33 protein-coding genes and 2 tRNA genes (1 of these 35 cut by a window edge) are annotated in these 41,340 nt (G+C 34.2%); 20 read left to right on the forward strand and 15 right to left on the reverse strand.

Annotated features, from left to right (window positions below):
- The 3 genes in view from ACN4EE_RS03020 to ACN4EE_RS03030 are tightly spaced (at most 36 nt apart) and all read left to right on the forward strand, a layout consistent with a single transcriptional unit that may run on beyond the window.
- Positions 1 to 201, forward strand: partial view of a Gfo/Idh/MocA family oxidoreductase gene (locus ACN4EE_RS03020; protein ID WP_431704920.1) — the final stretch only. Its footprint begins 858 nt before the window's first position; only the last 201 of its 1,059 coding nucleotides appear in the window; its start codon lies beyond the left edge, outside the window; the stop codon is at positions 199 to 201.
- Between the two features lie 36 nt (positions 202 to 237).
- Positions 238 to 1,242, forward strand: a complete 1,005-nt coding sequence (locus tag ACN4EE_RS03025) for a zinc-dependent alcohol dehydrogenase family protein (RefSeq protein WP_431704921.1) — start codon at positions 238 to 240, stop codon at positions 1,240 to 1,242.
- Between the two features lie 27 nt (positions 1,243 to 1,269).
- The gene (locus tag ACN4EE_RS03030; protein ID WP_431704922.1) at positions 1,270 to 1,971 is read left to right on the forward strand and encodes an HAD-IA family hydrolase; all 702 of its coding nucleotides are present in this window, start codon (positions 1,270 to 1,272) and stop codon (positions 1,969 to 1,971) included.
- 1 nt (position 1,972) lies between these two features.
- Here ACN4EE_RS03030 and ACN4EE_RS03035 read toward each other — a convergent pair whose 3' ends face one another.
- Both ACN4EE_RS03035 and ACN4EE_RS03040 read right to left on the reverse strand, forming a co-directional pair.
- Positions 1,973 to 2,422: a type II toxin-antitoxin system VapC family toxin gene (locus tag ACN4EE_RS03035; protein ID WP_431704923.1), complete on the reverse strand. Its 450-nt coding sequence runs from the start codon at positions 2,420 to 2,422 to the stop codon at positions 1,973 to 1,975.
- Between the two features lie 32 nt (positions 2,423 to 2,454).
- On the reverse strand, positions 2,455 to 2,808 hold the full coding sequence (locus ACN4EE_RS03040; protein WP_431704924.1) for a hypothetical protein: 354 nt from the start codon (positions 2,806 to 2,808) through the stop codon (positions 2,455 to 2,457).
- Positions 2,809 to 2,971: 163 nt separating this feature from the next.
- On the opposite strand from ACN4EE_RS03040, the gene ACN4EE_RS03045 reads away from it, so the two are divergent.
- The 3 genes from ACN4EE_RS03045 (at position 2,972) to ACN4EE_RS03055 (ending at position 7,603) form a co-directional block, all read left to right on the forward strand.
- Positions 2,972 to 4,789 carry an ABC transporter ATP-binding protein gene (locus tag ACN4EE_RS03045; protein WP_431704925.1) on the forward strand — a complete coding sequence of 606 codons (1,818 nt, stop codon included), beginning with the start codon at positions 2,972 to 2,974 and terminating at the stop codon, positions 4,787 to 4,789.
- A 163-nt stretch (positions 4,790 to 4,952) separates the two neighbouring features.
- Positions 4,953 to 6,491, forward strand: a complete 1,539-nt coding sequence (locus tag ACN4EE_RS03050) for a hypothetical protein (protein ID WP_431704926.1) — start codon at positions 4,953 to 4,955, stop codon at positions 6,489 to 6,491.
- 35 nt (positions 6,492 to 6,526) lie between these two features.
- Positions 6,527 to 7,603: a hypothetical protein gene (locus ACN4EE_RS03055; RefSeq protein WP_431704927.1), complete on the forward strand. Its 1,077-nt coding sequence runs from the start codon at positions 6,527 to 6,529 to the stop codon at positions 7,601 to 7,603.
- Between the two features lie 188 nt (positions 7,604 to 7,791).
- Here the strand turns inward: ACN4EE_RS03055 and ACN4EE_RS03060 are convergent, their stop codons facing one another.
- From ACN4EE_RS03060 to rsfS, 4 genes are all read right to left on the reverse strand, one after another.
- Positions 7,792 to 8,493 carry a pentapeptide repeat-containing protein gene (locus ACN4EE_RS03060; protein ID WP_431704928.1) on the reverse strand — a complete coding sequence of 234 codons (702 nt, stop codon included), beginning with the start codon at positions 8,491 to 8,493 and terminating at the stop codon, positions 7,792 to 7,794.
- 203 nt (positions 8,494 to 8,696) lie between these two features.
- Entirely contained in the window at positions 8,697 to 9,650 is a 954-nt protein-coding gene (locus tag ACN4EE_RS03065; protein ID WP_431704929.1) for an asparaginase, read from the reverse strand.
- A gap of 136 nt (positions 9,651 to 9,786) precedes the next feature.
- Positions 9,787 to 10,287: a CGLD27 family protein gene (locus tag ACN4EE_RS03070; RefSeq protein ID WP_431704930.1), complete on the reverse strand. Its 501-nt coding sequence runs from the start codon at positions 10,285 to 10,287 to the stop codon at positions 9,787 to 9,789.
- An 86-nt stretch (positions 10,288 to 10,373) separates the two neighbouring features.
- On the reverse strand, positions 10,374 to 10,793 hold the full coding sequence (gene rsfS / locus ACN4EE_RS03075; RefSeq protein WP_431704931.1) for a ribosome silencing factor: 420 nt from the start codon (positions 10,791 to 10,793) through the stop codon (positions 10,374 to 10,376).
- 352 nt (positions 10,794 to 11,145) lie between these two features.
- Between rsfS and ACN4EE_RS03080 the strand changes: the two genes are divergently transcribed.
- From ACN4EE_RS03080 to sufB, 9 genes are all read left to right on the forward strand, one after another.
- Positions 11,146 to 12,093, forward strand: coding sequence for a metallophosphoesterase (locus ACN4EE_RS03080; protein WP_431704932.1), 948 nt, complete (start codon positions 11,146 to 11,148; stop codon positions 12,091 to 12,093).
- 101 nt (positions 12,094 to 12,194) lie between these two features.
- Positions 12,195 to 12,416: an AbrB/MazE/SpoVT family DNA-binding domain-containing protein gene (locus ACN4EE_RS03085; protein WP_431704933.1), complete on the forward strand. Its 222-nt coding sequence runs from the start codon at positions 12,195 to 12,197 to the stop codon at positions 12,414 to 12,416.
- Positions 12,413 to 12,637: a PIN domain-containing protein gene (locus ACN4EE_RS03090; protein WP_431704934.1), complete on the forward strand. Its 225-nt coding sequence runs from the start codon at positions 12,413 to 12,415 to the stop codon at positions 12,635 to 12,637. The genes ACN4EE_RS03085 and ACN4EE_RS03090 overlap by 4 nt, the downstream gene beginning before the upstream one ends.
- Before the next feature lie 10 nt (positions 12,638 to 12,647).
- Complete coding sequence (locus ACN4EE_RS03095; protein ID WP_431704935.1) at positions 12,648 to 12,836, forward strand: putative toxin-antitoxin system toxin component, PIN family; 189 nt, start codon at positions 12,648 to 12,650, stop codon at positions 12,834 to 12,836.
- A 53-nt stretch (positions 12,837 to 12,889) separates the two neighbouring features.
- Positions 12,890 to 14,689 carry a hypothetical protein gene (locus ACN4EE_RS03100; RefSeq protein WP_431704936.1) on the forward strand — a complete coding sequence of 600 codons (1,800 nt, stop codon included), beginning with the start codon at positions 12,890 to 12,892 and terminating at the stop codon, positions 14,687 to 14,689.
- A 23-nt stretch (positions 14,690 to 14,712) separates the two neighbouring features.
- A complete protein-coding gene (locus ACN4EE_RS03105; RefSeq protein WP_431704937.1) occupies positions 14,713 to 14,985 on the forward strand; it encodes a BrnT family toxin in 273 nt (90 codons plus the stop codon).
- Positions 14,966 to 15,205, forward strand: a complete 240-nt coding sequence (gene brnA / locus ACN4EE_RS03110; RefSeq protein WP_431704938.1) for a type II toxin-antitoxin system BrnA family antitoxin — start codon at positions 14,966 to 14,968, stop codon at positions 15,203 to 15,205. Before ACN4EE_RS03105 ends, brnA begins: the two co-directional genes overlap by 20 nt.
- A 326-nt stretch (positions 15,206 to 15,531) precedes the next feature.
- Positions 15,532 to 16,632, forward strand: a complete 1,101-nt coding sequence (locus tag ACN4EE_RS03115; RefSeq protein WP_431704939.1) for a glycosyltransferase family 2 protein — start codon at positions 15,532 to 15,534, stop codon at positions 16,630 to 16,632.
- Positions 16,633 to 16,962: 330 nt separating this feature from the next.
- Positions 16,963 to 18,402 carry a Fe-S cluster assembly protein SufB gene (gene sufB, locus ACN4EE_RS03120; RefSeq protein ID WP_431704940.1) on the forward strand — a complete coding sequence of 480 codons (1,440 nt, stop codon included), beginning with the start codon at positions 16,963 to 16,965 and terminating at the stop codon, positions 18,400 to 18,402.
- Positions 18,403 to 18,538: 136 nt separating this feature from the next.
- On the opposite strand, the gene ribBA is transcribed toward sufB, so the two are convergent.
- The 3 genes from ribBA to ACN4EE_RS03135 all read right to left on the reverse strand — a co-directional run bounded on the left by ribBA (position 18,539) and on the right by ACN4EE_RS03135 (position 21,696).
- The gene (ribBA, locus tag ACN4EE_RS03125) at positions 18,539 to 20,197 is read right to left on the reverse strand and encodes a bifunctional 3,4-dihydroxy-2-butanone-4-phosphate synthase/GTP cyclohydrolase II (RefSeq protein WP_431704941.1); all 1,659 of its coding nucleotides are present in this window, start codon (positions 20,195 to 20,197) and stop codon (positions 18,539 to 18,541) included.
- Between the two features lie 222 nt (positions 20,198 to 20,419).
- Positions 20,420 to 21,511, reverse strand: a complete 1,092-nt coding sequence (ald, locus tag ACN4EE_RS03130; protein WP_431704942.1) for an alanine dehydrogenase — start codon at positions 21,509 to 21,511, stop codon at positions 20,420 to 20,422.
- A gap of 111 nt (positions 21,512 to 21,622) precedes the next feature.
- Positions 21,623 to 21,696, reverse strand: a tRNA-Asp gene (locus tag ACN4EE_RS03135).
- A 619-nt stretch (positions 21,697 to 22,315) separates the two neighbouring features.
- On the opposite strand from ACN4EE_RS03135, the gene ACN4EE_RS03140 reads away from it, so the two are divergent.
- Positions 22,316 to 23,479: a histidine kinase gene (locus ACN4EE_RS03140; protein ID WP_431704943.1), complete on the forward strand. Its 1,164-nt coding sequence runs from the start codon at positions 22,316 to 22,318 to the stop codon at positions 23,477 to 23,479.
- Between the two features lie 102 nt (positions 23,480 to 23,581).
- On the opposite strand, the gene ACN4EE_RS03145 is transcribed toward ACN4EE_RS03140, so the two are convergent.
- The 3 genes from ACN4EE_RS03145 to ACN4EE_RS03155 form a co-directional block, all read right to left on the reverse strand.
- Positions 23,582 to 24,919, reverse strand: coding sequence for a DUF4912 domain-containing protein (locus ACN4EE_RS03145; protein ID WP_431704944.1), 1,338 nt, complete (start codon positions 24,917 to 24,919; stop codon positions 23,582 to 23,584).
- A 422-nt stretch (positions 24,920 to 25,341) separates the two neighbouring features.
- Positions 25,342 to 26,532, reverse strand: coding sequence for a sensor histidine kinase (locus ACN4EE_RS03150; RefSeq protein ID WP_431704945.1), 1,191 nt, complete (start codon positions 26,530 to 26,532; stop codon positions 25,342 to 25,344).
- A gap of 140 nt (positions 26,533 to 26,672) precedes the next feature.
- Positions 26,673 to 29,972 carry a GAF domain-containing protein gene (locus ACN4EE_RS03155; RefSeq protein ID WP_431704946.1) on the reverse strand — a complete coding sequence of 1,100 codons (3,300 nt, stop codon included), beginning with the start codon at positions 29,970 to 29,972 and terminating at the stop codon, positions 26,673 to 26,675.
- 407 nt (positions 29,973 to 30,379) lie between these two features.
- Here ACN4EE_RS03155 and ACN4EE_RS03160 point away from each other — a divergent pair, with 407 nt between their 5' ends.
- Positions 30,380 to 32,701 carry a heavy metal translocating P-type ATPase gene (locus tag ACN4EE_RS03160; RefSeq protein ID WP_431704947.1) on the forward strand — a complete coding sequence of 774 codons (2,322 nt, stop codon included), beginning with the start codon at positions 30,380 to 30,382 and terminating at the stop codon, positions 32,699 to 32,701.
- Between the two features lie 121 nt (positions 32,702 to 32,822).
- Positions 32,823 to 33,260, forward strand: a complete 438-nt coding sequence (locus tag ACN4EE_RS03165) for an FHA domain-containing protein (RefSeq protein WP_431704948.1) — start codon at positions 32,823 to 32,825, stop codon at positions 33,258 to 33,260.
- 203 nt (positions 33,261 to 33,463) lie between these two features.
- Here the strand turns inward: ACN4EE_RS03165 and ACN4EE_RS03170 are convergent, their stop codons facing one another.
- On the reverse strand, positions 33,464 to 35,170 hold the full coding sequence (locus ACN4EE_RS03170; protein WP_431704949.1) for an ABC transporter ATP-binding protein/permease: 1,707 nt from the start codon (positions 35,168 to 35,170) through the stop codon (positions 33,464 to 33,466).
- A gap of 190 nt (positions 35,171 to 35,360) precedes the next feature.
- Positions 35,361 to 35,831 carry a CYTH domain-containing protein gene (locus ACN4EE_RS03175; RefSeq protein WP_431704950.1) on the reverse strand — a complete coding sequence of 157 codons (471 nt, stop codon included), beginning with the start codon at positions 35,829 to 35,831 and terminating at the stop codon, positions 35,361 to 35,363.
- A 65-nt stretch (positions 35,832 to 35,896) separates the two neighbouring features.
- On the opposite strand from ACN4EE_RS03175, the gene ACN4EE_RS03180 reads away from it, so the two are divergent.
- Positions 35,897 to 35,968, forward strand: a tRNA-Cys gene (locus tag ACN4EE_RS03180).
- A gap of 86 nt (positions 35,969 to 36,054) precedes the next feature.
- Here the strand turns inward: ACN4EE_RS03180 and ACN4EE_RS03185 are convergent.
- Positions 36,055 to 37,341, reverse strand: a complete 1,287-nt coding sequence (locus tag ACN4EE_RS03185; RefSeq protein WP_431704951.1) for a M16 family metallopeptidase — start codon at positions 37,339 to 37,341, stop codon at positions 36,055 to 36,057.
- A gap of 199 nt (positions 37,342 to 37,540) precedes the next feature.
- On the opposite strand from ACN4EE_RS03185, the gene mfd reads away from it, so the two are divergent.
- The gene (gene mfd / locus ACN4EE_RS03190; RefSeq protein ID WP_431704952.1) at positions 37,541 to 41,179 is read left to right on the forward strand and encodes a transcription-repair coupling factor; all 3,639 of its coding nucleotides are present in this window, start codon (positions 37,541 to 37,543) and stop codon (positions 41,177 to 41,179) included.
- The last annotated feature ends 161 nt before the right edge of the window (positions 41,180 to 41,340 follow it).

Raw genomic sequence — 41,340 nt, forward strand, 5'->3', positions numbered from 1 at the left:
GAAAAAGTATATACCAGTAATATAGAGCCTTTGCACGCAGAATTAGAGCATTTCGTTAGTTGTGTGCGAGGAGGTAATCAACCCTCTGTAGGAGGTGAACAAGCCTTAAAAGCCCTTAAATTGGCTAGTTATATTGAACAATTAGCTTTAGATGGTACGGTGTGGCAAAATTGTCCTATAGATTTAAAACAACTGAATTAACTTTAATTTCATTCCATTGAGAGACTAAACCTATTTATGAAAGCGATCGTAATGACACAAGCGGGAGATGTGGATGTTCTTCAATTACAAGAAGTCGCCACTCCGACTATTAAACAACCCACAGAAATCTTAGTCAAAATTAAAGCCGCAGGAATTAATCCCATTGATACGAAAATTCGTAGTCGAGGTACTTTTTACCCTGAATATTCCCATGCCATTCTCGGTTGTGATGGTGCTGGAATAGTGGAAAGTGTCGGCTCACAAGTTACCAAGTTTAAGGTGGGTGATGAGGTTTATTTTTGCAGTGGTGGTTTAGGAAAACCGAATACGGGAAATTATGCAGAATACGCTGTGATTGAGCAAGATTTTGTGACTTTTAAGCCTCAATCTTTGTCTTTTGCTGAATCTGCGTGTTTACCCTTAGTTTTAATTACGGCTTGGGAATCTCTGTTCGATCGAGTAAACTTAAGTCAAGATCAAACGGTGTTAATTCATGGTGGAGCTGGTGGAGTAGGTCATGTAGCGATACAATTAGCGAAGATTAAGGGTGCAAAAGTGGCTACTACCGTGAGTAACCCCGATAAAGAGCGATTAGTGCGTAAATTAGGCGCAGATTTGCCCATTTTGTATCAACAACAGGATTTTATTCAAACTACCCTTGATTGGACTAATGGCAAGGGTGTTGATGTGGCTTTTGATACCATTGGCGGTAAAACATTTTTTGATACCTGTAAAGCCGTCAAAGTTTATGGTGATATTGTCACTATTCTCGAACCTGATAGCAGTATTGATACTCTCAAAGTAGCTCGTAATCGTAACCTGAGAATTAGTTTGGAGTTGATGTTAACTCCTGCTTTGATGAATTTAAGGGAGGCTTTACTACATCAAACTGATATTTTACAACAGTGTGCGACATGGATTGATGAGGGTAAATTAACGGTACATCTTAATCAAACTTTTCCTTTACAGGAGGCTTCGATCGCTCATAAAATAATGGAAACAGGATCAGTAACAGGTAAAATAGCCCTATTGATAACCTGAGTGAACTATAAAATTATCGATTCTATTATGATTGATATACTAAATAACTTATCCGAACTTAATAATTTACTTATCAATAACAATCATCCTCCTCAAGTTATCTTGTTAGATGCAGTGGGAACAATCTTTGGGGTAAAAAATAGTGTAGGATATATTTATACTAAATTAGCTCAAAAATACGGGGTAAACACTTGTGCAGATTCGATCGATCAGTGTTTCTATCAAGTTTTTAAAGAATCTTCTCCCCTTGCTTTTGACACTCACAATGAAGCCGAAATTAAAGAATTAGAGTTTAAATGGTGGGAAAATATTACTTACAATACCTTTACTAAAGAAGGTTCGATCGAACAATTTAATAATTTTAAGGAATATTTTAGAGAACTTTATGAACTATTTAAAACAGTAGAACCTTGGTTTATTTATGATGAAGTAATATCTACTCTTAATCAATGGCAAAAACAAGGCATAGAATTAGGGATAATTTCTAACTTTGATACCAGAATTTTTGAAGTTTTAGACAACTTAGAATTAAGTAAATATTTTCAAACAATTACTATTTCTTCCCTCACGGGAGTAGCAAAACCTGATCAAAAAATCTTTTTAAGTGCCATAGAAAAACATAATTGTCAAGCCGAAAATGCTTGGTATATTGGAGATAGTAAAAAAGAAGATTATGAGGGAGCAAAATCCGTGGGAATGAAAAGTTTTTGGTTGAATCGATTGGTATAAGTTAATCAATATTTTGCCATTCTCTAGCATCAACAAAAAGAGATAAATGTTTCACATTTCGAGTAGCAACAATAACACTATTCCCATTTATTTCTGCTAGTTTTGCCTGAGAAGCCAAAATAACATCTCCATCAAGAGATTTAGAGTCTGCGGTAGGGCTTCCTTTTTGTCTAGCTTCTGCCCATAAATGAGCTGCTAAAAGCATAACTTCTGTGGAAATAGGAAGATAAATAAGCAGGTTTTTAAGTTCATCTAATTTTTTAATACTAGCTTTTTTTTCTCCTCTAATTAATTCCCTTCTTACCTCATAATCAGCAATTTCTGGAATAATCACATGAGCTTTATTAACTAATAAATTATCTAACCAAAGTTGGCAATCCAAATTAAACTTATTAGTTTTTGGATTAGATACCATGCCTAAGATTCCTGAATCTAAAAATATAAATTTCATAGTAGATATTTGATAAATTTTATTTATTTTTCTTAGTTTTCATTATCATGTATATCAAAGGCTTTACTTAAAATTTCCCAAGCCTCTGTTTGCTCTTCTTCATCACCTTCTTCTCGCCAACGACGCAATAATTCTAAAGCGGCTTTATTTTTTTCTTCTTGCTTAGAAGGATCATAATTAGCAAACAAATTATTAGTTAAATGAACAGTTTTTTTGACTGTACTAGGATCGGTTACTTCTCGAAAAGAGCGAAGAATTTGCAATAAATTTGACCAATATTCTTGAGGTATAGCTTGAATTTCTTGTAAAATGTCTGTGAAATAAACTTCTTTTGTTGTATTAGTTACTTCTTCTTTTGTTTCCTGTGGAATTGTTACTTGAGTCATAATTTTATCCTCTCTTAAATCTTATGTTTGATGTACACTTAATTATAGTCTATAACTTATGATAATCGATCGAACTCCATAAAACACCAATGTTGTCAAGTTTTATGTTAATATTTATTTAGTTTTATATACACCTCAGTATTTTTGTTTCAACCTTCATTTTATGGCTTCCTTTAGGGATTTAATTAGATATTACGATCGATATAAACTAGCAGTTATTTTAAGTATAGGAGCATCGGGATTATTTGAATTAATAGATTTAATTGTACCCTATTTAATCGGTCAAATTTTAAACATAATTTCAGGACAATCCCTAGATAATTTTTTAGTCAAAATTGTTAACAATATCGGTAACTTAATAAGTATTGATACCAGTGAAAAAACTCTTTCTCTAAGTATTTTAATTACCATGATATTTATAATTACCGTAGTAAGAGCGCCGATTCAGCCTTGGGTTGGTTCGTGGTATCATTGGGAAATTACCTTAAAAGCAAGACGAGATTATTCACAAAAAGTTATTGAAAAAATCCTTACATTACCCCTGAGTTTTTATGACGAAAATAACCCGGGTAGAATTGCAGGAAGGGTGGCAAGAGGTATCTCTAATCATACATGGACTTATCCCGAAATTGCGGGGCAATTATTACCTAAATTAATCAGAATATTAGGTATATTTTTTGTTATTCTTTTACTAGAAAAATGGATTGCTTTTGGCTTTATTATTTCCTTTAGTTTAATTCTCTTGTTTACCTTAATTAATCTGAAAAAATTAATTCAAAAAGAACAGTTATTAGATGTACATATCGAAAATACAGAAAGTCGAACCTCCGAAATTATTACGAATATTAAAACCGTCAAGGCTTTTGCTACGGAATCTCAGGAATTATCGAGACAAAATAAACGTTTAAATCGAGAATATCAAGTAGTTATTAATCGCATTCATTTGGGTTATGTAAAGTTAGCAACTTGGTCAAGAACTATGGTACAATTATCATTATTTCTTGTATTTTTATTCATCTTAATTCCTACCATTAAACAAGAGGTTTCTTTAGGGCATTTTATTACGATTTATACCGTTGCTAGTATGGCTTATGCGGAATTAGAACCTATTAGTATGTTATCGGAAACCTTTGCCCGTCGCTATGCTTCTATGATTCGTTTCCATGAGTTTATGAATTTACCTATCGCTGAGGATGCGTCTAATTTAATTCCGCAAAATATTGCTGATATTAACTATCAATTTACTGGTAAAATAGAGTTGAAAAATATTGCTTTTTCTTATCATCTCGATCGACCTGTTTTAAAGGATATAAATATCTTAATTAATCCCTATGAAACTGTGGCTTTAGTGGGAAGATCAGGTTCAGGAAAATCAACTTTAGTTAAACTATTATTGAGGTATTTTGAACCCATAAAAGGGGAAATTTTATTAGATGGCATGAATATTCGTCATCTTGACGTTACGGGTTATCGTCGTCGTCTGGCTATTGTACATCAAGACGTGGATATGTTTAACGGTACAATCCTTGATAATCTTATCTATGGTAACTCTCAAGCGACTATTGAAGAAGTAAAACAGGCTTGCGCCATCGCTAGAGTTGACGAATTTATCAATGAATTACCCGATCGATATTATACCATCGTCGGAGAAAGGGGAGTAAGGCTATCAGGCGGACAAAAACAGCGTTTAGGCATCGCTAGGGCGTTGATTATGAATCCTGATATACTTATCTTTGATGAGGCTACTTCTAGCCTTGATTATGAGTCGGAGAGGGAAATTCAGTTGGCAATGAATTCTATTTTTGGCACTCGTACTACTATTATTATTGCGCATCGGTTGAGTACGGTTCGATCGGCTGATAAAATTATAGTACTAGATCAAGGTTCGATCGCAGAAATAGGCAACCATGAAGAATTATTGCAACAACAAGGCATTTACCAAAGACTGCATTCCCTACAAGAAAGCGGAGAGTTATATTAGAATCTGCTGAAAAAGTATTGTGATGAGGAAAAGTAATAGGTAAAGTGGTGATTTTAGGCTTTTATGTCATACTGGGATAATAAAACAATCTCAAAATCTTATGTTATCCTCAAAGGTAATAATTAAAATACATTATTAATATTTAACACACGATCGAGCATTCATGGGTAGTATTCATCATCATCGTTTAAAATCTATACTGTCTGTCATTGTTAGTATTTCTCTCCTGACAGGCTGTCAAAAAACCCCCTTAGAACAATTATCATGTAATATAGAATCTTTGCAAAGTATTGTCAATTCACAAAACATAGGTAGTAATTTAGATGTTTCCATCAATATCGATGGGAGTGATTCCATGTTGGGATATGTCACAACTCCTAATAGTAATTATATGAAGACGATCGAACTGATTGCTAATAGTATTATTGAAAGAGATAATGTCAAAATAGAATATAGACGCATCGGGGAATCTCAACCCTTAACCAAGACTCGTTTTCGTCAAGATGCTACATCTCCCATTTTTTACAATAGCAACGATGATACTTACAAACCTATTACTAGCCCGATTCAATCAGTAATAACCTCTCCAGTAGAGGGGAGAGAAAAACTAACGATTATTGTCACGGATTTAGAGGGAGATGACGCTGGAAAAGTATTTGAGGCTTTGAGCAAAAATTATTTCGATCGAAATAAACAAGATTATACTGTAGGAGTTTGGGCGGTAAAAAGTCAATTTAACGGTACTGTTTTTAATCCTAATACTGGCAAAGCACAATTTTTGTATAATACTGAAGGCAAATCTTCTGAATTTTATCGTCCTTTTTATGTCCTTTTTATTGGACAATACGAACAGATAGCAGGGTATTTTGATGAATTGAAAAAACTAGATTCTCAACTTGATGATTATAGTGAAATGTTTATTTTTCCTACTCAAAATATTGTCATGAAAAATCCCATTAATTTAGGGAATCTTCAAGCCAGAGAAAATAATAGTCAATTACCAGAAAATAATCAACTCCTAAGAGTTTTTACCTTGAGCGATCGAGATGTTATTGTGAATACAGAAGATGCAATTAATGAGCCTTATGAGTTATTTAGTATAAATAATATTGAACCAACATTAAACATTAATTATCAAGTACCTTTTCCTAGTATCAAAAATCTTAAAGGAGGTAATTACGCCTTATCTATAGACGAAAATAACTTAATAACAGAGACAAAACTTTATACTTTTAATCCTCAAAATCAAGTACAACAATCCTCTATAGAAACATCAGAAAGTGAAGAAAAAGAAGACTCTGAAACTATCAATAATGAGGAGGAAAATAATCAAACTAATGAAACAGAAAAACAATTATTTGCTATTAATTCTAGTGGTTCATTAAAACAAGGATTAACCATCAAAGACTTAAAATTAGATCAAGAAAATCAGACTTTACAATTTACTACGAATATTAACGTTAATAATTTACCTAATCCACAAATTTATTTATTTGAAGTTGACTTAATTTTAGATGATTTAACAGGTAAAGATTGGTGGACAGAATGGAGTGCAGTTGGCGGAAATAATGACGGTTCAAAAACTCAAAATCTTTCTATTTTTATGAATAAATTAAAGAGTTTAAATCTGAAAACTTTAAGCCAAAATGAGAATGATCCTGTTATCGGACGTTTTTGTTTTGCAGTTCAAAAAGCCGAATAAAATTTGATTAATTCTGATAATAAATAGATTAATTTATGGAGAATAATGCTGAATTAGAGAAAATAATTTCTTATGTTCAAAAACTAGAAAAAAGATTAAAACAATTAGAATCAAAAGAAGCAATTACCGTTGAAAAATTTTTAGAAATTCAACAACCCAAACCCTTACAAATATCTGTAGATAAATTAATTGAGCTTTATAATGATATTCCTCATATTTTAACTGAATACGCTGTAGAAGTATCTTTAAACGCCAAAAGTTATCGACAACAGCTTGATAAAACTATGATATTAGAGCAAGTTATCAGGGGAAATTATTGGGTTATTTTATTAGAAAATCTGGAAGAAAAAAACTATTATTTATTACCCCATGGCAATAAAAAGATAAAAATTTATAAACAAAAAAGTATTGATTATTTATTCACAATACAAGGCAAAAAAGATATTAATAATGAAGAATTTTATTTAATCAAACCTTGTGGTTTAACTATTTTACCCAGTGGAAAAGAATGGTTAATCCAAGAAAAAGGAGAGTTATCTATAGAGAGAAATTCCGTTACTCAACAAATAGCATCAGAGTTAGCAGAATTAAGTAAAAATCAAGAGAAAATTCCGACTATTTTAGAAGATTTTTTAAATGTTTTAACCAAGATAAATCAAGGCAATACTCAACTATCCCAAGAAATAAAATTATTAGATAATCGTCTTCAAAAATTAGAGCCAAGTTATATGAAGTTAATCAATTTATACACCGAAAATCCTGCTAAATTTGCTCAATTAGAGGGGGGATGTACAAAATTAAAATTTACCCAAGATACCATCAATCTATTTTTGCAAAATAGACCAGAAACCATTACTATTACCTTAGAAGTTGATAACTTAGGACACTATTTATTAAAACATTTCGATCGAGAAGAGTACCTATTTCCTGATCCTAAAGTATTATTTGATAAAATGGCATTAACCTTGGCTCATTATACGAAATTATTTATTGTTACTAATGAAATTCCCATCGCCATTATGGGTAAAGATATAGTTATTAATAAACCAGCCAAATTAAGGAAAAATGGCAATATATGGACACTGATAGAATCAGGAGAAATATGTTTTTAATCTTTATAGGTTGGGTTAGAGAAGCGTAACCCAACAAAAATGACAATATTTAGGGTTTGCTGAATAAATCAGAAGTCTATTAAAATCAAGGGTTTAGATAAACTACATTACTAAAAAAGTGTGCAGTTTTAGCAATTTTTACTCAAAAAATGAGGATTAGATTGCTTCGTTTCCTCACCATGACAAGATTAAACAACGGCAAATTCTAAGAATTTAGCAGTATTAGGGAAAAATTGATTGTCGCTACTGATTTTTTGCTGATAGCCAATGAAAAGATGATTACACACAACTAAATCAAACTTAGTTTGGTTATTAATTTGCCAGTTTTCGATCGTGGCATCGGTTAAAGTGGCTTTACTAAAATTAGTATTGTAAGCCTTAGCTAAAGTCAAATCAACTTGATTTAAAGCAGTTTCTCTTAAATCAGCATTTTCGAGGTTTGCCTCCATAAAACTTGCCCCCCGAAAAATGCCACGAGAAAGGTTAGCATAGGTTAAATTAGCAGTAATAAAGAAAGAATCTGAGCAATTAGCTTCTTGAAAATTAGCACTTAATAAACAAGCTCTGCTAAAATCGCAACCAGTAAAATAAGCACCATAAAAGTTAGCATCCTGTAAATTAGCTAAACTTAAATTAGCATCTCTGGAGAAACTTCTAGCAAAATTAGCGTTAGACAAATCAGCTTTCGACAAGTTAGTTTCAATAAGGGTGGCTTGACTAAAATTAACTCTTATTAACATAGACCCTTTGAGATTATAATGACTTAAATTCAATCCACTTAGATCGGCATTTCTTAAATCTGGTGTAATCTGAGGGTTTTCTTTTCTCCAAGTATTCCACTCTGTCGCTGATAAAGAAGTGATTTTGTCTAAATGTGTTTGATTTGCCATTTTTTTTAATCCTTGTAAACTATCTTTTGTTCTACATCTCTTATTAAGACAAAGAAATGTGAAGATGTTGTGGAGGTTAAAAATTTTTGTTCTTCGACTTTGAGTATGATAAATTATTAGGCATCTTCTGAAATACAGGCAAGATGCGTAAAAGGATAATTTTTACCAGAAGTCTATTGATATTGATAAAAGTGTATCCATCATCACAATAAGGATAATTCTCCTGCTACCTCTAGTCGCCTATAGTCATCAATACGCAAAAATTTATCTCCTAAATTCTCGGCAACGGTAGGGGTAATCCATCCCATTTGTTTTAATACATGAATAGCTGTGGCATATTTAGCCCGTTTCGCACCATCGAGAATTTTAATGGCTAATCCCATGTTTTGCCCAATATTGCCAATACACTGGATACCTTCCGCACCAGATTTACTGACTAACATTCCATCGGTTAAGTTCATTAATTCGGTGTCGAATGCTCCTTCTCCTGCTACCATTGTAGGGTAATGAGTCATCGATCGAACTATTCTCTCTAAGTCAATACTATTACCAGAGGCTAACTTAGCGTAAAGAGTCGCCATTTGCCCTAATTCTAAGGCGTATGTTGGCACTCCGCAATCATCCCTTGCCGTCATAATTTCTGCCCCTGGTATGGACAATAATTCGGCTATCTTATGTAAGATTAACTGTTGTACGGGGTTCGATCGATGAGTATAAGTATCTAAATCCCAATTTCGTTGTTGACACACTGCCAACATTCCTGCGTGTTTTCCTGAACAATTATGTTGTAAAGCGCTATCTTTTCCTTCTGGAATCGGGCATTTTAAGTAACTAGGCTCAATATCCGCCCTCCATAGTATATTAAATACTTGTCTTGCTTGTTCTATATTACCTTGATGAGAGCTACAAATAATCGCTAAATCTTTATCGGTTAAATCAAATCTCTGTATCACCCCCGTACTTGTCACCGCAAGGGCTTGAAAGGGTTTCATGGATGAGCGCATAAAAGTTACGGTTTCAGTATCTCCAGCTACAGCTAGAGTACGACCTCGATCGTCAGCTACCACCACTTCTCCTTGATGGATAGATTCTACTATACCTTCTCGAAGGAGATGTACTTCTAAGCGTGGATAAGGAGGACGTTTTAATCTGGTCATATAAATAGTACGATCGAGTTATTGATTTGATAATAATTTTCTATGGTATCTTATGAATTGTCAATCAGACAATAACGAGGAAATTAAGAATTAAGAATTAAGAATTAAGAATTAAGAATTAATTTTGCCTTCAACCTTAATTCGTTAACCATAGACTGAAGCCTCCCATAATTATTAACCCCAACAGAAAGATTAAACTTTTTTGCAATCTTTTAAGTAATGGTTGTACCTGATATTGAAAGATTAATTGATCACGGCGATAAAATTCAAGGGGTTTTTCCCACACCTGCCCGTCATACCAACTAGACTCCTCATATACTATCTTAGTTTTTCTCAGTCGATCGGCGATATATTTCCACCCTAGATATAAACGCACTAAGGCAAATCCGACAAATAAAGATGAACCTAATAGACTACAAATAAGAAAAGGTAAAAAAGTTTCTTGAGGTGAAAAACTTGCGCCCGAAATAGGTGCGCAAATCAATAAACTTAAACTCCCTACCCATGTTAATTTACCTGCAAATTCCCATTTAGAAAGTGTCGCCCAACGAAAAAACCACGATTGGGCTAACTCTTGATATTCATTTATCGGTTGTTGCTCTAATGGCACAGGACAAATTACAGTAGATTGATTCATAATGAATGAGGAATGAGGAATTAAGATTAGGAGAATTTTTTGGTGGGGTTGGGTTTAATGTATTAAACCCCTACATTTATTATTCATTATGCACTTTGAAATAGGGTTTTTTCGGCACTTCCCCAAAAAGCCTCTAAATCATAGAATTGTCGTGCTTCGGGGAGAAAAATATGGGCGATTACGTCTCCATAGTCATGGAGTATCCAATTACCTTCGTTTTTGCCTTCTATTCTTACAGGATTACGATCAAACTTTTCATATACTTTATCTTCGATCGAAAGGGAAATTGCCCTTAATTGAGGTTGGGAAAATCCCGTCATAATCACAAAATAGTCCGCTAAATAGGACATCTTTTCGACATTCAATAAGACTATATTATCAGCTTTTCGATCGTCTCCTGCGGAGGCAATTACTAAAGCTAACTCTTTACTACTAATATCTATGGGTGATGAGTTGATTTCTTGTTCGGGGGTATAATTGTCAAGTTGTAAATGTGATTTAGTCATTCAAATTCGGTTAATCTCTTTTCTCTGATTATATAACAATCCTATTGGAGTTGTTTGATCTATCTCAAAATTTACGAGCCTCCTAAGCTAAGACATATTTGCTGTTTTTATTAATTCTTGAATATAACTTTTCCCTCTTCCCTCTTCCCTTTTCTCTACCCTCATCAAAATACTTTTTATCCAACCCCCATTTAAAAATGCTATATTGAAATTCGACAAAAAATAATGAAAATCTTAGAATCAAAGTTTATTTGTGTTAAGTTCGATCGTCAAAGGCGATAGTTCGTGATCAAAATTGTTATTTAATCTAATTTTTATGCTCAAATGTCTGATTAAATTGATTGTTAAAGGAATGCAATTAATAATATTATTTATGTTAATGATAGTTTTAAGTATTTTAGGTTTTTTTCTCTACATTTATCAAATAGAACCTCAATGGATAGAAATTAATAATATTGAAATTAAATTACCAAATTTAGATAGTGAATTTGTGGGTTGGAAAATAGTCCAAATTAGCGATATTCACATTAACGATTGGATGACAGAAAAAAGATTAAATAATATCGTTAAATTAGTTAATGAACAATCTCCAGATATAGTAGTTTTAACAGGAGATTATTTTTCTCAAAACATTACAGACGTTCAGAGATTTGACGGCACTGATATATCTTATCGAAGACAAAAATCCTTGTCTTTAGTAAAAAGAATCTTGAATAAATTAGGCTTAACTAATGCAGAAGTAGAGTCTCATTCTTTTGAAAAAGATCAGATTATTTTAACTAAAACATTAAAAAAATTAAATCCTAAATATAAAAGTATTTCTGTTTTAGGAAATCATGATTATGCCACCGAAGTAACTTTAGTTGAACAAGCCTTAAAAGATAGTAATATTGTTAATTTAAAAAATGATATTTATACTTTTCAAAAAAATAATGCTAACTTAACTATTGCAGGAGTTGATAGCGTTACTTATGGTAAAAATAAACTAAAACCAGTATTAAATAAATTACCCGAAACAGGGGTTAATATTCTTTTAGTACATGAACCAGATTTTGCTCGAAGAAGTTCAAAAGTCGATCGATTTCAGTTACAATTATCAGGACATTCCCACGGAGGGCAAGTCAGAATTCCTTTTTTTGGTGCGCCTTTATTACCTCCTAATGGTCGTATTTATGTAAATGGTTTGTATGAAGTGCAAAATATGTTTCAATATACTAATCGAGGAGTCGGTATGGCTTACCCTTATATTCGCTTTAATTGTCGCCCAGAAATAACTGTTTTTACCTTGAAAAAAGTTTAGTGGAATTTACCTCATAATAATGTTATTCTCTTATTCAAATGATAAGATTTTCTTACTTCATTATTATAATAAATGCTATAATCACAGAAAAAGAAGTAAAAATGTTAGCTAAATTAACTACAAAAAATCAGCTTACACTACCAAAACGAATAACCCAAGAAATAGGGTTTGTGGAATATTTTGATGTCAAAGTAGAAAATGGACAAATAATTTTGACTCCCGTTAAAATTCACCGTGCTGATGAAGTAAGAGCTAAATTAGCAGAATTAGATATAACGGAAGAAGATATTACCAATGCCATTTCATGGGTAAGACAACTATGAGTCCTATATTAAGAGTTGTCATCGATACTAATTTAGTACTATCGGCGTTAGTATTTGGAGGAAAAGTTAGTCAGTTACGTTTTTGTTGGCAAAATCAGAAGTTCATTCCCTTAATTTCTAAAGCAACAACCACTGAATTAATTAGAGTTTTAGCTTATCCTAAATTTAAACTAACCAAGACAGAACAAGAAGATTTATTATCAGATTATACCCTATTGTGAAATTGTAAAAATGCCTCATAATTTACCCAAAATTCCTCAATGTCGAGATATTTTCGATGAGAAATTTCTAGTTTTGGCAAAGGTAGCAAAGGCAGATTACCTAGTAACTGGGGATAAAGATTTATTATCGATCGAAGCTGATTTTACTTGTTCAATTATTACTATAGAACAGTTTTTCAATGACATAAATAAAACTTAATTTAAAGTTTATTATTTTCCTAATTATTGTTTAAAAAATATTAATTATATTAAATGCTTGTTCCTTTAATTAGTGCTTTTATCGGTATTTTAATTAGTCTATTTAGTTGGCTATTTTATCAAAAAAAAATAAATTTTCTACCTTCCAATTTATCCTCTTTCGGTAATAAAAATAAGCTATTTCTTCTTGGTTTAAATCTTATTAGTTTAGGACTATTATTCGGTTTAATCGGTTATTTCTTCAATTTTGGGGTGCTTTTTCGTACTCTGCGGGTGGGTTTATTAATTGTTGGTCTATTTTCTCTTAAAAAATCTTTACAGCAAAATATAGATAATTTTCCTAATTTACCGTTATTTATTAAAAAAATTATTAGGATAACAAATACTCAAATTTTACAAATATTTGCAGGAATTATTGTTAGTTTTTTATTCCTCAAAAGTATTGTGGCAGTGGATTGGACAGGGGGAGATAGTTGGATGTATCAACTCCCCTTTGCCGCTCGTTTTTGGGGTTTAGTTTCCCCTGAACAATATATCTTTGAAGCTGAAAGAGAACCTTTTTATAACACAACGACAATGTTGCCTAATATTTTACAAGGTTTTTTCTGGTATTTGTTGGGAAAAAATCGTCCCCAAGGAGCAAATTTACTCAGTTTTTTTAGTTTAATCGGCTATTTTATTTTCATTAAATATTATCTCAAAATTCCCTATTATTTATCGGTAATTGCTATTTTAGCTGTGCCTTTAATTCATATCGCTTCGACTGCTTCTTATGTGGATTTATTCACTAATATTGGTTTTTCGATCGTACTGATCATAACTTATTTATTGTTTATTAAAGAAGATTTTATTAACTATAAAAATATCTCCATGTTCATTTTAGGAGGATTTATTGCAGGTAATAGTAAATATTTATTAGTACCTCCTTTAGCCTTAGTAATGGCGTTTGTTTTTGCTAGAATTTTATGGTTAATTTTCTATCGTTTTAACCCTACTAATCGACTAAAAAATATAGCTATATTATTGATAACAACAGCAGTCGCAAATGTGATAATGTTTCTGACTTCTATTAAAAATATTATTGTCTATCAAAATCCTTTTTATCCTTTAAAAATAAGCATTTTTGGTTATGAATTAAATCATATTATTGTACCTAGTGGCGATTATATGTCCGATAAAATTGAAGCTATGTCTCCTCTACAAAGATGGCTTTTTTCTTTATTAGAAATAGGTGCTTTTGATGAGCGTCGCCCATGGCATTGGACGATCGCAATGGATTATGTTCCCCTTGATGCTGATACCTTTGGTATGGGGGGATATTTTGCATTTTATGTGGTGTTTAATGTGGTTTTATTTGCTTGGTTATGTCGTCAAAAAAATCCTGAAACTCGTATCGCTTTATGGTTAGTTATTATCATGAGTTTAGTAACTCCTTTTCTTCCTTTTGCATATCAATTGAGATATTATATGTATTGGATAATGGTGTTAATTACTCTCAATTTATACTTATTAATTCAGCAATATGAAATCACTAAAAATAGATGGTTAAAACCGCAAAATTATGCTTATATTGCTATGGCAGTAATGATGATTTTTACCACTCTTACTCGTTGGGATTATACCTATCCTAATACTATGTCTTTAGAAAAATTTATGATCGATCGAGTTGATCAAGATGTTATCACGATGTTAGAGGAAAAAAAAGAGGCTTGTTTAGTGGGTTTTACTCCCCTTACTTTTCTTTATAACTCTGCCTTTCATGAAGGCAAAAATTATAGTGTCAAAGCGGAATTTAACCTCAGTAAAGAAGAAGTTGAAGAAAAATGTGGCGATCGACCTATAATATATAAGTAATAAGTAATAAGAAAATATCAAGTATGTTTAAATTTGAATATGATCCCAATAAAAGTCAATCAAATGTAACAAAGCATGAGATAGATTTTCTCGAAGCCCAAAAATTATGGCAAGACGAAGACTTACTCGAAATACCTGCCAAAACAGAAACCGAACCAAGATGGATTGTTATTGGTAAGCTAAAAGAAAAACATTGGACTGCTGTAATTACTTATCGAGGAGATATGATACGCATTATTTCAGTCCGTAGAGCCAAGAATAAAGAGGTAAAATTGTATGAAAGCTACAGAATTTGACCATAAATTTGAGCAAGGAGAAGATATAATTCCTTACTTAGACTTAACTCAAGCTAAACGCCCCTTAAAAACACTTAAACAGTCATTACAACAAAAAAACTTCCTAAATATTGAACTACCTCAGTGGATGATTCAACAACTAAACCAACAGGCACAACAACAAGGTATTAGTACTGATGTTTTGATACAAGAGTACTTATTGCAACACTTAACACCCTAACATATAACGGTTAAATCTTAGCATTTAACTTCAGTAAAAAGGGAGTTGCGATCGACCTATAATATATAAACAATAAGATTTAGATTCTAATATTAGGCACAGAAAAGGAAGAAGGAGAAAAAGAGGAGAGGGGGAAGATTCATTTATTCTTAATTCTTAATTCTTAATTCTTAATTCTTAATTCTTAATTCTTAATTCTTAATTCTTAATTCTTCATTCTTAATTCTTCATTCTTAATTCTTAATTCTTAATTCTTAATTCTTAATTCTTCATTCTTAATTCTTAATTCTTCATTCTTTATGGATTCCCTCGAATTATCAATCATCATGCCTTGCTTAAATGAAGCAGAAACCCTTGCTACTTGCATCAAAAAAGCACAACAGTATCTTCAAGAATATCAAGTTATCGGAGAAGTGGTTATTGCTGATAATGGTAGTACTGACGGTTCGCAAGATATTGCGATCGAGATGGGAGCAAGATTAGTTAATGTGAAAGAAAAAGGCTATGGTAGTGCGCTAATGGGGGGAATTATGGCGGCGCGGGGAGAATTTATTATCATGGCGGATGCGGATGATAGCTATGATTTTACGGCTTTAAATCCCTTTGTAGAAAAGTTGAGAGGTGGTTATGACTTAGTTATGGGAAATCGTTTTAAGGGTGGCATTAAAGAAGGCGCGATGCCTTTTTTACATAAATATCTAGGGAATCCCGTCTTAACATGGTTAGGGAAATTATTTTTTAAGAGTCCTTGTAATGATTTTCATTGTGGCTTAAGGGGGTTTCGCAAACAAGCCATTCTTAACTTAAATTTACGCACAACGGGCATGGAATTTGCCTCAGAAATGGTGGTAAAAGCCACTTTAAACGGCTTAAAACTAACGGAAGTACCCACTACCTTATCACCCGATGGACGCTCTCGTAAACCCCATTTACGCACATGGAGAGATGGTTGGCGACACTTGAGATTTTTATTATTATACAGTCCTCGTTGGTTGTTTCTTTACCCCGGTATTTTTCTGATGGTAATGGGTTTAGTAGTAACTATGATCTTATTAGCAAGTCCTAGAGTTCACAGTTTATTATATTCTGCCACTGCTATTATTATCGGATTTCAGTTAGTTAATTTTGCTATTTTTACGAAGGTTTATGCTATCCAAGAAGGGTTATTACCTCCTGATAAAAAGTTGTTTAATCTGCTCGATCGATTTACCTTAGAACAAGGGTTAATTTTAGGTTCAATTTTGTTTTTAATAGGGCTTATTACTTCCATTCTTGCCCTGTTTCAGTGGGAATCAACGGGTTTTGGGGCATTAAATCCAGTGCTTACCATGCGTTTAGTTATTCCTTCTGTAACTTCGATCGCCTTGGGATTACAAATCATTTTTGCTAGTTTTTTTCTAAGTGTTTTTCAACTTAAAATTAAATAAGATTTGCTGAATAAATTAGAAGACTAAAACAATCAAGGCATTCAACACATTAAATGAACTAAACCTTTGATTTTAAGTACTAAAGCAAAATAGATTGTATATTTTAAAATTAATGGAAATAACCCATAATCTTTGTTGCCTCTTGCCTGTCTTTATCAGTAAACTTAGATGCGTTCTAGCTTACTCATGGTATTATTTCCCTATCAATGACTTTATTTGTTGATTCTCAGTTAACAACATTGTTATTTATTCATTGTTCATTGTAAAATGGACTTAAACAACAAAAAAGTTGTTTAACTATAAAACTAATTTACTATACTAAAAGAAAATATGAGCGCTTCCGTTAAAACTCTTGTTAATCAACCTTATAAATACGGATTTATTACAGATATTGAATCAGATACTATTCCTAAAGGTTTAAGTGAAGATGTGGTGAGATTGATTTCTGGGAAAAAAAATGAACCTCAATTTATGTTAGATTTTCGTCTCAAGTGTTATCATCAATGGTTGAAAATGAGTGAACCTGAATGGGCTCATGTCGGTTATCCTAGTATCAATTATCAAGATATTATCTATTACAGTGCTCCTAAACAACAAAAGAAAAAATTAGATAGTCTTGATGAAGTTGATCCAACTCTCCTCGAAACCTTTGAAAAGTTGGGCATTCCTTTATCTGAGCAAAAACGTTTAGGTAATGTCGCCGTTGATGCTATTTTTGATAGTGTTTCGATCGCAACCACTTTTAAGGATAAACTAGCTAAAGATGGTGTGATTTTCTGTTCTATTTCCGAAGCGTTACAAGAACATCCTGATTTAGTACAAAAATATTTAGGTAGTGTTGTACCTGCATCGGATAACTATTTTGCGGCGCTTAATGGTGCAGTTTTTAGTGATGGTTCATTTGTATTTATTCCTAAAGGGGTAAAATGTCCAATGGAATTATCCACTTATTTTCGCATCAATAATGGCGATACTGGACAGTTTGAGCGTACTTTAATTGTGGCGGAAGAAGGCGCTTCTGTGAGTTACCTTGAAGGCTGTACCGCTCCTATGTATGATAGTAACCAACTTCATGCGGCGGTGGTGGAATTGGTGGCGTTAGACAACGCTGATATTAAGTATTCCACAGTACAAAACTGGTATGCAGGAGACGAAAATGGTAAGGGTGGTATTTATAATTTCGTTACTAAGCGCGGTTTATGTAAGGGAGTCAATTCCAAAATTTCTTGGACTCAAGTGGAGACTGGTTCTGCGATAACATGGAAATATCCTAGCTGTGTTTTAGTGGGAGATAATTCTGTGGGGGAATTTTACTCGATCGCCTTGACAAATAATATGCAACAGGCGGACACTGGAACTAAGATGGTACATATTGGCAAAAATACTCGCAGTACGATTATTTCTAAAGGAATTTCGGCTGGAAACTCCAAAAATAGCTATCGTGGCTTAGTGAAAATGGGTAATAAAGCTACAGGTGCAAGAAATTACTCTCAATGTGATTCTATGCTGATTGGAGATTGTGCCGAAGCTAACACCTTTCCTTATATCCAAGTCGATAATAGTGGTGCTAAAGTTGAACATGAAGCCTCCACTTCTAAAATTGGGGAAGATCAATTGTTCTATTTTGCTCAACGAGGTATTTCCGAAGAAGATGCGGTGTCAATGTTGGTAAGTGGATTCTGTAAAGATGTCTTAAACGAGTTACCCATGGAATTTGCCGCCGAAGCGGATAAACTTTTGAGTCTCAAATTAGAGGGTAGTGTGGGATAAGTATTAAGTTTTACAAAAAAACCAGATGAAGATGAGAGGGAGAAAATTGGGTATTAGGGTATTGGGGTATTGGGGAGTAATTGTTGCATGAGTGCCTGTTGTCTTTCTTAATTCTTAATTCTTAATTCTTAATTCCTCATTCCAGCTTATAAATAGTTTGAGTTTCTAAGGGATAATTTAACTCATTAATCGATAAATTTTGAGCAATATTTTTTCTGTCTAAGGTTACTTTTAAGCCTAACATGGGATCTTCTCCATCGGCGATTAAAAATTGTAAATTATCTAAACTTTCCCATGAGGTAATTTGAGTTAAAATGTCTAAAATTGCTTTTAAATAAGGGTGATTTTTATGTTTATACCATCCTGATTCGATCGAATTTGCCTTATCAAAACCGAGATGAAAAATCATGGAAGGTTGACTAAATAAGGCGATCGAAACTGGTCGGGTTTCTTCCTGTACAATTAAGTTATTACTACGCGCTAAATTCCTTAAATTTTCTAGTTTTTGATAACGTTTTGTGGCAGAATTTAAGGGATTTTTCCATGTAATTGCTACGGTGCAAAGATAGGTTTGTAATAATAAATGTCCTAATTTTTCGGCTTTGGTGGCTAAATAATTGGAGTTATAGTCATTTGCTTCTATAAATAATGGTACTCGATCGACAATTTCGATACCATACCCTTTTAACCCTGCTATTTTACGAGGGTTATTGGTAATTAAACGAATCTTACTGATACCTAAATCGTTTAACATTTGTGCGCCCATGCCATAATCGCGCAAATCCGCAGGAAAACCTAATTTTTCGTTTGCCTCCACTGTATCAAAACCTTTATCTTGTAAAGTGTAAGCCTTGAGTTTGTTAACTAAACCTATACCCCGCCCTTCTTGACGTAAATAGACGACAACCCCTAAACCGTGATTCTCTATCATTTTTAATGCCGCTTGTAACTGCATTCGACAATCACAACGTAATGAGCCTAAAGCGTCTCCTGTCAAGCATTCTGAGTGCATTCTTACCATGACGGGATGATGTCCAAATTCGTTAATATCTCCTTTCACAATGGCGATATGCTCAGTATTATCTAAGGCGTTACGATAGGCGTAGATTTGAAAATCGCCGAATTGACTGGGAAAGTTACAAATTGTTTCTCTATAGACAAATCGATCGTACTTTAGGCGATAACTGATTAAATCAGCAATGCTAATTAATTTTAAGTGATGTTGTTGAGCATAGTTATAAAGTTCGGGTAATCTTGCCATACTGCCGTCTGGATTCTGGATTTCACAAATTACCCCCGCAGGATATAACCCTGCTAACCTTGCTAAATCTACGGCAGCCTCTGTATGCCCAGCCCTTTTCAAAACCCCTCCTTTTTTGGCGCGTAGGGGGAAAATATGCCCCGGTCTTGCTAAATCTTCGGGTTGTGTGGTAGGATTAATGGCAATTTGAATAGTTTTGGCTCGATCGTCCGCAGAAATACCAGTGCTTACCCCCAAATGTTTTGCTCCATCGATACTCACGGTAAAAGCAGTTTGGTTACTATCAGTATTTTTCGTCACCATTAAGGGCAAATCTAACTCGTCTAATCTTTCTCCAGTCATTGCCAGACAAATTAAACCCCTTGCTTCCACCGCCATAAAATTAATCATATCTGGGGTAGCAAATTGAGCGGCACAAATCACATCTCCTTCATTTTCTCTATTTTCATCGTCCACAACTACAACTGAACGACCAGCTTTTATATCTGCTAATGCTTCTTCGATCGAATTAAATGGGATATTTTCTATAGACACAATTTAAAACTTACAATGGGGTAACTATTTTTACTCCATTTTACCAGAAAATAAAGGCGTTCAAAGAATGAAGAATAAAGAATGAGGAATGAAGAATGAAGAATGAGGAATGAAGAATGAAGAATTAATAGGATTTACTTTACCGATTACCGATTACCGATTACCGATTACCCATTATCCATTACTTCCCTTTATCAAAATACTATGAAATACTCTAATAAGTTAGGATACGATCGAAAGATCGGGAAATACTTGTTGTACAGCAGGATGTACTAAACGATGGTATTGTATATTTAATCCTAGTGCTAAACTATTATCCTGTTTCAATGCCCCAATACCCTGATTTGCCAGTTTAATAATATAAGGTAAAGTATTATTGTTTAATGCTTGAGTAGCGGTACGAGGTACAGCCCCCGGCAAATTGGGAATACCTAAATGAATTACCCCTTCTTCAACATAACTAGGATTACTATGGGAAGTTGTGCGTAAAGTTTCAATACAACCACCTTGATCCACAGCTACATCCATAATAACTGAACCTGTAGTCATTTGTTTTACTAATTCTCTACTGACGAGAATAGGGGCTTTTCTCCCCGTGATTAACACTGCACCGATGAGTAAATCTGCATTTTTGACGCTTTGGGCGATATGTTGAGAATTACTATACAATAACTCTACCCTTGAGCCAAAAATAGTTTCGAGGTAGGATAATCGATCGATATTAACATCTAAAATAGTAACTTTTGCCCCCATACCCACCGCAATTTTAGCGGCTTCTGTACCCACAATACCTCCTCCTAGAATTACCACATTTCCTTGAGCAACCCCCGGCATTCCCCCCAATAAAATACCTTTGCCACCCTGTTGTTTTTCAAGGTATCTCGCTCCAATTTGTACCGATAATCGCCCTGCGATGATACTCATGGGAGTTAACAGGGGTAATCTTCCATCGGGTAATTGTACCGTTTCGTAAGCAATGGCTGTAACACCACTTTTGAGCAAAAATTCTGTTAAACTTCGATCGGCGGCTAGATGAAGATAAGTAAATAAAATTTGTCCAGAGTGGATATACTGATATTCTGAAGGTAAAGGCTCTTTGACTTTAACAATTAATTCTTGATTCCATGCGGTTTGACTATCGACAATAGTAGCCCCTACTTTTTCGTAATCTTCATTGGTAAAACCAGAACCTAAACCTGCATTATCTTCGATAAATACTTGATGATGTTGTTCAACAAGGACTTTTGCACTAGCTGGAGTTATACCAACTCGAAATTCTTGATCTTTGATTTCTTTAGGAACACCTATTTTCATCTTGATTATTCTTGAGAATCATTAATTAATATTAAATTATAAATGCTAAATTACCATAATTCTTAAAGGTTAAATAACCGAATACGAAAAAAAAATAAGCAACAAAAAAGACGGGACTGACGGGACTCGAACCCGCGACATCTTGCGTGACAGGCAAGCACTCTAACCAGCTGAGCTACAATCCCATTTGAATTAACTCACATTTTCAATGATAACGAATCTTTAAAAAATTGTCAACCTAAAATTTTAAATAAATAGAGTCTGCTGAAAAAGTCTTTTGATGAAGAGAGGGGAGAGGGAAGAGGGAAGAAATGACAAAAATCAAGGTTTTGATGCATTACACAATAAACAAAAATTATAAGTGTATTGTGAGCAATAAGATTTTAAATACCCTGTTTTTGACCAAAAATTGTGAAAACTGCACACTTTTCAGTTGATGTAGTATGTCCAAACCGTTGATTTTAATAGTCTTCTGATTTATTCAGCAAACCCTAAATAGTCAGTAAAAAGTTAGGTTAAAGATGAGGTAATGTTTTCCATGAGGAGACATATAAACAATTTTCTTGATATTGAGAAAATTTGGACTCAAATTAAGGTAATATTGTATAAATAAGTGCTTAATCTTTTATTCATAATTTATAATTAGCAAAATTTACGCATTTAGTACCTTATTTCCTTAGATGGAACTATAAGAAGTTGCTTTGTGTAAATCTTAATTAAATTAAATCAGAAATTCGATCGTTGGATAAAAAGAAAAGCCTTTTCCTTCACAAGACAGAGATTGTCAGACTTTGAGGTTTTGTCATGTCGTCATTTCCCAATGAATCAGAATTACTTTTTAATGGAAAAAATAAAGACAAAAAAAATAGTCTTCAGTTATTATTATTTGTTGATAATCGTCACAGTTCACAAAAAAATATTGAGCAAATTAAAAACTATTTACATAGTTTAACTGTGGATTATGATTTTCAGTTAGAAGTTTTAGAAATTAGTAAAAACCCCCACTTAGTCGAACATTTTAAATTAGTAGCAACCCCTGCTTTAGTCAAAGTAAATCCTCCGCCTCAACACACTTTAGCAGGAAGTAATTTAACAGCACAACTGCAAAAATGTTGGTACAAATGGCAAGATTCTTTAACAGATAATAATTCTCATAAATTTACTAATAATAATTCAATTTTAGAAACCTGTTTACCCTCCGTTGATTTAATTCATTTAGAAGATGAGCTTTTTCAATTAAAACAAGAAATAGAGCATTTAAAGCAACAAATAAAATTTAAAGATCAAATGTTAACTATGTTAGCCCATGACTTAAGAAGTCCTCTGACTGCCGCTTCTATTGCTTTAGAGACGATCGAACTAGCTCAAAATAAAGAAGATTGGCAAAATAATAAATCATTATATAAAAGACTGTTTCAACAAGCCAAAAATCAATTTTCTTTGATGAATAAAATGATTGGCACGTTACTAGAAACCTCAAAAAATATTAACGGACAATTTAATATTATCCCCAAAAAAGTAAATTTAACTGCACTGTCATTAGAAATAATTGAAGATTTAGAGAGTAAATTAATAGAAAAAAATCAATCTATTATTAAAGAAATCCCTCAAGAATTACCCTTTGTTTATGCAGATGAAAACTTAATCAGGCAAGTTTTAATTAACTTATTAGAAAATGCTATTAAATATAGCCCCAATACCGTTCCTATTACCCTATCAATTATTCACAAAACCAGTCAAAAAATTCAAATAAGTGTTATAGATATGGGTTCTGGTATTCCAGATACAAAAAAAGAGCGTATTTTTGAAGATCATTTTCGTTTAAAAAGAGATCAAAAAGAGGACGGTTATGGTATCGGTTTAACTCTGTGTCGGCGTATCATTAATGCCCATTATGGAGAGATTTGGGTAGATGATAATGGTTCTCAAGGTAGTTGTTTTCGTTTTACCCTTCCAGTTTATAACTAAGTAGGGTTTACTCAATAAGTATTTTGATGAGGGTAGGGAAAAGGAAAGAGGGAAATGGTGGGAAATGGTGGGCAATGCCCACCCTACTTTATTTAACTTCAATTAACGTACGGGAGGAAACCACTCTAAAACGGCTTCTTCTTTGGTGTTGGTATTACGGGAAGGTGTGGCTCGATCGAAAGTCATGTGAACCGATCGAGTTTGCTCACCATCGGCGGCTACCGCTACAATGGGATAGTCGATGTTACCGTCTTGGAAAGACATTTGGAAACGGAAAGTACCGTCTGGATTTAACTTGATTTCTCTACCACCAATGGTAACTTTAGCGTCTGGTTCAGTAGCACCATAAACGATTAACTCCGCATCGGCAATTAACCAGAATTTACGAGGTTTGGTGGGCATCATCTCCGAGGAGAATCCTGCACCCGAACCCGAAGCCAAGCCTAAGCCATAACCAGAGCCAGACATTAAACCTAAACCAGAGCCTGAAGCAATGGCACTTTCACCAGCCCACATTCCAATTCCAGAAGGGAATACATAGGAACTAAGAGCATTTTCGGGAATCATGGAACTAGGTGCTTGTTGCATACTACCGTATAGAGAACCTGCAACCCTTTGAGCTTCTACGCTTTGGGCTAAACCGAACACTTGATCATGGATTTGACCGTAATAAGTGCTTTGTTGTTGCTGTTGTGCCGCCATGGCCGCTTTTTTAGCAGGAGGCGTAAGTTTATAAACGGTTTGGGTTTTTAAATCGGCTTCCCAAGGTACAGTGACAAATACATCTTCTACCCAGTCGCTAGGGTAAACAGGAGGTACTCTCACGGGTACGGAACGAGCTAACACTAACCAACGTCCGTCAAAACAACGATAGCCGATGTCGATTACATAGTCTCGATCGCTCACTGGAATAGGTAAATACCATTCCCGGGCTAATTCATCACAAAGATATTCTTGAATGTTGTGAGGACTTTGATAGTTCAAGTCAATGTCGGTGACATCGTATAATCTCAAAGCTAACTGTTGTCCACCTTGACGGCGTAAGTCTTCTTTTCGATCGTGGGGTACATCCCAATAAGTATAAGCCCATTGAGGATCACGGGGCATTAAAACAATGCGACTTTCACCGTAACCGCCGGGTAATTCACCGAAGCCCTCGTCCACATCAGCGAGGGGACCTCCTATTAAATCATCTTGTCCGACTTCAAATTTAGATACTTCCATTTTTTGTTCCTCTTGATTATTAGATTGATTGGATAAATTAGTTTGATTATTGGAATTGATATTATTGCTAGAAATAAATTCGGTTTCTTTTTCTTGAATGACACTTAATAATTGGGCTTTGCGCATTCGACTATAACGAGGAATATTCAAAGCGCTAGCGACTTTGCGTAGTTGCCTTAAGGTCATTTCCTCTAAGGGAGGTCTGAGCTTGGACATAAGATAAAATCTTGGTGGTTTTTAGTTTTTAATCAATATTCAGATCATAAGTTACTTACTCAAAAGATTTGGCTTAAATGTACCCTTTCAGGTTCAAAGTTGTTTAATCTTTTTGGGGATCAATTACTTAACTTTATGTAACAAAATCTAACCCCGATTCGTCAAGGGGTACAATCTATTATTTAAGTTTTGTTAACCAAAAATCGTCATTGTGGGGATATAAATGTTATGGTTTCTTGACATTGAACTCGATCGATCTGCTTATGTCCTAGTAAATGTCATGGTTTCTTGATATTTTATTTTTTCAAGTCTAGGACTTATGTATTTATCGCCAAAATTAAAGTTAATTGAGATTGCTTCGTACCTCGCAATGACAGAATATCCTTATTCTTCTCATCTTCTAATGTCTAACTCAGGTTAGCTTAAGACTTCATTCTAGGTAATTGGAAATAAAAAATAGCGCCTTTATTTATCTCTCCTTCACACCAGATTTTGCCCCCGTGAAGATGAATAATTTTTTGTACGGTGGCTAATCCAATCCCTGTACCTTCAAAATCGGCACTACTATGTAATCTCACAAAAGGGGTAAAAATTGTATCCACTTTTTCCATGTCAAAACCAGCCCCATTATCTTTTACATAAAATATCTGCTGATTATCTCCCACATTGATATTATCTATCGTGCCAAATTCGATCGAAACATTCTCACTTTTAGCAGTATATTTATAAGCATTAGAAAGTAAATTATCTAAGGCAATATAAAGAAGATTGGGATCACCATAAACTGAAAGATTAGGAGTTATTTTCCAATCAATAACTCGATCCCGAAGGGGGGCATCTCGATCGATTTGTTTTTGATTGAGAGTACTAATAATATGATGGGCTAAAGAGGTTAAATCAACATTTTCAAGATTTAACTGTTGAGAATTAATATAAGTCAAGCGACTTAAATCTTTGATAATTTGTTCAATTAACCTAGAAGAAGAAATAATATAGTCTAAAGCCTCATTAGATTTTTGATTGTTTGGAGTATAACCATTTTCTCTGAGTATTTGACTGAATCCCGTGATAATGGCTAATTCATTACGAATATCATGGCACACTCGATGATTAAAAGCCTCTAATTCTTGATTAACAATCTCTAATTCTTGTTTTTGCAATTCCAATTTTTGATTAATAGAAATCAACATTTCGTTTCTTTCTTCTAATCTTTTTTTAGTTTTAATAAGTTGTAATTGATTTTTTACTCTAGCTAAAACTTCAGGAATATGAAACGGTTTAGTTATATAGTCAACTCCTCCTATTTGAAAGGCTTTGATTTTATCAAAAGTTTCACTTAAAGCACTTAAAAAAATCACGGGAATATGTTGAGTTTTAGGATTATTTTTTAATCGCTGACAAACTTCATAACCGTCCATTTCAGGCATTTTTATATCTAATAATATCAAATCAGGAGAGTCTAGTTCAGCAATTTTCAAGGCTTGTTTTCCATTTAATACCCTACGAACTTCATAATTTTGCTCTGTTAAGATTTGGAATAATAACTCTAAGTTTTCAGGAATATCATCAACAATTAAAATATCCCCTTTTGATGTTTCTTGATTTTCAGCCATGATTTAATTACTAGCAGTAATTTTGTACTAAAATTGATTTTTTTGACAAATCTCACACATTATTACAGCAAATATTGTTTTTGTAAATAGTGAATAATGGATAATGGATAAGATTAACTCCTTTAATTCTCAATTCTTACTTATTCCAGAGTAACGCACATTTGGGCAATTTTGTCAAATAATAATTTATTAATTAAGTCTAATAGATATTGTGTTAGTTGAGGATGTTCGATTTCGATTTCTTTTACTAATTTTCTTAGTTGTTTTTCCCTAGCGGTTAGGGCTGATTTATAAAGTTTTTCAAGCCATTGGGGGTTCATTTGGGCTAACTCTTGTTGACACTGTAATTCAAGGTTCGATCGAGCTAAATGGGTTTCAGCTTTTGCCGATGACTCATAAATAAATGTTATACCTAAATGTTGAGCGATTTTGTCATAAATAATTTCTTCTCGGAAGGGTTTGGCAACAAAATCATCGCAACCTGCTTGTAATAAGTTCGATCGTTCTCCATCAAAGACATTAGCAGTTAAAGCAATAATTTTAGTGACAAAATCGGAGGATTGTTGTTGACGAATGATTTTTGTGGCTTCATCCCCATTTAAGACTGGCATTCGCATATCCATCCAAATTAAATGAGGTTGCCATGTTTGCCATAATGACACAGCTTCTTGTCCATTTTCTGCTTCTTTGACAACAAAACCGATTTCTGAAAGCATATTCATTAAAATTAAGCGACTTTCTAACTTATCATCCACTATCAAAATACGATATTCTTGATGTTGTCCAGAAAACCCAATTATTTTATTTAATTTTACCGAAGAACTCTCAATATTATGAATTATTTGAACAGGGATAGAAAATTGAAAAGTTGAACCTTCATTTACTTGACTTTTTACGGTGATTTCACCCCCCATTAATTCTACAAATTTTTTACTAATAGGTAAACCTAAACCAGTACCTTCTTGAGAGTTTCTTCCTGATGCTGTTTGGATAAAGGGTTCAAATAAAATATCGATTTCTTGTTCTGCAATTCCTAATCCTGTATCTTGGATACTAAAACTAATATAGGATTGTAAGTCGTGATTTTGCCAAAAATTACAGTTTAAATTTACTTCTCCTTTTTCGGTAAATTTGATACCATTACTTAATAAATTTATCAAAACTTGACGCAATTTATTCTCATCTCCATGGATAAATTGAGGGGTATTTTTAGAACAATTAAACTTTAATTCTAAACCTTTACATTGGGCTTTTAATTCAAACATTTCTTTTAAACTCTGTAATAAAAAATAGAGATCAAAATCATTGTTATTGAGGAGAATTTTACCCGATTCAATCTTGGACATTTCTAAAACGTCACTGAGTAAGGTTAATAAATGTTCTCCCGATCGAGCTATGATATTCAGATATTCTTTTTGTTTAGAATTAAGGGTAGAATCACGGTTAAGAAGATTAGCAAATCCTAAAATAGCATTGAGAGGAGTCCTTAATTCATGGCTCATGTTTGCTAAAAACTCACCCTTTGCTTTATTGGCGGATTGTGCCTTTTCAGAGGTAGTTGCTAGTTGTTGTAATAAGTTGGCGTGTTGTACTGCAACTCCTAATTGCTCCCCAATACGTTTAATCAGGTTAATTTCATGGGCATACCAATAACGAGGATTCGTATTTTGATAGGTGGCTAACAATCCCCATAATTTTTCCCCTGCAAAAATGGGTGCTATCATATAAGCCTTGATTTCAAACATTTCTAAAATCTCGATGTGACAAGGCTCATGCCCCACAGTATAAATGTTCTCTACGGCAAAGGTTTCATGGTTAGCATACCTTCCTCCTTGGGTTTCCTGTAAATAAGTATCCGTCCACATAAATCTTTCATTGGCAATATTTAAGGGAGTCCAATGCTTACTCATGGATTCATAAATAAATTCTCCACTCCAATCGGGAAAAAAACGATAGACGACGGTTCGATCGCACTGTAAAGCCTGACGAATTTCATCGGTAGCGGTTTTAAAAACTTCTTCTATATCTAAGGATGAACGCATACTTTCAATAATATGGGCGATCGTGCGTTCTTGATCTGCAATTAAAATCTGTTGTTGCTTTTGTTTTTCTACCTCCGCTAAGGCAATTTGTAATTCTTCCGTACGTTTTTTCTGTTGATTAAATAAATCAGCTTGTTGTAGTGCTACACCTAGTTGAATGGTAATTTTCTTCAAAAATTCGATTTCTTCTTCTTTCCATTGACGGGGAGATGAACATTGATGAACACATAACAACCCCCATAACTTTTTGTTGCGGGTAATAGGTAAAACTAAGTTAGCACGAACTTGAAAGCGAGAAAGGATAGAGATATGACAATCACTAAAATTGGCGGTATAAATATCTTGTATAGATAAAATATGACCTTCTTGATAGAGTGTCGTGTATTTATCTCCGAAACAACGATCGATCACTTTCTGATGGATAACGGATTGATAAGGTTCGATAACATTTTCTGACACAAATAGCCCATCGTGATAATTAGTATAATCTGAAAACTGAAAGATTGCGACTCGATCGGCGTTAAATAACTGTCTAACTTCTTCGGTGACGGTATCAAAAATAGTATCTAAGTCTAAAGTACGGCGAATTTTATCGATTACTTCCGCTAAGGCTTTTTCTTTCTTAGTTTCTTGAATTAGCTGTTCTTCTTTAAGTTTTGCTTGAAAATCTAAGGTTTTTTGTAATTCCAAATAACGAGTTTCTGATGCTTTTAATAGTTCAGCTTGATCAATGGCAATACCTAAATGATCACTAATTTGACTGAGAAAATGAATATCGATTTTTTGCCATTCCCTGGGTCCAGAATTGTGATAAACAGCCAATAAACCCCATAACTTTTGTTGATGATAAATAGCAACAATGGCGTAAGCTCTAGCCTGATAACGTTCTAATACCTTGAGATAACATTGAGAAAATCCTGCCTGATAAATGTCATTACACACCCGAAAAGCATTACTAGGGGTAAAATTATTACCTTTAGTTTGTTGTAAATAACTATCTGTTGCCGAAGTTGTAGATTTTAAATATTTTATAGTACAATCACTAACATTTGTTTTGATCTGTTCATCTTCATGTTGTTTATGCACTAGAGAAGTCCAGCCATGGGCGACAGATTCCACAATAAATTCTCCGCTACCATCGGGATTAAATCGATAAATTGCCACTCGATCGGCTTTTAATAACTTTCTGGTTTCTTTTGTGGCTATATCAAAAATCTCATTTAAGTTAAGAGTCCTACGAATTTTAGAAATAATACCAGACAGAATATTAACTTGATAGGATACTTCTACTTGGGAGGAAAACTGATCAAATTTATTTTCTAGTCGATCGATTTTATCCTCAAATTGCTCAAATTTGCGCCAGTTTCGATCGTTTTGTTTCCTTTTTCTATATACCATGATCAAAAAAACTCATTTCCTTTTATAATATCTCAAATTTTTCAACACAGTAAAACTACGGTTCTTCTACTTTGAGTATGAGAAATTAATCGAAAAGGTTGTCAGGTATCAGTTTGCAGGTATTAGGTTAAATTCAAACTGTTAATTTATCACAATTGCATTTTTTATTAATTCTTGAAAATAACTACAACTGTTACCCATTCCCTCTTCCCTCTTCACTTTTCCCTCTCTCAATCAGTAAACTTGGATGCGTTCTAGCTTAAAATAGATTGCTTCGTTTCCTCGCAATGATAGGGGGGAGGTTCGATCGAAATGATCGTTAATGATAGGATGGAAAATATCGGATTTATAACTAAAATTAATCTTACAACAACTTGCTATATAATCACTAATTCTTCATTCTTTACATGATTTCTCCTAGCTTCATCTCCCCAAACATAAAAATTACTGATACAATTACGATCGATATTACTGGCATGAAATGCGCAGGATGCGTGAAAGCCGTTGAAAGGCAAATCATCCAACAACAAGGCATCGTCTCCGCTAACGTTAACTTAATTACTGCGGTGGCTTTGGTACAATATGAAAGCTCGATCGTACAACCTGAAACTTTAGCCCAAAAATTAACCGCCATTGGTTTTCCCTCTCAAGTAAGAGTGATTGATGAAGATTTCGAGAATCCCCAAGAGAAAATAAGAGAAAAGCGTAGATTAGAGCAGAAAACACAACAATATCAGTTAATTAGTGCTATTTTGTTGCTAATTTTTTCATCTATTGGACATTTACACCATTTAGGCTTTCACTCTTTACACTGGTTAAGCAATATTTGGTTTCATTGGGGTTTAGCTACCGCTAGTTTATTGATTCCGGGGAGAGAAATTTTACTCAACGGTTGGCAAGGGTTATGGCAAAAAAAACCCAATATGAATAGTTTAGTGGGATTGGGAACAACTTTTGCTTATGTTGCTAGTTGCGTGGCTTTGCTTTATCCTTCCTTGGGTTGGGAATGTTTTTTCGATGAGCCTGTTATGCTACTTGGTTTTATTTTTCTAGGCAGGGTATTAGAATCAAGAGCAAGAAATCGTGCCATCGAGTCTTTAGAAGATTTATTGAGTTTACGTCCTCAATTTGCTCGTTTAGTGGGTAAAATTAACTCAAATCAAGATCAAGGTTTAGAAATTCCAGCTATACAAGTCAAACCAGAAGAGTGGGTAAGGGTATTATCAGGAGAGCAGTTTCCTGTGGATGGTATTATTATGGAGGGCGAAACCACCGTTGATGAATCGTTATTAACAGGAGAGTCTTTACCTGTATTTAAACGTCAAGGGGATAAGGTTTATGCAGGTACAATTAATAACGGTGATATGGTAATCTTGGAGGCGGTGAATACGGGCAAAAATACCGCCTTGAGTCAAATTATCGCTACGGTAGAAAATGCTCAAACTCGTAAAGCACCTGTACAAAAAATGGCGGATACTGTGTCAGGTTACTTTACTTATACCATCATCTCGATCGCACTGTTGGTGTTTAGTTTTTGGTACTTTTGGGGTACACAAATTTGGTCACATCTTCTCCTAGAATTAGATACCAGTCGCACTATTCTCAGTCTCAAGTTAGCTATTGATGTCTTAGTTATAGCTTGTCCTTGCGCTTTAGGGTTAGCCACTCCCACCGCAATTTTAGTCGGCACTACCACTGGTGCTGAAAATGGGTTATTAATTAAAGGGGGTGATGTGTTAGAACAAGTTAAGAATCTAAGTTCGATCGTCTTCGATAAAACTGGTACACTAACTCAAGGATACCCTCAACTGGAAAATGTTGTGACTTTTAGTCAACATTCTGACAAGGAAATTTTGCAGATAGCCTCCAGCTTAGAAATTTCAGCTAATCATCCCCTCGCTAAAGCTATTCTCAACCACGCCAATAAATTATCTCTTGATGTTTTGCCAATGGAATCCTTTGCCAATCAAGCCGGAAAAGGCGTTAAGGGTAAACTCGCTGATGATTGGTTTTATCTCGGTAATCGATCGTGGCTACAAAACAATTCGATCGAGCTGGACTCTACAATTATCCTTCAATGTGAACAATGGACAAAAGAGGGTAAAACTGTTGTTTATTTAGGCAAAAATAGTGATTTAATCGGCTTAATTACCCTTTCAGATCAAATTAGACCTGATGCAAAAAGTACCGTTAAAACTTTGCAAAACATGGGCTTGGACGTAATTATGATGAGTGGAGATCAACCCCTAACAACTCAATATATAGCAGAAAAACTAGGCATTGACACTTATTATGGTGGCTTGACACCATCTCAAAAAAGTGATTTAATTGCCGAATTGCAAAAAAACTCGAAAAATATTGTTGCAATGGTGGGAGATGGAATAAATGATACACCAGCAATGACAACTGCTCAATTTTCGATCGCACTCAATCAAGGCTCAGAAATTGCTATTAAAACAGCAGGAATTGTCTTAACGACTGGGAAATTAAAAGACGTGGTGACAGCGATTAATTTGAGTAAGCTAACCCTCAGAAAAATTCAACAAAATCTTTTTTGGGCATTGAGTTACAATCTAATGGCAATACCCCTCGCTAGTGGTTTTTTCTTGCCAAAGTATCAAATTTTGTTAAATCCTGCTACTGCTGGAGCATTAATGGCGCTAAGTTCAATTATTGTCGTGACAAATTCCCTCTTGTTGAAAAATTCGGCTCGAAAATTCCTTAATTGATAAGTTGAGTTACTGATTACCATTTTGTTTTAAACTAGAAGAATACCCTTAAACTTTACACTAACTTTATAGATTGTTTCTTCTTATCAGGTATTTTATACTTCAAAATTTTTACTAAAAAATGGTTCAATCTTCCACTAAACCTCATAAAGCTCATATACTTATCATTGAAGATGACAAGGGAAGAAGGGAAATTCTCTTGCGCAAAAGTAAGTACTCTTTAGGTCGATCGCAACAAGCCGACATTCGTATTCATTCCCCTTTTGTCTCCCGTCATCATGCCACTATGATAAGACAATTTGATGATCAAGGTTACACCTACTATGAGATTTTAGACGGAGACGGTCATAATAATGTTAGTGCCAATGGTATTTTAGTTAATGGGCGCAAAGTTAATAATCAACAATTGAAAAATGGTGATAAAGTGGTATTTGGTCCTCAAATTTCGATCGTCTATCAACATTGTCAACGAGATATTTTCCCCTCCTTGCCTCCTGATGATCCATTTGACATTACCTTAATTGATCCTGCTATGATGCTTACAGACTGGGAAGATTGACACATTTGGGCTTATTTTTTTTGCAGGGCAAACATATAAGGTAAAAATTGCCAAAAATTCACACTTTTTTGTGAATATAGTGTGCCTAAACCATTGATTTTAATAACCTTTTGATTTATTCAGCAAACCCTATTTAGGGAATGCCCAAAAAGTATTGTAATGAAGGGGGTAATCGATAATCCCCCCCCCTACTGTTTTACTGATTAATTAATGGAAGATAATTGCCATGATTTATCCTCAGATATTTTCAGTAATAGTTGATGATAATTTTTTAAACTTTCTCGATGTCCAACACTAATAAATGTTGTATTTGTTTCTAATAAATGCTGATATAAATTCGCCTCATTATTACTATCTAAAGCGCTAGTGGCTTCATCGAGAATTGCATACTCAGGTTTATTAATCAAAATACGCGCAAATGCTACCCTTTGTTGCTCTCCTAATGATAATACTTCCCCCCAGTCTTTTTCCACTTCAAAACCGCCAAATTTTTCGGCTAAATGGGGTAAATTGACTAAGTTTAAAACTTGTTGTAATTCTTCTTCAGAAATATTTTTCTCTACACTAGGATAAATTAATTGTTCTTTTAATGTACCGATAATCATATACGGACGTTGGGGTAAAAATAACATTTTATCTAATTCTGGGCGATAAATTGCTCCTGTACCTGCATTCCATAAACCTGCGATCGATCTAAGTAAAGAACTTTTACCACAACCACTACTACCCATAATTAATAAACCTTTTCCTTGAGGTAAATTCACACTCACATTCTCCATTAATGTATTTTGATAATTAGGAGTTTGTAAAGTTAAATGTTCGATCGATAATTGCTCATCTACTATGGTATCAATAGTACGATTTTCTAAGTTATTTTTAGTTAATAAATCTGGTGTTTTTTGTCCTAATAAAAAGTTATAAAAACTGGAAAGTCGATCGATACCTGCCGCAAAACTGGTTAAAGATTGGAAACGACTCACAATGATATTTAAAGAGAAAAATACTCGTAAAAATGCCCCCGTTGCTTCACTAACTTTTCCTACTTCTAAATCCCCTGACAAAACATTAGGCGCGACTACAATAGCAGGAATAACATAGGGTAAAAATTCAAAAGTATTGGTAAATAAACCTAAATATAATTCTTGCCATACTAACAAAGCATTAAAGTTATTAAAAGCATCAATAAATAAATTATTTAAGTTGCCCTTTTCCTGACTTTCTCCTTGATAAAATGCGATCGATTCTGAATTTTCCCTAACTCTCACTAAACCAAAACGAAAGTTAGCTTCTTTTTGTAATTGATTAAAGTTTAAACTAACTAATTTTCTTCCAAAAACTCCTGTGGTTATCAAAGTACCTGCCAAGGCATAAACTAACAAAAAAATCACTAATTGTTGAGAAATTGACCACAAAACTACACTAAAAGCAATTACTTGTAAAACTGACTGAATAATTACTAAGAAAAAGAGTAAAGAATCTTGAGTAAAACTTCTAATATCTTCCGAAATTCGTTGATCAGGGTTATCAATTTCGATATTTTTTACCGCTAATTGATAAAAAGAACGATTCAAAAAATAGTTATTTAAAAAATGTTCTGTCAACCATTTTCGCCAATATAAACCTAACTTTCCTTGAGTAAAAGAAAATCCTGCAAATAACGGCACATACAAGACTAAAACCAATAAAAATTTAAAAACTGTTTGCCAAAATTCCGTTTCATCTTTTCTGGATAAAGTAGAAATTAATCCTCCTTGGGCTTCATTTAATAAAACACTTAATTGAGTATAACCAATTAATAAAAGTCCTAAAATTACTAATAAAGTTATTGCCCCTTTTTTTTCTTTCCCTAACCAATATAATTTAGCGATCAACCAAAATTCTCGAAAAACATTAAGATTAAAACCTTTCATATAATTTTAAAAAAACAAAAATTTTACTTTAATGAGTATAGCATAAATACTCATTATTAAAAGTAGTTTTACACTTTAATTTAATATAAAAAGGTAAATAAAATACTTCTTCGTTTATGAAAAAGATTACTTCGTTACCGCCCAATGACATTTCTCTTTTAAGTATTATTAATTATTCATTATTAATTATTCATTTTCTCCATTGACTATAAGAATTTTTAGCTAAATTAGAATTATAATAACGACTATCCTGAGTCACTTCTTCCCCTATCCAATTAGGTAAAATAATCTCCTGATTTTCACTACTTAATTCCACCTCAGCTAAAATTAAACCCTGATTATCTCCTAAAAATTCATCCACTTCCCACATTAACTCACTTACTTTTACTCTATATCTTATCTTTTCGATGAGAGGTCGATCGCACAGAGTATCCAACATTTCTCCTGCTTCTTGTAAGGGTATCTCATACTCAAATTCCGATCGAGCCATGCCTTTACTTTTACCCTTGAGAGTGATATAGCCTTTATCACCTGCAATTCTCAGTCTGACAGTATTGCCATTATGGGTATAAATATACCCCTGACGATACAAAATACCGTTATCGGGAGGTTGCCAAAGACGATGATTAACTAAAAATTTGCGTTCGATTTCTAAACCCATAATTTTAAATTTTCCCCTTGCCAAAATATCTAATTATAGGTTAACATGATAAAGTGTCAGATAATGGCGGCGTAGCCAAGTGGTAAGGCAAGGGTCTGCAAAACCTTCATCCCCCAGTTCGAATCTGGGCGTCGCCTTTGAGGATTAATCTTTTACATCACATTACCTTTGAGTGACCTTGGAGTGTTTTTAACGCAACATTTTTGAAATTAGTCTGAAATTTTTAACAGGATTTAATTTCACAAATAGCATAATATTCAGGAGATAGATATTGACTAGCGTAAGCCTGTAATTTTTCAGGGGTAAATTGTTTCACTATCTGAGGATATTTTAACGCTAAATTTGCCCGTTTTAAGACTTGATAATAACCATATAATCCTGCTAATTGTTCGGGGGTTTCTGTGGAAAAAATATAGTCATGGCATAACGAGCGTTGACAGTTTTTTAATTCATTTGCTGTCACTGGTTCTTGTTGTAATTTATAAATTTGATTGCGAATAATATTTTCTATTTCCTCACTGTTATTACTAGATAAATAGGCAGAAATTGTAAATAAACTAGAATGTTTTTGCAGGGAAAAATCGCAACTAATATCTAATAATAAATGTTCTTCTTCTCTTAATTTTCTCACCAGTCTTGATGTTCTACCACCACTTAAGATTAAGGATAACATATCAAGCGCGATCGCACCTTCTAAATTTTCGATACCCGGTCCCATCCATGCCATAATAAGACGAGGTTGTTCTAATCTAGGCAAAAATAACTCTTTTCGGCGTATATCTATAATAGGCGGTTCACTGTCAAAATAAACATCAGGACATTCCGATCGAATGGTAAAATCCTTAAAACAATTTTCTACTAAAGTAATTGCTTGTTCACGCTCAATATTTCCCACTAATACCACCGTCATATTTTCGGGTTGATAATAGGTTTTATGGTAACAGCGCATCTGATTAGGGGTGTGTTGCAACAACAAAGGTTCTTCCCCTAATACAGAACGGCGATAAGGGTGATGTTGATAGATGGTATTTGCCACACCCTGCATAATCATCCAATCATAATCATCATAGCTCGATCGAATTTCTTCCAACACCACATCTCGTTCAATATAAAAATCCTCATCGGGAATTTCCGCTTGTAAAACAATCTCCGCTAAATAAGGGAGAGTCTCGGGCAAATATTGAGAAGCGGTAGTCAGAAAAAAGTGGGTATAATCATAACTGGTAGCGGCATTAGCACAACCTCCCGTACTTTCTACGATGTAATCAAACTCCCCCGGAAAAATATTTTTTGTGCCTTTAAAGATCATGTGTTCTAAAAAGTGGGAAATCCCCGACCAGGACTCAGGTTCAGTTGTCACACCAGCATTTACCCATATATCTGCTACTACCACTGAACTAGCTGGTATTTCCTGATGAACTAGAGTTAAACCATTGGAAAAAGAAATGATGTCAAGATCATAACGACAAGATGATTGACTTTTAGGATTGCGATCGAGAGATAATATCATATCATCATATTTATTTACCTTTTCTTAATCTTAACTCTAATGTTGTTATTTACAGACAATAAATAGTCAGGAATTATTAACAATTCACTATGGTTATCGAGGGTAGTCGAGATGCACTATTCACTATTCATTATTCATTATTCACTATTCATTATTCATTATTCACTATTCATTATTCACTATTCATTATTCACTATTCATGTTTAACTCTGTCATTCGATCGATCTCAAAATCTCCTCTTACCACAGAATTAATTGACAAACTCAACAGCAGTGGAAAACTAAAGATACAAGGCGTAGCCCGTTTACCTAAAGGTTTAGTTACCACTGCTATCGCTCAAGAGCAGAAGAAAAACTTACTTGTAGTTTGTTCAACCCTAGAAGAATCCGCTCGTTGGATGGCGAATATTGAGGTTATGGGTTATAAACAAGTTTTTTTCTATCCTACCACCGAAGCAACTCCCTACGAGTCTTTTAATGGCGAATCTGAGATGATTTGGGGGCAGATGCAGACTCTTTCTAGTTTAATAAATCAGGATGTTACAAATTTTCCTTTAGCGGTTGTGACTACGGAAAAAGCCTTACAGCCTCATTTACCGCCTCCAGAGGTGTTTGCTGACTATTGCTTAAATTTGAGCAAGGGTATGACTTTTGAGAGTAAAAATATTGATTTGACTTTAGCGAGGATGGGTTATGAGAGGGTGAATTTAGTGGAGGTGGAAGGACAATGGAGTAAACGAGGGGATTTAATCGATATTTTCCCCGTATCCGCCGAATTACCCGTCAGATTAGAGTTTTTTGGCGATGAATTGGAGTCCATAAGAGAATTTGATCCTGTGTCTCAACGTAGTTTGGATCACATTCAAGCATTTAACCTTACTCCTACAACATGGAGTACGATAATTGGTCAGAGTTTACCTAGCATAAAAATTATTAAACCATTTATTAGCACCTTTGATCAAGAAAATTTAGAAAATGACATTTATCCCGAAGGAATGACTCGTTTTTTGGGTTTAGCTTTTAATGGTGAAAATGGTCATGTTGCCTCGATTTTAGACTATTTTCCTGATAATTCGATCGTCGCCCTTGACGAGGTTGAACAATGCCTTGCCCATAGTCGTATTTGGGTTGAACAAGCCCAAGAAAAATGGCAATTAATGAATGACATAATCTCCCCTAAATCGTCTTTAAAAGAGGAAAATTTAGAAGAAATAATTTCCTCTCACTCTGCTTTGACAGGAGAAGAAATAATCCCCCCTACTGCTTTGAAAGGGGGGGATAATAATAAAGAAAATTCTTTACCTTTGAAAGGGGGGAATAATCTTTCTGGTTTACCGAAAATTCATCGGGATTTTTCTGTTTCTTTAGGGTTGATTAAGTATCCGCAAATTTATTTGTCAGAAATTGCCTTAGCAATCAATGAAGACGAGATACCTAGTATCAATTTATCTTCTCGCCCTTTACCTGTTTCTCCTCATCAGTTTGCCAAATTAGCAGAAATTTTAAGGGGTAAAAAAGAAATCTTTAATTCGATCGATTTGAGTAAGTATAATAGATGGTTAATTTCTGCACAACCTACTCGCAGTGTCGCCCTTTTACAAGAGCATGATTGCACTGCTCAATTTATCTCTAATCCTGTGGATTTTAACAGTATTGAAAAATTGCAAAGACAAAATATTTCTGTGGCTTTAAAATATTCTGGACAAGCTGAATTAGAAGGTTTTATTTTACCTACTTTTCGCATTGCAATTATTACGGATAGAGAGTTTTTTGGACAACATAATTTAGCCAGTCCGACTTATATCAGAAAACGCCGTCAAGCGGCTTCTAAACAGGTAGATTTAGATAAGTTAAGACCAAAAGATTTTATTGTCCATAAATATCATGGTTTAGGACAATTTTTAGAGTTAGAAATTATTGAGGGGAGAGAATATTTAGTTATTAAATATACTGATGGTTTATTAAAAGTTCCTGTGGATAGTTTAGAATTGGTATCTCGCTATAGAAATACAGGAGAAGCTCCACCTAAGTTAAATACAATGTCGGGAAGAGAGTGGATAAATACCAAGAATAAAGCTAAGAAATCTATTAAAAAATTAGCGGTTGATTTAGTCAAATTATATGCAAAAAGAGCAGAATTAAAAGGTTTTGCTTTTCCTGAAGATACTCCTTGGCAAAGAGAATTAGAAGACTCTTTTCCTTATCAACCAACTCCTGATCAATTAAAGGCAATTCAGGATGTAAAAAGAGATTTAGAAAGCGATCGACCTATGGATAGATTAGTATGTGGTGATGTAGGTTTTGGCAAAACTGAAGTAGCAATTAGAGCAATTTTTAAAGCTGTTACCGCAGGAAATAAACAGGTAGTTTTTATCGCACCTACGACTATTTTATCTCAGCAACATTATCATACTTTAGTAGAAAGATTTGCTCCTTATCCCATTAATATCGGCTTATTAAATCGCTTCCGTACAGAGTCAGAAAAAAAAGAAATTATCCAAAAATTGGCAACGGGAGAGTTAGATATTGTGGTGGGTACTCAAGGGGTTTTAAACAGTAAAATTAAGTTTAAAGATTTAGGCTTATTAGTAGTGGACGAAGAGCAAAGATTTGGGGTTAATCAAAAGGAAAAAATTAAAGCAATGAAAGCCTCGATCGATGTTTTAACCTTGAGTGCCACTCCCATTCCCCGTACCCTTTATATGTCTATTTCGGGGGTGCGAGAAATGAGTTTAATTACCACTCCTCCTCCTAGTCGTCGCCCTATCAAAACCCACATTATGCCCTTCAATCAAGGGGCGATTCGTACTGCTATTCGCAATGAATTAGACAGGGGAGGACAGATTTTTTACGTTTTACCTCGTATCGAAGGCATGGAGGATTCCATCAAAATGCTTCAGGCAATGATTCCTAGTCTTAGAATTGCCATTGCCCATGGACAAATGCACCAAGGGGAGTTAGAAACAACTATGTTGGCGTTTAATAACGGTGAAGCGGATTTGCTCGTGTGTACCACTATCGTTGAGTCTGGTTTAGATATTCCCCGTGTGAATACTATCATCATCGAAGATGCCCAAAAATTCGGTTTAGCCCAATTATATCAGCTCAGGGGACGGGTAGGTCGATCGGGGATTCAAGCCCATGCTTGGTTGTTGTATCCTGACAAGGAAACTTTATCGGATGTGGCACGAAAACGATTACGCGCTTTGCAGGAATTTACTCAACTCGGCTCAGGTTATTATTTAGCTATGCGTGATATGGAAATTCGTGGAGTCGGTAGTCTGCTTGGGGCAGCGCAATCTGGGCAAGTGGAAGCTATCGGTTTTGAAATGTACACCGAAATGTTAAAAGAGGCTATCAATGAAATTCAAGGGCTAGAAATCCCTCAAGTGGAAGACACTCAAGTTGATTTACAACTCACGGCTTTAATCCCTAACCGCTATATCCCTGATTTAGAACAAAAAATGAATGCTTACCGCTCGATCGCAACTGTATCTAGTTATCAACAAATTAAGCAAATTGAGGCGGATTGGCAAGATAGATATGGTGATATTCCCGAACCAGCACAACAATTATTACAAGTAGCTCAGTTGAAATTAAAGGCTAGATCGATCGGTTTTTCTCGTATCAAACCAGAGGGCAAACAAAATATTGTGCTTGAAACACCTATGCAAGAACCAGCATGGCGCTTATTACAGGAGAAGTTACCTAAACACATACAAAATCGTTTTGTCTATGGCAAAAATAAGGTAATTGTCAGGGGATTAGGCGCAATGAAAGCCTCTCAGCAATTAGATAGTTTGAATAGTTGGTTTACTTATCTAGTGAAGGATGATTAACAAAGATTTTTTTTGAGCTAATGCGCATAAATTAGCAAAGTTTAACTGATAAGTAAATAACCATGAGAATTTATCCATCACAAAATTGCTACGGAATCACCTGAGTTCGATATAAAATGATGAAGATAAGAGGGGGAGGAGGGGGGAGAGGGGGAAGAGCT

This window comes from Geminocystis sp. CENA526 (assembly GCF_050753365.1).
In the GTDB taxonomy this organism is placed as follows: Bacteria; Cyanobacteriota; Cyanobacteriia; order Cyanobacteriales; family Cyanobacteriaceae; genus Geminocystis.

Excerpts from the sequence above, each read along its gene's own strand:
- ACN4EE_RS03025 (WP_431704921.1), top strand. The coding sequence starts at position 238 with ATGAAAGCGATCGTAATGACACAAGCGGGAGATGTGGATGTTCTTCAA.
- ACN4EE_RS03030 (WP_431704922.1), top strand. The coding sequence starts at position 1,270 with ATGATTGATATACTAAATAACTTATCCGAACTTAATAATTTACTTATC.
- ACN4EE_RS03035 (WP_431704923.1), bottom strand. The coding sequence starts at position 2,422 with ATGAAATTTATATTTTTAGATTCAGGAATCTTAGGCATGGTATCTAAT.
- ACN4EE_RS03040 (WP_431704924.1), bottom strand. The coding sequence starts at position 2,808 with ATGACTCAAGTAACAATTCCACAGGAAACAAAAGAAGAAGTAACTAAT.
- ACN4EE_RS03045 (WP_431704925.1), top strand. The coding sequence starts at position 2,972 with ATGGCTTCCTTTAGGGATTTAATTAGATATTACGATCGATATAAACTA.
- ACN4EE_RS03050 (WP_431704926.1), top strand. The coding sequence starts at position 4,953 with ATGGGTAGTATTCATCATCATCGTTTAAAATCTATACTGTCTGTCATT.
- ACN4EE_RS03055 (WP_431704927.1), top strand. The coding sequence starts at position 6,527 with ATGGAGAATAATGCTGAATTAGAGAAAATAATTTCTTATGTTCAAAAA.
- ACN4EE_RS03060 (WP_431704928.1), bottom strand. The coding sequence starts at position 8,493 with ATGGCAAATCAAACACATTTAGACAAAATCACTTCTTTATCAGCGACA.
- ACN4EE_RS03065 (WP_431704929.1), bottom strand. The coding sequence starts at position 9,650 with ATGACCAGATTAAAACGTCCTCCTTATCCACGCTTAGAAGTACATCTC.
- ACN4EE_RS03070 (WP_431704930.1), bottom strand. The coding sequence starts at position 10,287 with ATGAATCAATCTACTGTAATTTGTCCTGTGCCATTAGAGCAACAACCG.
- rsfS (WP_431704931.1), bottom strand. The coding sequence starts at position 10,793 with ATGACTAAATCACATTTACAACTTGACAATTATACCCCCGAACAAGAA.
- ACN4EE_RS03080 (WP_431704932.1), top strand. The coding sequence starts at position 11,146 with ATGCAATTAATAATATTATTTATGTTAATGATAGTTTTAAGTATTTTA.
- ACN4EE_RS03085 (WP_431704933.1), top strand. The coding sequence starts at position 12,195 with ATGTTAGCTAAATTAACTACAAAAAATCAGCTTACACTACCAAAACGA.
- ACN4EE_RS03090 (WP_431704934.1), top strand. The coding sequence starts at position 12,413 with ATGAGTCCTATATTAAGAGTTGTCATCGATACTAATTTAGTACTATCG.
- ACN4EE_RS03095 (WP_431704935.1), top strand. The coding sequence starts at position 12,648 with ATGCCTCATAATTTACCCAAAATTCCTCAATGTCGAGATATTTTCGAT.
- ACN4EE_RS03100 (WP_431704936.1), top strand. The coding sequence starts at position 12,890 with ATGCTTGTTCCTTTAATTAGTGCTTTTATCGGTATTTTAATTAGTCTA.
- ACN4EE_RS03105 (WP_431704937.1), top strand. The coding sequence starts at position 14,713 with ATGTTTAAATTTGAATATGATCCCAATAAAAGTCAATCAAATGTAACA.
- brnA (WP_431704938.1), top strand. The coding sequence starts at position 14,966 with ATGAAAGCTACAGAATTTGACCATAAATTTGAGCAAGGAGAAGATATA.
- ACN4EE_RS03115 (WP_431704939.1), top strand. The coding sequence starts at position 15,532 with ATGCCTTGCTTAAATGAAGCAGAAACCCTTGCTACTTGCATCAAAAAA.
- sufB (WP_431704940.1), top strand. The coding sequence starts at position 16,963 with ATGAGCGCTTCCGTTAAAACTCTTGTTAATCAACCTTATAAATACGGA.
- ald (WP_431704942.1), bottom strand. The coding sequence starts at position 21,511 with ATGAAAATAGGTGTTCCTAAAGAAATCAAAGATCAAGAATTTCGAGTT.
- ACN4EE_RS03140 (WP_431704943.1), top strand. The coding sequence starts at position 22,316 with ATGTCGTCATTTCCCAATGAATCAGAATTACTTTTTAATGGAAAAAAT.
- ACN4EE_RS03145 (WP_431704944.1), bottom strand. The coding sequence starts at position 24,919 with ATGTCCAAGCTCAGACCTCCCTTAGAGGAAATGACCTTAAGGCAACTA.
- ACN4EE_RS03150 (WP_431704945.1), bottom strand. The coding sequence starts at position 26,532 with ATGGCTGAAAATCAAGAAACATCAAAAGGGGATATTTTAATTGTTGAT.
- ACN4EE_RS03155 (WP_431704946.1), bottom strand. The coding sequence starts at position 29,972 with ATGGTATATAGAAAAAGGAAACAAAACGATCGAAACTGGCGCAAATTT.
- ACN4EE_RS03160 (WP_431704947.1), top strand. The coding sequence starts at position 30,380 with ATGATTTCTCCTAGCTTCATCTCCCCAAACATAAAAATTACTGATACA.
- ACN4EE_RS03165 (WP_431704948.1), top strand. The coding sequence starts at position 32,823 with ATGGTTCAATCTTCCACTAAACCTCATAAAGCTCATATACTTATCATT.
- ACN4EE_RS03170 (WP_431704949.1), bottom strand. The coding sequence starts at position 35,170 with ATGAAAGGTTTTAATCTTAATGTTTTTCGAGAATTTTGGTTGATCGCT.
- ACN4EE_RS03175 (WP_431704950.1), bottom strand. The coding sequence starts at position 35,831 with ATGGGTTTAGAAATCGAACGCAAATTTTTAGTTAATCATCGTCTTTGG.
- ACN4EE_RS03185 (WP_431704951.1), bottom strand. The coding sequence starts at position 37,341 with ATGATATTATCTCTCGATCGCAATCCTAAAAGTCAATCATCTTGTCGT.
- mfd (WP_431704952.1), top strand. The coding sequence starts at position 37,541 with ATGTTTAACTCTGTCATTCGATCGATCTCAAAATCTCCTCTTACCACA.